At 72.0% G+C, this 57,671-nt stretch carries 41 protein-coding genes and 1 tRNA gene (2 of these 42 cut by a window edge); 22 read left to right on the top strand and 20 right to left on the bottom strand.

Features of this window, described 5'->3' with window-relative positions:
- The 3 genes from M8I34_RS13795 to M8I34_RS13785 form a co-directional block, all read left to right on the top strand.
- Positions 1-1,004 carry the 3' end of an alpha/beta fold hydrolase gene (locus M8I34_RS13795; RefSeq protein ID WP_250049743.1) on the top strand. It extends 1,696 nt beyond the left edge of the window, so the window shows 1,004 of its 2,700 coding nt (coding positions 1,697-2,700); the start codon falls outside the window, past its left edge; its stop codon occupies positions 1,002-1,004.
- Positions 1,001-1,861 (top strand): ABC transporter permease, encoded by an 861-nt coding sequence (locus M8I34_RS13790; RefSeq protein WP_250049742.1) that lies wholly within the window; start codon positions 1,001-1,003, stop codon positions 1,859-1,861. The genes M8I34_RS13795 and M8I34_RS13790 overlap by 4 nt, the downstream gene beginning before the upstream one ends.
- Before the next feature lie 144 nt (positions 1,862-2,005).
- On the top strand, positions 2,006-2,485 hold the full coding sequence (locus M8I34_RS13785) for a hypothetical protein (protein WP_250049741.1): 480 nt from the start codon (positions 2,006-2,008) through the stop codon (positions 2,483-2,485).
- Positions 2,486-2,519: 34 nt separating this feature from the next.
- Here the strand turns inward: M8I34_RS13785 and M8I34_RS13780 are convergent, their stop codons facing one another.
- A complete protein-coding gene (locus tag M8I34_RS13780; protein ID WP_250049740.1) occupies positions 2,520-3,539 on the bottom strand; it encodes an esterase family protein in 1,020 nt (339 codons plus the stop codon).
- Between the two features lie 268 nt (positions 3,540-3,807).
- On the opposite strand from M8I34_RS13780, the gene M8I34_RS13775 reads away from it, so the two are divergent.
- The 3 genes from M8I34_RS13775 to M8I34_RS13765 all read left to right on the top strand — a co-directional run bounded on the left by M8I34_RS13775 (position 3,808) and on the right by M8I34_RS13765 (position 8,644).
- Positions 3,808-5,910 (top strand): FUSC family protein, encoded by a 2,103-nt coding sequence (locus M8I34_RS13775; protein ID WP_250049739.1) that lies wholly within the window; start codon positions 3,808-3,810, stop codon positions 5,908-5,910.
- A gap of 183 nt (positions 5,911-6,093) precedes the next feature.
- Entirely contained in the window at positions 6,094-7,173 is a 1,080-nt protein-coding gene (locus M8I34_RS13770; RefSeq protein WP_244414725.1) for a rod shape-determining protein, read from the top strand.
- Positions 7,174-7,564: 391 nt separating this feature from the next.
- Positions 7,565-8,644, top strand: coding sequence for an alpha/beta fold hydrolase (locus M8I34_RS13765; RefSeq protein WP_250049738.1), 1,080 nt, complete (start codon positions 7,565-7,567; stop codon positions 8,642-8,644).
- On the opposite strand, the gene M8I34_RS13760 is transcribed toward M8I34_RS13765, so the two are convergent.
- Positions 8,641-9,435, bottom strand: coding sequence for a TetR/AcrR family transcriptional regulator (locus M8I34_RS13760; RefSeq protein WP_250049737.1), 795 nt, complete (start codon positions 9,433-9,435; stop codon positions 8,641-8,643). The two genes, M8I34_RS13765 and M8I34_RS13760, sit on opposite strands and share 4 nt — an antisense overlap.
- 95 nt (positions 9,436-9,530) lie before the next feature.
- Between M8I34_RS13760 and M8I34_RS13755 the strand changes: the two genes are divergently transcribed.
- Positions 9,531-10,886: an FAD-dependent monooxygenase gene (locus M8I34_RS13755; protein ID WP_250049736.1), complete on the top strand. Its 1,356-nt coding sequence runs from the start codon at positions 9,531-9,533 to the stop codon at positions 10,884-10,886.
- A 373-nt stretch (positions 10,887-11,259) separates the two neighbouring features.
- A complete protein-coding gene (locus M8I34_RS13750; protein WP_250049735.1) occupies positions 11,260-12,078 on the top strand; it encodes an IPT/TIG domain-containing protein in 819 nt (272 codons plus the stop codon).
- A gap of 101 nt (positions 12,079-12,179) precedes the next feature.
- On the opposite strand, the gene M8I34_RS13745 is transcribed toward M8I34_RS13750, so the two are convergent.
- Positions 12,180-13,229 carry a tyrosine-type recombinase/integrase gene (locus tag M8I34_RS13745; protein WP_250049734.1) on the bottom strand — a complete coding sequence of 350 codons (1,050 nt, stop codon included), beginning with the start codon at positions 13,227-13,229 and terminating at the stop codon, positions 12,180-12,182.
- 838 nt (positions 13,230-14,067) lie between these two features.
- On the opposite strand from M8I34_RS13745, the gene M8I34_RS13740 reads away from it, so the two are divergent.
- The 5 genes from M8I34_RS13740 (at position 14,068) to M8I34_RS13720 (ending at position 23,809) form a co-directional block, all read left to right on the top strand.
- Positions 14,068-14,541, top strand: coding sequence for a hypothetical protein (locus tag M8I34_RS13740; RefSeq protein WP_250049733.1), 474 nt, complete (start codon positions 14,068-14,070; stop codon positions 14,539-14,541).
- 172 nt (positions 14,542-14,713) lie between these two features.
- Positions 14,714-14,920 (top strand): DUF5988 family protein, encoded by a 207-nt coding sequence (locus tag M8I34_RS13735; RefSeq protein ID WP_250049732.1) that lies wholly within the window; start codon positions 14,714-14,716, stop codon positions 14,918-14,920.
- Between the two features lie 130 nt (positions 14,921-15,050).
- On the top strand, positions 15,051-16,334 hold the full coding sequence (locus M8I34_RS13730; RefSeq protein WP_250049731.1) for a beta-ketoacyl synthase N-terminal-like domain-containing protein: 1,284 nt from the start codon (positions 15,051-15,053) through the stop codon (positions 16,332-16,334).
- Positions 16,335-16,369: 35 nt separating this feature from the next.
- Complete coding sequence (locus tag M8I34_RS13725; protein WP_250049730.1) at positions 16,370-22,711, top strand: type I polyketide synthase; 6,342 nt, start codon at positions 16,370-16,372, stop codon at positions 22,709-22,711.
- 573 nt (positions 22,712-23,284) lie between these two features.
- Positions 23,285-23,809 (top strand): ATP-binding protein, encoded by a 525-nt coding sequence (locus M8I34_RS13720; protein ID WP_250049729.1) that lies wholly within the window; start codon positions 23,285-23,287, stop codon positions 23,807-23,809.
- 599 nt (positions 23,810-24,408) lie between these two features.
- On the opposite strand, the gene M8I34_RS13715 is transcribed toward M8I34_RS13720, so the two are convergent.
- Positions 24,409-25,803, bottom strand: a complete 1,395-nt coding sequence (locus M8I34_RS13715; protein WP_250049728.1) for a transcriptional regulator — start codon at positions 25,801-25,803, stop codon at positions 24,409-24,411.
- Positions 25,804-26,285: 482 nt separating this feature from the next.
- On the opposite strand from M8I34_RS13715, the gene M8I34_RS13710 reads away from it, so the two are divergent.
- Positions 26,286-26,891 (top strand): hypothetical protein, encoded by a 606-nt coding sequence (locus tag M8I34_RS13710; RefSeq protein ID WP_250049727.1) that lies wholly within the window; start codon positions 26,286-26,288, stop codon positions 26,889-26,891.
- A 228-nt stretch (positions 26,892-27,119) separates the two neighbouring features.
- Here the strand turns inward: M8I34_RS13710 and M8I34_RS13705 are convergent, their stop codons facing one another.
- The 6 genes from M8I34_RS13705 to M8I34_RS13680 all read right to left on the bottom strand — a co-directional run bounded on the left by M8I34_RS13705 (position 27,120) and on the right by M8I34_RS13680 (position 31,745).
- Positions 27,120-27,668, bottom strand: a complete 549-nt coding sequence (locus M8I34_RS13705; RefSeq protein ID WP_250049726.1) for a DUF5994 family protein — start codon at positions 27,666-27,668, stop codon at positions 27,120-27,122.
- A 232-nt stretch (positions 27,669-27,900) separates the two neighbouring features.
- Positions 27,901-28,323, bottom strand: coding sequence for a YjbQ family protein (locus tag M8I34_RS13700; protein ID WP_250049725.1), 423 nt, complete (start codon positions 28,321-28,323; stop codon positions 27,901-27,903).
- A gap of 99 nt (positions 28,324-28,422) precedes the next feature.
- Positions 28,423-28,581: a hypothetical protein gene (locus M8I34_RS13695; RefSeq protein WP_250049724.1), complete on the bottom strand. Its 159-nt coding sequence runs from the start codon at positions 28,579-28,581 to the stop codon at positions 28,423-28,425.
- A 572-nt stretch (positions 28,582-29,153) separates the two neighbouring features.
- Positions 29,154-29,825 carry a hypothetical protein gene (locus M8I34_RS13690; protein ID WP_250049723.1) on the bottom strand — a complete coding sequence of 224 codons (672 nt, stop codon included), beginning with the start codon at positions 29,823-29,825 and terminating at the stop codon, positions 29,154-29,156.
- Entirely contained in the window at positions 29,738-30,370 is a 633-nt protein-coding gene (locus tag M8I34_RS13685) for an ice-binding family protein (protein WP_250049722.1), read from the bottom strand. The genes M8I34_RS13690 and M8I34_RS13685 overlap by 88 nt, the downstream gene beginning before the upstream one ends.
- 1,299 nt (positions 30,371-31,669) lie before the next feature.
- Positions 31,670-31,745 (bottom strand) — tRNA-Arg (locus M8I34_RS13680).
- A gap of 301 nt (positions 31,746-32,046) precedes the next feature.
- On the opposite strand from M8I34_RS13680, the gene M8I34_RS13675 reads away from it, so the two are divergent.
- The 7 genes from M8I34_RS13675 (at position 32,047) to M8I34_RS13645 (ending at position 42,832) form a co-directional block, all read left to right on the top strand.
- Positions 32,047-34,197, top strand: coding sequence for a GTPase domain-containing protein (locus tag M8I34_RS13675; RefSeq protein ID WP_250049721.1), 2,151 nt, complete (start codon positions 32,047-32,049; stop codon positions 34,195-34,197).
- Positions 34,198-34,814: 617 nt separating this feature from the next.
- Positions 34,815-36,821: a YfjP family GTPase gene (locus M8I34_RS13670; RefSeq protein ID WP_250049720.1), complete on the top strand. Its 2,007-nt coding sequence runs from the start codon at positions 34,815-34,817 to the stop codon at positions 36,819-36,821.
- A gap of 251 nt (positions 36,822-37,072) precedes the next feature.
- The gene (locus M8I34_RS41610) at positions 37,073-37,813 is read left to right on the top strand and encodes a single-stranded DNA-binding protein (protein WP_308372251.1); all 741 of its coding nucleotides are present in this window, start codon (positions 37,073-37,075) and stop codon (positions 37,811-37,813) included.
- Between the two features lie 226 nt (positions 37,814-38,039).
- Positions 38,040-39,449, top strand: coding sequence for a Cys-Gln thioester bond-forming surface protein (locus M8I34_RS13660; RefSeq protein WP_250049719.1), 1,410 nt, complete (start codon positions 38,040-38,042; stop codon positions 39,447-39,449).
- A gap of 559 nt (positions 39,450-40,008) precedes the next feature.
- Positions 40,009-41,673: an energy-dependent translational throttle protein EttA gene (ettA, locus tag M8I34_RS13655; RefSeq protein WP_250049718.1), complete on the top strand. Its 1,665-nt coding sequence runs from the start codon at positions 40,009-40,011 to the stop codon at positions 41,671-41,673.
- Between the two features lie 5 nt (positions 41,674-41,678).
- Positions 41,679-42,113, top strand: a complete 435-nt coding sequence (locus tag M8I34_RS13650) for a thioesterase family protein (protein ID WP_030082229.1) — start codon at positions 41,679-41,681, stop codon at positions 42,111-42,113.
- Positions 42,110-42,832 (top strand): hypothetical protein, encoded by a 723-nt coding sequence (locus M8I34_RS13645; RefSeq protein ID WP_250049717.1) that lies wholly within the window; start codon positions 42,110-42,112, stop codon positions 42,830-42,832. The genes M8I34_RS13650 and M8I34_RS13645 overlap by 4 nt, the downstream gene beginning before the upstream one ends.
- A 177-nt stretch (positions 42,833-43,009) precedes the next feature.
- On the opposite strand, the gene M8I34_RS13640 is transcribed toward M8I34_RS13645, so the two are convergent.
- The 8 genes from M8I34_RS13640 to M8I34_RS13605 form a co-directional block, all read right to left on the bottom strand.
- Positions 43,010-43,414 (bottom strand): globin, encoded by a 405-nt coding sequence (locus M8I34_RS13640; protein ID WP_030082224.1) that lies wholly within the window; start codon positions 43,412-43,414, stop codon positions 43,010-43,012.
- A gap of 130 nt (positions 43,415-43,544) precedes the next feature.
- Positions 43,545-45,086, bottom strand: coding sequence for an FHA domain-containing protein (locus M8I34_RS13635; protein ID WP_250049716.1), 1,542 nt, complete (start codon positions 45,084-45,086; stop codon positions 43,545-43,547).
- A gap of 60 nt (positions 45,087-45,146) precedes the next feature.
- Entirely contained in the window at positions 45,147-46,496 is a 1,350-nt protein-coding gene (locus tag M8I34_RS13630) for a VWA domain-containing protein (RefSeq protein WP_250049715.1), read from the bottom strand.
- A gap of 254 nt (positions 46,497-46,750) precedes the next feature.
- A complete protein-coding gene (locus tag M8I34_RS13625) occupies positions 46,751-48,283 on the bottom strand; it encodes a PP2C family serine/threonine-protein phosphatase (protein ID WP_250049714.1) in 1,533 nt (510 codons plus the stop codon).
- A 1-nt stretch (position 48,284) separates the two neighbouring features.
- Positions 48,285-50,864 (bottom strand): serine/threonine-protein kinase, encoded by a 2,580-nt coding sequence (locus M8I34_RS13620; RefSeq protein ID WP_250049713.1) that lies wholly within the window; start codon positions 50,862-50,864, stop codon positions 48,285-48,287.
- Complete coding sequence (locus tag M8I34_RS13615) at positions 50,861-52,186, bottom strand: hypothetical protein (RefSeq protein WP_250049712.1); 1,326 nt, start codon at positions 52,184-52,186, stop codon at positions 50,861-50,863. The genes M8I34_RS13620 and M8I34_RS13615 overlap by 4 nt, the downstream gene beginning before the upstream one ends.
- 147 nt (positions 52,187-52,333) lie before the next feature.
- On the bottom strand, positions 52,334-53,380 hold the full coding sequence (locus M8I34_RS13610; RefSeq protein ID WP_250049711.1) for a glutamate ABC transporter substrate-binding protein: 1,047 nt from the start codon (positions 53,378-53,380) through the stop codon (positions 52,334-52,336).
- Positions 53,380-54,765: a hypothetical protein gene (locus M8I34_RS13605; protein ID WP_250049710.1), complete on the bottom strand. Its 1,386-nt coding sequence runs from the start codon at positions 54,763-54,765 to the stop codon at positions 53,380-53,382. Before M8I34_RS13605 ends, M8I34_RS13610 begins: the two co-directional genes overlap by 1 nt.
- Before the next feature lie 267 nt (positions 54,766-55,032).
- Between M8I34_RS13605 and M8I34_RS13600 the strand changes: the two genes are divergently transcribed.
- Positions 55,033-55,725: a FadR/GntR family transcriptional regulator gene (locus tag M8I34_RS13600; protein ID WP_250049709.1), complete on the top strand. Its 693-nt coding sequence runs from the start codon at positions 55,033-55,035 to the stop codon at positions 55,723-55,725.
- Positions 55,726-55,758: 33 nt separating this feature from the next.
- Here the strand turns inward: M8I34_RS13600 and M8I34_RS13595 are convergent, their stop codons facing one another.
- A complete protein-coding gene (locus M8I34_RS13595) occupies positions 55,759-56,739 on the bottom strand; it encodes a BadF/BadG/BcrA/BcrD ATPase family protein (protein WP_250049708.1) in 981 nt (326 codons plus the stop codon).
- A protein-coding gene (locus tag M8I34_RS13590) for a 6-phospho-beta-glucosidase (RefSeq protein WP_250049707.1) crosses the window boundary here: on the bottom strand, positions 56,730-57,671 show its 3' portion. 378 nt of this gene lie beyond the right edge of the window; 942 of the gene's 1,320 nt are visible here — the last part of the coding sequence; its start codon lies off the right edge, out of view; the stop codon is at positions 56,730-56,732. Before M8I34_RS13590 ends, M8I34_RS13595 begins: the two co-directional genes overlap by 10 nt.

Below are 57,671 nucleotides of genomic sequence, written 5' to 3'. Positions count from 1 at the left end.
TGCCCGCCGGGGCCGCGGCAGTCGCCGCGCTGCTGCTGCTCACCGCCCGCCGCAGGAGCGCGGCGCCCGCCCCCGACCCGGCGCTGGCCGAGGTCCCGCTCCAGATCAGCGACCTGAGCAAGCGCTACGCCAAGTCGTCGGACCGGTATGCCGTACGGGACCTCACCTTCCGCGTCGAGAAGGGGCAGGTGCTGGGCCTGCTGGGGCCCAACGGCGCCGGCAAGACCACCACGCTGCGGATGCTGATGGGCCTGATCCGGCCCGACGAGGGCGAGATCAGGATCTTCGGGCAGGCCGTCCGGCCGGGCGCCGAAGTGCTGTCGAGGGTCGGTGCGTTCGTCGAGGGCGCCGGCTTCCTGCCGCATCTGTCCGGCCGCGCCAACCTCGAGCTGTACTGGCAGGCCACCGGGCGGCCCGCCGCCGACGCGCATCTCGACGAGGCCCTGGAGATCGCCGGTCTCGGCGACGCCCTGCAACGCGCCGTGCGTACCTACTCCCAGGGCATGCGGCAGCGGCTCGCGATCGCCCAGGCCATGCTCGGCCTGCCGGATCTGCTGATCCTCGACGAGCCGACCAACGGGCTCGACCCGCCGCAGATCCGTGCCATGCGCGAGGTGATGATCCGCTACGCCGCCGACGGACGCACCGTCATCGTCTCCAGCCATCTGCTGTCCGAGGTGGAACAGAGCTGTACGCATCTGGTCGTCATGGACCACGGGCAGCTCATCCAGGCCGGTCCGGTCGCCGAGATCACCGGCTCCGGCGACACCCTGCTGGTCGGGGCCGCGGGAGCGGTGAGCGACGCCGCGGTGGAGAAGGTGGACGCGCTGCCGGGGGTCGTCTCGGCCGTACGCGCCGAGGGCGGTCTCCTGGTACGGCTGGGCGGCGCCACCACCACCGAGCTGCTCACCGAACTCCTCCGGCTGGAGATCGCGGTGGACCGCATCGGCCCGCACCGACGCCTGGAGGACGCTTTCCTCACCCTGATCGGAGGTGACCGATGACCGCGAACGCCACGGCGCGGGCGCCGGGTTACCGCCCGCGCCGCACCCTCCCGCTGCGCGTCGAGGCGCGGCGCCAGCTGCGGCGCCGCCGCACGCTGGTGATCACCGCCGTCCTGGCGCTGCTGCCGTTCGTGCTGGCGCTGGCGTTCGCGATCGGCGGCGACCCGAACGGGCGCGGCAACGGCCGGATCACCCTGATGGACAGCGCCACCGCCTCCGGCGCCAACTTCGCCGCCACCGCCCTGTTCGTCTCCGCGGGCTTCTTGCTGGTGGTGCCGGTGGCCCTGTTCTGCGGTGACACGGTCGCGTCCGAGGCGAGCTGGTCCTCTCTGCGCTATCTGCTCGCAGCCCCGGTCCCCCGGGCCCGGCTGCTGCTGAGCAAGCTCACCGTCGGGCTGCTGTTCAGTGCCGCCGCGATGGTGCTGCTGCCGCTGGTCGCGCTGGGGGTGGGCACCGCCGCGTACGGCTGGGGCCCGCTGCAACTGCCCACCGGCGGCGCGCTGCCCGCGGGCGAGGCGGTGGGGCGGCTCGCGGTCGTGGTCGGCTATGTCTTCGTCAGCCAGCTGGTCACCGCGGCCCTGGCGTTCTGGCTGTCGACGGTGACCGACGCGCCGCTGGGCGCGGTCGGCGGCGCCGTCGGGCTGACCATCGTCGGCAATGTCCTCGACCAGGTCACCGCCCTCGGCAGCTGGCGCAAGGTGCTGCCCGCCCACTGGCAGTACTCCTGGGCGGACGCGCTCCAGCCCACGATGGAGTGGGCCGGGATGATCCAGGGCGCTGCGGTGTCGGTGGCGTATGCGCTGGTGCTGGGCGCGCTGGCCTTCCGGGGGTTCGCGCGCAAGGACGTGGTGTCGTGACGGCGGGTCTGCCCGGTGTCGTGACGGCGGGCCGGGCGCGGTGACGACGGCAGGACCGGGGGCCACGGCGGGCCGCAACCATTCGGTGCGGCCGGGTGTCTAGGTGGGCACAGCGTTCCAAAGCCCGAAGTCCGAGGACATCGCATGCTCCGTACCGCTTCGCGTAAGACCGCCGTCGTTGCCGCCGCCGGTGCCGCCGCGCTCGGCCTGACCCTCACCCTCGCCGCCTCCGGCCCGGCCGCCGCGGCCGCGCCCCCTCGGACGGCGACGGCCGCCGACACGGTCCGCACCGATCCCAACGGCCGGCACACCGCCGCCGAGATCCACCGCTTCCTGGCCTCCTTCTACGGTCATCACGGCCCCGGCGCCTGGGCGCGCGAGCACCAGGTCTCGGACTACCTCAAGGACCGTGCCGCCCACACCGAGGGCTATGACCTGCTGTTGTGCGCCCAGAACACCCCGCGGGAGATCACCATCGGCAAGGTGACCACCGCCCAGTCCGCCGCCGTCGGCTGGGCGACGGTCACCACCCTCTGGGACGGCGGGCAGCGCAGCTCCTTCACCGCCTATGTGGGCCTGGAATCCCGTCCGATCGTGCTTCAGGACGTCGACTGCGGGCAGTGAGGCGCACGGTGACGCCGGGGCCGGGCGCCCGCTGTCAGGCGGTCGGCCCCTGCATCCGCGCACTGACCCAGCGCATCGTGCCCTCGCCCAGACCCCGGACGTACGTCGCCGCGCTGTGCGTGCCGCCCGGCACGATCTGAAGCCGGGTGTGCACCGGACCGTGCCCGTACCGGTCGATGAACTTCCGCACCTTCGGCAGCACGGTGTGTTCCTGGGAGCCGTCCTGGAAGGCGAGGTGGACCGGCGGTCCGCCGCGCGCTATCAGACGGCGGGCCAGCACCTCCGGGTTGTTCTCCCGCTCCTCTTTGGCGTGGCCGTTCCACAGCGGTGAGTCGGGCACGATGTCCGGCCCGTTGGGGATCGCCACCTTGAAGGTGTCCGGGTGCTGGAGCACGTTCTTCAGGGCCGCGAACCCGCCCGAGGAGGAGCCCATGACGGCCCAGGCGTCACGGGTCCTGAGGGTGCGGAAGTTCTGCCGTACGAGATCGGGCACGTCCTCGCTGAGCCAGGTGCCCATCTTCGGCTGTCCCGGTATGTCGCTGCCGTCGTAGTACTGCTTGTCATCCGGGTTCAGTACGGGCATGACGACGATGAAGGGCAGGCTGCTGCCGTTCCTGGACCACTGGGCGAGGCTCTCCTCCAGCTTGAGGTCGGGGCCGGTCCAGTAGTTGGAGGGGAAGCCGTACGAGCCGGGCAGCGCCTCCATCACCGGGAAGCCCTTGTTCGCGTTCCGCTTCTCGTAGTACTCCGGCGGCGCCCACACCCACACCTTCCCGGTGAAGCCCGACTTCGGGCCGTGCAGGGTGGTCACGCCTATCGGGGTGTTCCGGCCGGCCCCGCCGACCCGGCTCTCCTCCTCGAAGCTGATCGGACGCGTGGGCCACTGCACCAGCGACCGCTTCCCCGGGGGCGTGGCGTGCAGCGCGGCGTCCGTCCGGGGGCCGCCGAACCGCAGAGAGGAGGCCTGGGTGGCGCCGGTGCCGCAGCCGGCCGTGGCGACGAGAACGGTCAGGGTGATCAGCGCGATCACCGGAGGGAACAGGGCTTTGCGCACGGGGTCTTCTCCTTGGCGGGCACCCGGGAGTCGTCCCGGCTGACCAGCAAGAGGGGGCCGGCGCGGGCCCTGGTTTCCCTTCCGGAGTGTCGCCTTCCTCGCACCGCTGCCCGGAATCCGGTCATCCCCTTTGTGACCTGGGACGTTTTACGCGCGCCGGAAGGGTGGATTACCAGGATTTTCCCGGTGGCGGGGCGGTGGGGCGCGCGGAGGCCACACCCGTTCCGGCCAGGCCTGAATGCCCGTCTTCGGCCCGTATCCTCTCGCTATGACCTGGTCGCGTGCGCTCAAGGAGGCCGCTCGCTCGGGGCTGGCCATCGAGCGGACCAAGCTCACCCCGCTGATCGCCATCCGGGGCGCGGCGGGCGTCGCCCTCGTCATCGGACTGTGCCTGTGGCGCGGCGATCCGACCCTCGCGGTGTCCGCCGCCTTCGGCGCGTTCTCCTCCGGGATCGTCACCTTCCAGCGCAGCATGCGGCCCCGCCCGGTGCTCGCCCTCGTCGTCGCCGGTGCGCTGGCGGTCTCCACCTTCCTCGGCTATCTGGCCGCCGCCCATCTCCTGGCCTTCCTGCTGCTGCTGGCCGGCTGGACCCTCCTGGCCGGGATGGCCTGGGCGATCGGCCCGGTCGCCGGGCTGATCGGCACCCAGACCGTGGCCATCATGCTGGTCACCGTCACCCTGCCGACGTCCGTCCTCGGCGCCCTGGAACACGCCGCCCTGATCTTCTTCGGCGGCCTCGTCCAGGCCACCTTGATCGTGGTCTTCCCGGTCCGCCCCTGGGGCGTCCAGCGCGATGCGCTCGCCGACGCACTGGCCGACGAGGCGGACTACGCCCGGCGGCTGCGGCACGACCCGGTCGCCCCGTTCGACCCGTCCCCCCTGATGGACGCCCGGCTCGCCTCCGAGGTGACCGCGCGTCAGGCCAGGCGCCGCCCCGTACAGCTGCACGGCCCCCGGGGACTTGCCGAACGCGTCCGGCCGGTCCTCGCCTCCCTCGCCGACCCGGTCGTCGGCCCCCCGCTGGAAGGGCCCGAACGCGAACGGGCCCGCGATCTGCTGGGCGCCGCCGCCACCGTCCTGGACGCCGTCGCCCACGCGGTACGGCACGCCGAACCGGTCCGGCTGCCCCCCGAGGCGATGGCCACCCTCGAAGTCCCCGCCACCGGCCCGATGCTGCACGGCGCCGCCCGCCGCTCCGCGTACCGCCTGATCTCGCTGCTCGCCGACGCCGTGGAGCTCACCGACGAGCCGGTGCGCGCCACCCGCCCCACCACCGAGGCCGAACGCGGCCATCTGCTGCGCCCCAGCGTCCCCCGGCTGGTGCCGGGCGCGCTGCGCTCCCTGCACCGCGAGACGCGCTGGTCCTCGCACATCCTCCGGCACGCCCTGCGGGTCGCCGCGGTCGCCGACGCCGGCTATCTGCTGGGCACCGTGCTCCCGTTCGGCCACGGCTACTGGGCGCCACTCGCCTCGGTCATGGTGATGCGCCCCGACTTCGCCCAGACCTACTCCCGCGGCATCGCCCGCTTCGCCGGCACCCTCGTCGGCGTCGCCGTCGCGGGCGTGCTGATGGCGCTGGCGCATCCGGACACCTACGTCAGCGCCGGGCTCGCCGTGGTCTGCGTCTGGCTGATGTATCTGCTGATGCGCACCGGCCTCTCCGTGACCTCGGCGACGGTGGCCGCCTATGTCGTCTTTCTGCTCGGCATCGCCGGTGCGGGCTGGGAGCAGACCGTCCAGGAGCGCATCGTGCTCACCCTCCTCGGCGGGCTGCTCGCGATGCTGTCGTACGCGCTGTTCCCCGCCTGGGAGACCCCCAAGCTCCGCGACCGCCTGGCCGAGTGGCTGGAGGCCAACGGGCGCTATGCACTGGCCGTTTTCGACCTGTATGCGCAGCCCGCCGAGCGCCGCCCCCGGCAGGTCCGCGACGCCCTGCTGGACTCCCGTGCCGCCCGCGTCGCCTGGGAGGAGAGCGAGGCCCGCGCCGAGAAGGAACCCGTACGCCACCGTGGTCTCTCCCTCGCCTCGGCGCAGGCGGCCAGTGCCGCGCTCGCCACGATGGGCCGGGTCACGATGATCCTGGAGGTCCATCTCCCCGAGCGGGACGCCGCGTCCTCGCCCGGTGCCACCGCCTTCGCCTTCGAACTGCGCTCCTCCCTGGAGGAGGCCACCCGCGCCGTGCGGGAGCGGGGCCAGGTGAACTGGAGTGATCTGCGGGCCGTATGGGAGAGGTGGGACGCGGAGGACGAGAGCCGCGGTGTCGCCCTGCGCGTCGCCGACCTCCAGCTCGACGCCCTCGACGATCTGGCGGAGGCGCTGTCCCGGGAGCCGGACGAACCCGGGGAGACGGAGAGCAACGGCAGCGGGTAAGGGGGCCGGGGACGGGCAGGAGCAGTGGTGAAGTACCGACGGGCCGGTGTAAGGGGAACCATTCCGGCCCCTCAGTAGTCTTATCAATTGCCCGCAATGAACGCCATTGCTCGCCCATGGGGTTGTCTGCGGCGCAATGCCCCCAGGATCCCCGTCCGTCGCGAGAGAGCACACGAACCCCCCATGGCGTCCAGCACTTCGTCCGGAACGTACGACATAGGCATCGACCTCGGCACGGCCAACACCCTGGTCTACGCCCGCGGCAAGGGCGTGGTGCTGAACGAGCCGTCCGTCGTCGCGGTCAACGCCGCGGGCGAGGTGATCGCCGTGGGCGCGGAGGCCAAGCGAACCATCGGCCGTACGCCGTCCGGGATCACCGCGATGCGTCCCCTGCGGGAGGGCGTCATCGCCGACTTCGACGCCGCCGAGCAGATGCTCCGCGCCCTGATGAAGAAGGCCCTGCCCAGCCGCCGTTTCTCCCGGCCACGGGTGGTCATCTGCGTCCCCTCCGGCATCACGGGCGTCGAACGACGTGCGGTCATCGATTCCGCCCGGGGTGCCGGCGCCCGCGAAGTGCACCTCATCGAGGAGCCGATGGCCGCCGCGATCGGCGCGGGCCTGCCCGTGGACGAGCCGGTCGGCTGCATGGTGGTGGACATCGGCGGCGGCACCACCGAGGTCGCCGTCGTCTCCATGGGCGGCCTGGTCACCGCCCAGTCCGTACGGGTCGCCGGTGACGCCCTCGACGCCGCCGTCAGCGCCTACATCAAGAAGAAGCATGCCCTGGACATCGGGGAACGCACCGCCGAGGACATCAAGATCGCGATCGGCTCGGCGGTCTGGACCCCGGTCGACGTCGACGAGGACGGCATGCCGGAGCGCCCGTCCACCTACACGGTCCGCGGCCGCGACCACGTCAACGGCCTGCCCCGCATCCAGGAGATCACCGAGGAGGAGATCCGCGAGGCACTGGCCGAACCCGTCGAGGCGATCGTCCGCGCCGTCCACCGCACCCTCGACGACTGCCCCCCGGAGCTCTCCGGCGACATCGTCGAGCGCGGTATCGCCCTCACCGGCGGCGGCGCCCTGCTCCGCGGCCTGGACCGCCGGTTGCGCCAGGAGATGGGCGTCCCCGTGATGGTCGCCGACGATCCCCTGGACTGCGTGGTCAACGGCACCGCCAAGTGCGTCGACGAATTCGCCACCCTGCACGGCCTGCTGACGGGCGCGAAGGAGCAACCGCGGCGGACGGTGCGGTTGTAGGGCCTGTCGTGTGGATCAGGCCCTAGGGGGTGTCTTTCCGATCTCCGTGGATCAGCCTGCGGCGTCTGGTGCCGTGCATCGCAAGGCGGAGGATCGTCCCCGTACTGGGCGTACGGGGATGATCCGACAACGCGGCGAGGTGCGGTGCCTGGGGGCACCTCCCAGCGTTAGCTGGGGGAGCGTCGCAGGCCCACGGAGATCGGGGAGACACCCCCTAGGGGGCGGGGCCCGGGTGCCCCGGTGGCGTTTGCCGTCCCGGCAAGAATCCTCGCGCGTGCGGTGACGGCGCCGCCATGATCGTGGGGGAGCGGTCAAGGGGACCGTGGGTCGGCCGACTGCCGGCCCGCGCCCTTCCGCTGCCGCCCGCACGCCGGACTCCCCAGGAGGATGCATGCCGCCGCCCGCCAAGACGCCGTCCACGCCGCCCGCTTCCCCGCCCGGCCCGGCACCGCACCCGCCGTCCGGTCCGCTGCCGGAGGCGGTCGCTCGCTCGGTGGAGGTCCCCGGTGGCCGTATCCACCTCGTGGAGCAGGGCAGCGGCCCCCTCGTCCTGATGGTCCACGGCTTCCCCGAGTCCTGGTACTCCTGGCGCCACCAGCTCCCCGCGCTCGCAGCCGCGGGCTACCGGGCGGTCGCCATCGACGTACGGGGCTACGGGCGTTCCTCGAAACCCCGTGACGTGGCGGCCTACCGGATGCTGGCCCATGTCGCCGACAACGTGGCGGTGGTACGTGCCCTCGGCGAGGAGAGCGCGATCATCGCCGGCCACGACTGGGGATCGCCCATCGCCGCCCACTCGGCGCTGCTGCGGCCCGACCTCTTCACGGCCGTGGCGCTGCTGAGCGTGCCGTACGCGCCCCGCGGGGGACTCCGGCCCAGCGACGCCTTCGCGGGGCTCGGCGGCGCCGGGGAGTTCTACGTCAGCTACTTCCAGGAGCCGGGCCGCGCGGAGTCGGAGATCGAACCCGATGTCCGGGGCTGGCTCGCGGGCTTCTACGCCATGGCCTCGGGCGATGCCGAGGCCCGAGCCGACCGGGACCACATCAGCCAGTTCTCGGTCCCCCCGGGCGGAAAACTCTCCGACCGATTCCCGGCCGGCCTCCCCCGGCCCCTGCCCTGGCTCACCGACGCCGATCTCGGCTTCTACGCGGGCGAGTTCGAGCGCACCGGCCTGACCGGCGCACTGAACCGCTACCGCAACGTCGACCGGGACTGGGAAGACCTCGCCGCCTGGGACGGTGCCCGGCTCACCCAGCCGTCCCTCTTCATCGGCGGCGAACACGACGCCACCACCCACTGGATGGCCGACGCCATCAAGGCGTTCCCCCACACCCTCCCCGGCCTGTCCTCCTCCCACCTCCTCGAAGGCTGCGGCCACTGGGTCCAACAGGAACGCCCCGAGGAGGTCAACCAACTCCTCGTCGACTGGCTGCGGTCCCTGCCTGCGCGGTCGGTGGACTCGACGCGCTAGCCGATGCCCCGGCCCCTGGCCATATAGGCCGCCAGGCCGTCCAGGATCCGCTCCAGGCCGAACTCCCCTGCCTGGTTCCGGGAGGTGTGGTCGGCATCGGTGGCGGCGACGGCCGCGGCGACCGCCGGAAAGCGGTCGGCGCGGCCGGCCAGCAGTTCGTTCAGCGCCGCGCTCATGACCTGTTCGGGCTCCTTGGCCCGCCTGCTGCCCAGCCCCATCGAGGCCGACACCTGGGCGATGGACCGGATGTGACCGTGCACCACGACCACGGCGTCGAGCCGTTCTCCGCCGGTCAGCCCGGTGTCCGCGAGCGCGGCGAGGGCGCGCTCGGTCCAGCCGAGTTCGTTGGGGCCCAGCACGCGTGGCCCGACGGCCGCGCCCAGCATCCAGGGATGCCGGTGGTAGACCGCCGCAAGCGCCTCGGCCCAGGCCCGCAGCGCCGCCCGCCACCGCCCGCTGTCGCCCTGGGCGGGGGAGCCGGGGGATTCGGGGGAGGGCGCGCCCGGCGGTTCCCCCATCGCCATGTCGATCATCAGCGCGACCAGCTCGCTCTTCCCCGGCACATAGCGGTACAAGGACATCTTGGTGAAGTCCAGTTCGCCCGCGACCCGTTGCATGGAGACCGCCCCGAGCCCGCCGGTGTCGGCGAGGGCGATGGCCGTACGCGTGATCCGCTCCAGGCTCAGCGCCGGCTTGGGGCCGCGGCTGGGCCGCTCGCGCCCGCCCCACAGCAGCTCGACACTGCCGGCCTGATCCCCGAACACGCTGCGTTTTCCGTCATCTCCAGCCACCTCCGCATCCTAAAACTGTGTCCGGGGTACACAGAACAGTGTCCATCGGATACAGTTTCTTTTGTCAGTGCGACGGATCGACGGGGGAGCGTGCGATGACGTACGAAACGACAACGGGGCGCGAGGGTACGGACGGGCCCGGCCGGGCGCGGGGGCGGCGAACGACACCACCGCAACGGACCGTTCTGATCTCCGGCGCCAGCGTGGCCGGCCCGGCTCTGGCCTACTGGCTCGGCCGCTACGGCTTCCGGTCCACGGTGATCGAGGTGGCTCCCGCCCTGCGCGGCGGCGGCTTCGCGGTCGACTTCCGCGGGGCGGCGCAGCTGACGGTCCTCAAACGCATGGGCGTCCTGGCCGACATCACCAGCCACAGCACGGGCGGCGGCACCCCTTTGACCTTCATCGACGGCCAGGGCCGCCCCATCGCCGCGCTGCCCGCGGAATTCGCGGGCGGCGAGGTCGAAATCCTCCGCTCCGACCTGTCCCGCATCCTCCACCGGCACAGCCTGAGTCCGCTCGACCCCTCGCACACCCTGGGCAACCCACCCGAGTACCTCTTCGGCGACTCCGTCTCCTCCCTCACGCAGACCACCGACGGCGTTCAGGTCACCTTCGAACGGGGCGCGTCGCGCACCTTCGACCTCGTGATCGGCGCCGACGGCCTGCACTCCACCGTGCGCCGGCTCGCCTTCGGCTCCGAGACGGATTTCGTCCGCCACCTCGGCTACTACGTCGCCGCCTGGGACCTGCCCGAAGGCGCCGGGGACCTCGGTGCCCGCCCGGTCGGCTACGGCGAGCCCGGCCGCCTGGCCACCGTCGGCCGCACCCACCGCCGCACCGAAGAGCCGGGCTACACAGGCGAATCCTTCTGCGTCTTCGCCTCCGAGGAAGAGCTCCTCCACGACCGGCGCGACCTCCGGCCGCAGAAGCAGGCGATAGCCCGGGCCTACGCGGGCGCCGGCTGGCGGACACCGGAACTCATCGACACACTCGGGGCCGTCGGCGACCTCTACTTCGACTCCATCAGCCGCGTCGATGTGCCGCATTGGTCCACGGGCCGCATCGCGCTCCTCGGTGACGCCGCCTACGGCGCCACGGTCGGCGGTATGGGCACCGGCGCGGCCATCATCGGCGCCTATGTCCTCGCCGGCGAGCTGGCTCTCGCCGAAGGCGACCACCGGACGGCCTTCGCCCGCTATGAACACGCACTCCGCCCGTATGTGACCCGGTGCCAGGAAGGCGGCCGCGGGGCCGGGGAGTTCCTGGCCCCGGTCACCCAGGAGGCCATGGACGCCCGCAACGCCGCTCTGAACACCCCGGCCGCCGTCGCCGCCATGCTGCAACAGGGCCACGACATCTCCGCGGCCATCACGCCGGAGGACTACCCGTCACTGGTCGCCGCCGCGGCCACCGCCCCGGCCAACGGGGGGAGTCCGATACGGACAGGGTGACGGCAGGAGCGGGCCCGGCGCCGCAGGGGTGGTGAGATTGCCGGTCTTCGCGCTGCGCCGTATGGGTGTTCCGGCGTCAACGCGATTGTCCGGCGCCCCCTCTTCTGGGTTACTGGTGGTGCCTGGTCGGTGGGCCGTCCATCCCCCTCGGGTTTCAGCAGTCGGCCCACCCTCCAGCCCTCTTCGCTGTGGGGCCTGAAAGACGGCCGGCAGCGCGACGGCCCTTGCACCGCCACGGTGTGAGCCGGCCACTGTGCGCCGTCTGTGCCGTCCTCCCGTACGTCCGGCTGCTGCCAGTGCTCGGGTCCCGGTTCGTGAGCCACCTCTGTCACGAGCGGGCCGAGCAACGAGCTCACACAGCAGGAGGACCTCCATGTCCACACCCACACTTCAACCGGCTCTGCCTGCCCTCCCCTTGCCTTTCGGGCCCGTCCTGCTCGGCGCGCTGCCGGGCTCGGGGCCGACCGCGGGCGGCAACACCGTGCAGCTCTTCGGGCTCGGCCTGGCCGGCGCCACCAGTGTCCTCTTCGGAGGCACCTCGGCGACCATCGTCGGGCAGGACCCGCTGGGGCTGACCGTCACGGTGCTGGCTCCGGCGCATGCCGCCGGCGCCGTACAGGTCACCGTCACCACCAGTAGCGGTACCAGCAACCCGGCGACGTATGTCTACGTCGTCGCGGGCGCGCCGACCGCCGCGGTCATCACGCCCTCGTCGGGGCCGGTCGCGGGGGGCACCTCGTTCCTCATCGTCGGGGCGAGCCTTCAGAACGCCACCGTCACCTTCGGGGCCGGTGCGGCCACCGTTCTGGGCACGGACCCCACGGGCACCGTCCTGGTCGGTGTCACCCCCGCAGGCCCCCCCGCGGGAGGCAACGTCCCGGTCACCGTGACGACCCCGAGCGGCACCACGACCGTCCCCGGCGGATACACCTACCTCCCGCCGGCACCGACGGTCACGGGAACGGTGACGCCGGCCACGGCGGCAGCGGGAGCCACGTTCACCATCGTCGGGACCAACCTCTCCGGGGCGAGCGTGCTCTTCGGGGCCGCGCCCGCCACCGGCGTGGTGGTCAACGGCACCGGAACCTCCCTGACCGGGGTCGTTCCGCCGGGAACGAGCGGGTCGACGGTGCAGGTGACCGTCCAGACCGCGGGCGGCAGCGCCAACGCCGGGTCGTTCACCTACCTGTGACCGCCCGCCCCACCGGATGACGGCCCGGGTCCCGGCCGAGGGCCGGCGGTCGCGGACGACCCGTCCGGGCCGGTCCGGACCCGTCCGGGAACGCGGTGCCGTCACTCCGCAGGGGAACGCCGGAAAGCGGCTCGGCCCCCGCCCGTCATACGGGCGGGGGCCGAACTCGCCGGTGGCTCCCCAGGGCTCGCTGCGGACCGCAGAGGTCCGTCAGGGGGCAGGTACCGCCGGGCGTCCTGCGGAGGGCGCCCGGCGGCGCCGCACAGCAAGGGCAACGGAAGCCCCGCGTCCGCCATCCAGGTCAGTCCGGTGTGGCGCAGATCCTGCCGCCGGAGGTACTCGTGACCGAGTTCGGCCACCACGTCGTCCCAGCGGGTCGAGTCCCGCAGCACCGCCGCGGTGAACCGGCTCCGGCGCGGGCCGGTGAACAGCCGCGCCACGGGGGTGTGACGCGCCGCCTCCAGCCGCCCGGCCGCCAGTTCCCGTACGGCGGGGCGCAGCGGCACGACCCGCTGGTGTCGGCCTCTACAGGCGCGGTCGTCCAGGCCCTCCGGCTCGGACACGGTGAAGCGCTGGACCTGCCAGGTCCAGGTGCTCATATCGATGTCCTGGGCCTGGAGGGCGGACACTTCGCTGAAACGGGTACCGGTCCAGGCGGCGAACCGGACGATGTCGCCCCACCCCTCATAGCCGTCCGACGACCGCTGGACGAGCGTGGCCGCCAGCCGCTCCAGCGCCTCCGCGTCCGGCAGGGCCAGCTCCCTCGGAGTGGTGCGCTCGCTCTGCGCCCGCTGGTACTCCTGCTGCCAGCCGGCCACCCGGGCCGGATTGGCGTCCAGCACGCCGTCGCGCACGGCCTGTTCCAGGACCCGGACGAGGACGGCAAGGCTGTTCTTCACCGTCGACAGCCCGCATTCGTCGGCGATCCAGCAGTGCAGGGCACGGTTGACGACGCGGCGGGTGACCTGTTGGACGGGGACCTGCCCGATGCTGGGAACGACGCGCAGACGCCACCCGGCCAGGTAGGGGGACATGGTCAGGGGTTCCAGGCCGTGCATCGCTGCCGGCCACCTCCGTTCCCCGTAGTCGGCGAGTGTCATCGTGGGGGTGTCGGTCTCCTGCGGAAACCGCCCCCCGGCGTTATGGTTCATTATCGAATCACCCTTGTCTGCTGAGGAGTTATTCGGTCGGCCGCTACTGATGGCGTGATTCGCTCTTGAGCGTGAAAGTGGCGTCGAGGAATCGTGATGACTTCATGTCCGTGGACGGTGTGGTGAACTGCGGGCCGCGGCGAAGAGCGCTTTGGCGTGCTGTCCGTCGCGGAGGGGAACAACAGCCGGCCAAGGTCAACAAAAGGGCCGGTCTCTGAGGCGAGGTCGGGCCGTTCCGGAGCCTCCCGCGACTCCGGCGCCGGTACGGGAGAATGGTGTACGTATCGCCAACTGAGTTATGGCGGCAGGCAGTTGTGCATGCGGCGTGAAGGTTGCCGATGCCGCAGCGACTTCCGGTGTCCGGGCGCGACCGGCCCGAGACCGCCGCCTATTGACAGCACGTCGGTTGTCGCCGTGTTCCACACACAAGAATGACAAGCGGCGAGCTTGCTCCTGCACACGGTTCTCCTGCGTGACCGAGCGGCAGCAGTGAGCAATCAAACGCTTCATCAGTCATGTGTCGAATAAAGGCATCTCCTCAGGCCATTGCGCAAGTTGGTACGAGTTTGTTCTTTTCGCGCTGCTCCGAACGGGTGGCCTTATCGGTTGACTGTTGTAGCCCGGCGAGCCGCATGGATAACTAGTCGCATCCAACCGGTGGGCCGCCCATCCTCTCCGGGGAGCGGCACCTGGCCTACCCGTTGGCCCGGCTCAGCGCCTGGTTGCGGTCAGACCGAGATGCCGTATGGGCGTCCCCGGTAGAGGGTTTTGGATCCGTCAGCCGGTGCCGATACGTCGGCACCGGCTGATCGGCCCCCACATTCGGTCAGGGGGCTTCATGCGAACCATTTCCATCATTCGCTGGGTCAACGGTCTACGCGCCTTGACCTCGGGCCTCACCGTGACAGCACCGGCACCTGCCCGGTCCGGCGGTGACACGACCCTCACGACCCCGGTTTCCGGCGAGGAAGCGACGCTCGCCACCACGGTCGCCATGGCACACGCAGCCGGCAACGGCACGTGGACGCCGGTACCGTTCCGCAACTCCCTCCGCCTGGCGCCGTACGACGACGGAAGCACGGCCTCCGCAGGGCTCCCGGACCGCACCACGACGGTCTCCCCGGCCGAGCTGCCTGCCGCCGCCTCCCACGGCCCTGCGATGACCCCCCACTCCACTGCCGCGGCCGGGCTGTGCCGGACCCGCGGCAACGGCCTTGCCGCCGGCGACGGCAGCGTTCCGGCGGCCGCCGCCGACGGCTCCGGTCCGTTCGCCGGCCAGGCCGCCGGTCATGGTGGCCGGCCGGTCGTCTGAGACCGGCCGGGCCACCGTTCCGTCAACCCCCCGGGCCGAGCGGGCCCGCTCCCCGCAGTCGGCCGGGCCCGGCCCCGGTAATCGCCTCCGCCATGACGTGCCCCGGGTTCCCCCGACCGCACATCTGAAGCCTGCCCCCCACAACCACTGCGACAGAACACCGGAGGACGGCATGCCGAAAAGAAGAATGGTGATCCTCGTCGACGGGCCGGAAGGTACTGCCCTGCCGCAGCATGCGCGCGACAACGCGGGAGATCCGATAAGGATCCTGCGGGGCAACGGGTACGAGCGTTTCGAATTCTACGGCGAATACGCGGAGTTGGGCGGAGAGCCGGTGCCCGTGTACCGCTGGTACTACCGCACAAGGATCGCCGAATAGGTGCTGTGCGTCCCGGAGAAGAAAGCGATGCGCAGAGGAGAACGATCATGTTGAACCTGCTGAGGAACGGAGTCCTGTCGTGAACCGAGAAGCTGGTAAAGATGAGAACGGAAGTGACGGCCGGAATGTTGTGGTGACCGGTGTCGGATTCTGTCTGCCCGGTCGCACCGAGCCGGTCTTCACGGCCGACGACATGTGGGACGTCGTCTCCAACGGCCAATCCTGCCTCAAGCGTGACGAGGTCTACTACGGCTCGGTCGAGCTCACCCAGGAGATGTTCGACGAACGCCTCCCGGACGTCCCGCCGTTCTTCTCCCGGCATTACACCGCGGCACACCGTTTCGGCCTGGTGTCGATGGCGGAGGCCACCACCGATGCCGGGCTGACTTTCTGCGGCGGTGCGCTGAGCGAAGCCGCGATTCTGGTCGGACGCGGAGGTGTGGACTCCAATGTCGAAAGTTATCTTTCGGTGCTGGGTGCCGACCCCGGAAAGACCTCCGCACCGGAAGCCATGGAGTTGTTCGTCGCGGCCCAACAAGCCGTGACACCCTCCGATGTCGCACTCGTGCAGGGGGCGCTGACCCAGTCCAACGGCCCCTGCTACACCGTCTCGTGCGGCTGCGCCTCGTCCGCCGTGCAGATCGGCAACGCCCGGCGGATGATCGCCCACGGCGAGGTCGATATCGCGGTCGTGACCGGGGTCGACGTCTTCAACGTCCATCTCATCCAGAACATCCAACGGCTGCTGGGCGGCGCACAGCAGACCTACGACGCCCTCCGCACGACCGACATGCCGGAACTGCTGCCGTCCTTCACCTCCCTCATGCGGCCCTACGACCGCCGGGCGGACTGCATCAACCACGGCGAGGGCGCGGCGACGGTGATCATGGAGAGCCGGGAGCACGCCGCCCGGCGCGGTGCCCACGTCTACGGCCAGGTGCTGTCCACCGCCATGACCCGTGACGGGCTGGCCAACCCCCTCGCCTGCGACGACACCGGCGCGGAACTCGTCACCGCCGTCCGCCGCTGCCTCGGCGACCGGTGGCGGATCAGCGATGTGCCGTACGTCCACGGCGGCAGCGACGGCAATGTCGTCGTCACCGCCTTCGAGGCGAACGCCATCAAGGAGCTGTACGGGGCCGACAACGACCTGCTGATGACGTCCCAGGAAGGCTGCTTCGGCCACAACGGCGCCCCGGCCGGCTGCCTGGGCGTCGCCATGACGCTGATGATGATGGAGCGAGGGCAGGTCTGCCCCACCGCCAACTGCGAGCAGCCGGCCGACGGGCTGCCCTTCGACCCGGTCCCCGGCGTGCGGCCCCGGCCGCTCGACTTCGACTACGCGCTGAGCTTCAACTACCAGGTCGGCGGCGTGAAGAACGCCATTCTCCTCGGCAGTCCGGAAGCCGTGTGACCACGGGCAGATCACCTCCCACGTACGGAGTCCCGATGAGCAACGACATGCACGGCTCGACAGCCGAGACATCACCCACCCACGAGACGGAGCAGATCGCCGTGATCGGCATGGGGTGCCGCCTCCCCGGCGACACCGATTCGCCCGCGGCCCTGTGGCACCTGCTGGTCGAGGAGCGGGACGCGGTGGGCGAACTGCCCGCGGAGCGCCGGAGCCTCGTCCCCGAGGATTCCCCGGGGCCGGGGAGCAGAGCCCCGACCCCGCGTCAGGGCGGCTTCCTGCGCGAGGTGACGGGCTTTGACGCCGCCTTCTTCGGCGTCGCGGGCCGCGAGGCCGACGTCCTGGACCCGCAGCACCGTCTGCTGCTGGAAGTCACCTGGGAGGCCCTGGAACACGCCGGCCTGCCACCGGACCGGATGAACGGCACCTCGACGGCCGTCTTCGCCGGGATCAGCTACAGCGACTACATGGACCGCCTGGCCGGGCAGCCACAGGAACTGGAAGGGTCGATCCTGACCAACGGCCACTGCGTGGCCGCCGGCCGGATCTCCTATCTGCTCGGCCTCCAGGGACCGTGTGTGGCGCTGGACACCGCCTGCTCCTCCTCGCTGGTGGCCGTGCACATGGCGCGTCAGGCGCTGAGCGCCGGCGAGTGCGACCTCGCGCTCGCCGGCGGCGTCACCCTGAGCTTCCAGCCGCGCGTCACCCGGTCCTTCGCCAGGATGGGCATGCTGTCGGCCGCCGGCCGCTGCCGGACCTTCGACGCCGACGCCGACGGGTTCGTCCGGGGCGAAGGCTGTGGCGTCGTGGTGCTCAAACGTCTCCGCGACGCCGTACGGGACGGTGACCGGGTCCTGGCGGTGCTGCGCGGCTCGGCCACCAACCAGGACGGTTCGTCCGAAGGGCTGGCGGCACCGTCGGTGACCGCCCAGACCGCCCTGTATCTGGAGGCCCTCGCCCGGTCCGGCGTCGATCCGCGGGACGTGGGCATGGTGGAGACCCACGGCACGGGCACCCCGGTGGGGGACCCGATCGAGTTCGCCAGCCTCGCCGAGGTCTACGGCCACGGTCCCGGCCGCTGCGCCCTGACGTCGGTGAAGACCAACGTGGGGCATCTGGAACCGGCCGCCGGAGTCACCGGACTGATCAAGAGCGTGCTGTGCCTGCAACGCGGCACCATCCCGGCGAACCTGCACTTCCGCCGCTGGAATCCGGCCATCTCCGCGGCGGGCACCCGCTTCTTCGTCCCCACCGAGCTGTCCGCCTGGCCCCTGCGGACGCCCACCCGGCTGGCCGCCGTGTCCTCCTTCGGCTTCTCGGGGACCAACGCCCACGTCGTACTGGAACAGGCCCCGGAACGCCCGGCCGTCCGGCACCAGGGCTCGGGGCGGCCGGCCCAGGGGGCGTCCGAGGTGTTCCTCGTGTCGGCCGGCTCGCCCGACGTCCTGCCGGACGCGGCCACCCGGCTCGCGGACTGGATGGAGGGCGACGGCGCGAACGTGCCGCTGCGCGACCTCGCGCACACCCTGGCGCTCCGGCGCTGCGCGGGGCACGGACGGCTGGGCGTGGTCACCTCCACCCGCCGCGAACTCATCGGCTCCCTGCGGTCCTTCGCGTCCGGACAGCGGCACCCGGCGGTCGTGACCGGCGCGGTGGGCGCCGCCGTGGAGCGGCAGCCGGTGTGGGTGTTCTCCGGCCAGGGCTCCCAGTGGCCCGGCATGGGGCGCGGGCTGCTGAAGACCGAACCGGCGTTTCTCGACGCGCTGACCGAGGTCGACGAACTCATCAGGGCGCAGAGCGAGGTCGCTGTGCTCGACGTGGTGCGGCACGGCCGTCCCGTCCACGGGTGCGGCACGGTGCAGCCGGTCCTGTTCGCCCTCCAGATCGCCCTCGCCGCCACCTGGCGCTCCTACGGCGTCGAACCCGCCGCGGTGATCGGCCACTCCATGGGCGAGGTCGCGGCGGCGGTGGTGGCCGGCGCGCTGACCCTGGCGGACGGGGTCCGGGTGATCTGCCGGCGCTCCGGACTGCTGAGCGATATCGCCGGCTCCGGCAGCATGCTGAGCGTCGGTCTGGACGCCGCCACGGTGCGGGCGGAACTCGCGGACAGCGCGGCCGACACCGTGTCGGTCGCCGTCCTCTCCGCGCCCGACTCCACCGTCGTGGCCGGCCGGACCACGGAGGTGAGCCGGCTGGCCGCCGCCTGGGAGGCCCGGAAGATCCCGGTGTTCCCGATCGCCGTGGACGTCGCCTCGCACTGCCCGCTGGTGGACCCGGTGCTGCCGGCCCTGCGGTCGGCCCTGGCCGGTCTCGACCCCCGGTCGCCCAAGGTGCCGTTCTACTCGACGGTCGTCGAAGCCGGTGAGACGCCGGCCTTCGACGCCGACTACTGGTGCGACAACCTGCGCCGCCCGGTCCGTTTCGCCGAGGCGGTCGCGGCCGCCGCGGCCGACCGGCATGTCGTCTATACCGAGGTCTCGCCGCACCCCGTGGTCACCCACTCCGTCGAACGGAGCCTGGCCGGTCTCGTCGCGGAACCCGTCGTACTGCCGACCCTGCGCCGCGAGGAGGACGAGCAGGCCACCTTCCGCACCCAGCTCGCCGCGCTGCACTGCGCCGCCGTACCGGTGGACTGGCGTCAGCTCTACGGCGAGGGCAGCCTCGTGGACGCCCCCACCGTCACCTTCGACCGCCGCCACCACTGGGCCGACGCCGCCCCGCCCACGGACGCCCCCCACGCGCCCCGGGCCCCGCTGCCCGGCCATCACACCGAATTCCCCGGCGAACCCGTACGGCACTGCTGGCGCGCCGAAACCGGCACCGAGGCGCTGCCCTGGCTCGGGGACCACCGGGTGCACGGCAACGCGGTCTTCCCCGGCGCGGCACACTGCGGCCTGGCGCTCTCCGCCGCCTGCGAGACCTTCGGCGCGGCACCGGACGAGGTGGAGATCACCGACGTCCATTTCCGCCAACTGCTGCGGCTGGACCCGGAGACCGAGGTGTCCACCACTGTCACGATGACGGCACCGGACCGGGCACGGTGCGAGATCCTCGCCCGCAACGAGGACGGCGCGTGGGAGGTGCAGGCCGACGCGGTGCTGCACCGGCTGAGCGTGCGGCCCGAACTACGGCCGAGATCCGTCGACGCCATGAGCCTGCGCCACCCGGTGTCCCTGGAGCCGGACGCGCTCTACGACAGCCTGCGCCGGCGCGGCCTGGAGCACGGCCCGGCGTTCACCGGTGTCCTCGAACTGCACACCGGCCGCCACAACGACAGCTTCTGGGCCAGGGTCGGGGTGCCGCCCCAGGCCTGCACCCCGCCGCCCGGCCTGCCGGTCCACCCCGTCCTCCTCGACGTCTGCGCCCAGCTCGCCGTGGCGCCCCTGATCGACGAGGACGACCCGGCACTGGTGCTGCCGGTGAGCATGCAGGCGGTGCGCATCGCCGGCGATCCCGCGAGCGGCGTGTACTGCCACGCGCATGTCAGCGAGATCACCCCGCAGGCCATCGTGGCCAATGTGCGCCTCCTGGACGACAGCGGCGCCGTGGTCCTCGTCGTCAACGGTCTGCGCTTCGCACGGCGGGCCGTGCGCGAGACCCCGAAGGTCGACGACTGGCTCCTCGACATCGGCTGGCAGTCCGCACCCCGTGCGGCCCCGGACGGGGGCCACGCACCGGGCAGCTGGGTCATCGTGGGCGAAGCGGACGGCTCGGCCCAGGCGTTGGCCGCCGCACTGCGGGCCCGCTGCGCCCGCACGGTGGTCTGGGACCGCCCGCTCGACGACACCTCGCTCGGCGCGTTCCGCGACGCTCTCACCGGACGGCTGGCCGCCACCCTCGAAACCCCGCGCGGGGTGGTGCTGGTCTGCGGCCGCGCCGAGGGCGGGGAGCCGACCGTGCAGTCCTTGTGGCGCACCCGCCGGCTGCTCGGCGCCCTCCAGTCGATCACCGAGGCCACCGCGTCGCCCCGCCTGTACGTCGTCACCCGCGGCGCCCGCAGCGTGCTGCCGGACGACGAGGTCGACCTCGGCCAGAGCGCGGTGCGCGGACTGCTGCGGGTCGGCGCGCTCGAACACCCCGAAATGCGGCCGGTGCTGGTGGACGCCGACCCGCACGACGCCGATCCCGAGGAAGTGGCCCTGGAACTGCTCGCGGACACGGACGACGACGAGGTGGCCCTGCGTGCGGGCAGCCGGCACGTCGCCCGCCTGGAACATGCCGTGCCGGACGGCGGGGAGGACCTGGCCGCCACCCCGTGCACGGTGCGCTACGGGGTCGACGGCTTCCGGCTGCGCGCGGGCCGGCTGGGCGATCTGTCGAGCCTGGAGTACGCCGCCACCGGCCGCCGCACTCCGGCGCCCGGCGAGGTCGAGGTGCGGGTCACCGCGACCGGCCTGAACTTCCGCGATGTGCTCACGGCCATGGGCCTGCTCCCCGGCGACACGGACGTCCGCTACCGCATCGGATTCGAATGCTCCGGTGTGGTGAGCGCGGTCGGCGCCGGGGTGGAGCGGCTCCAGGTCGGGGACGAGGTGATCGCCGTCGATCTGCGGGGCGGCGCCTTCGGCTCCTTCCTCACGCTCCCGGCCGGCGCGGTCGCCCCCATCCCGTTCGGCATCGAACCGGTGGCCGCGGCCGGCCTGCCGATCGCCTTCCTGACGGCCTGGTACGCGCTGCGCTCGGTCGCCCGGCTCGCCGCCGGGGAACGCGTACTGATCCACTCGGCCACCGGCGGCACCGGTCTGGCGGCGATCGCGGTGGCCCGGCTGCTGGGCGCCGAGGTGCTGGCCACGGCCGGCAGCGAGGACAAACGCCGCTTCCTGCGGGGCATGGGCATCCGCCATGTGATGGATTCCCGCACCCTGGAATTCGGCGAAGGCACCCGCGAGGCGACGAACGGCGAGGGCGTCGATGTCGTCCTCAACTCCCTGTCCGGAGCGGCCATCCGCACGGGCCTGGAGACGCTGCGCCCCTTCGGCCGCTTCGTGGAGCTGGGGGTGCGCGACATCATGGCGGACGCTCCGCTGGGCATGCTGCCGCTGCGGCACAACGTCACCCTGAGCACCGTCGACCTCATCGAGCTGCACCAGAACCGTCCCGACACCTTCGACTCGGTGTGGAAGGACGTGCTCGGCGCCTTCGAGGAGGGCCGGCTCAAGCCCCTGCACTGCACGGAGTATCCGCTGCCGCAGGCCACCACGGCCTTCCGCACCATGGCGGCCGCCGACCACATCGGCAAGCTGGTGCTGACCGTGCCCGACGCGGGCGACGCCCCCGCGGTGCTGCCCGAAAGGGACATGCCCGTGGAGGAGGGCGGCGCCTATATCGTCACCGGCGGCCTGCGCGGCCTGGGCCTGGCCACCGCGACCTGGCTCGCGGCACACGGCGCCGGCCACGTGGTGCTCAACGGCCGTAGTGCCCCGACCCCCGAGGTCGCCCGGACGCTCGCCACGGTGATCGGCCGGACCGCCAAGGTGTCGGTGGTCCTGGGCGACATCGCCGATCCGGATGTCGCCCAGCGGCTGGTGTCCACGGCGGTGACCGAGGGATTCCCGCTGCGCGGGGTGGTGCACTGCGCGATGGTGCTGGACGACGCCGTGATCACCAACGTCAACGACGACCAGCTGGAACGGGTCTGGATGCCCAAGGTCGTCGGCGCCTGGCATCTCCACCACGCCACGGAGGGGCACACACTGGACTGGTTCGCGGCGTTCTCCTCGATGGCCTCGCTGCTGGGCAACCCCGGCCAGGGCGCCTATGCGGCGGCGAACTCCTGGCTCGACGGGTTCGCGGCCTGGCGCTCCGGACAGGGGCTGCCCACCGTGGCGGTCAACTGGGGGCCCTGGGGCGAGATCGGGGTCGCCACCGACTTCAGCCGCCGCGGATACCGCACCATTCCCACGGACCACGGCCTGGCGGCGCTGCGGACGCTGCTGGCCCACCGGCGGGTGCAGACCGGGGTGCTTCCCGGCCCGCCGGACACCTGGGTTCCGCCGGCGGGCCGTCACCTCCCGTTCTTCAGCCAGGTCACCGGGGACGCCCCGCCGGAGGCTGCGGCGCCGCCGCCCGAGGACACCGACGACATCCGTGCCCGGCTCACCGCGCTGCCTCCCGGCCTGGCCAGAAGGGCGGCACTGGAAGAGCATCTGGCGGGGCACGTCCGTGACGTCCTGCGGCTGGGGGAGAGTTCCCTCGACCCGCAGACGCCGCTGAAGTCGCTGGGCTTCGACTCCCTGCTGGCCATGGAGCTGCGCGTCCGCATCGACCGCTCGTTCGCCATCTCCCTGCCGAGAAACTTCGTCTGGGAACACCCGACCCTCGCCGCTCTCGCCGCCGGTATCGCCCAGCATCTGGGCCTGGAGCTGACGGCGAGCTGACCTGATCTGTCAGATCCTCGGGGATCGCACACGCCCGGCGGGCTCCCCGGCCCGCCGGGCGTCGCCCTGTCCGCCCTCGCCTCTCCCGCAACGGACCCCCGCAAGAAAACCGCAGAAAACCCGCAAAAACGCATCGCTCGCCACCCCCACCCGCACCCTCCGCCTCTCCCTGCATAACATCCCGCTACCGCGACGCCACAGAAACGGATTCCGCAATTCCGAACCACTGCCTTTTCTGATAGATTCTTGCCGCGACGTCCTCTCCGGCGCTTCCTTGCGCATTACCGTCAATTGTCTCGACGGTAATGCGCAACCGTTTTTTTATGGTGATATTATTTCGCGCCGCGATATCCACCCGCCTGCTCCCGTCGCTGCACTGTGCGCCTTCCCGGGCGGACTCCCGGACTGGTTGAATGATGACGGGAAAGCGAGTCGGAAAGCGGCCCGGTACGCACCGGAGGCGCGGCGCACTGCGAAGGCCGCCGCCAGGACAGATCGAGCGATGGCGCTGGCCGTGCTTCATGAGGCAGAAGCGACATCGAAGTCCATGAGGCACGTACGAAAGGGGTAGTCATGTTACCCACCACAACGCATTCGGCCGAAGTCATGGTGACCGCCCGGCATATCGCGAGCTGGCCTCGGGAAAGAAATTCCTTGATTCCCGCCGACTGCTGGCGCTCCACACCCTGCGTGGTATTTCGTCTGCCGGCCCTGAAGCGGGCGGTGCCGGTCTGCCGGAACCTGGTCCGCGCCTGGCTCGACGGACAAGGCATTCATGACGACGACACCCGCTATCCGGTGCTGCTCGTCCTGTCGGAACTCTTCAGCAATGCCATCAAGTATTCCGCCGGCAGACATGTCACCTGCCGGATATGGAAGTCGGCGAGCCTGCTGCATATCGAGGTGCACGACCGCGGGGGGACCGCGTCGGTTCCTTTGAGGCGCCGGCCGACCCAGGCGCAGGAGCACGGCCGCGGACTGGAGTTGGTCGCCGAGTCCTCGTCACGATGGGGCCGCAGGATCGAGGCCGACGACAGCTGCACCGTATGGGCAGCCATACCGCTGACAGCCGGCGTGCCGACCAGCATGGCGCCGTAAACGCCTAGGGCGTGTCGTTCGGATCATGGTGGGCTCGCGGGGTCTGGTGCGCGCATCTGCGGCGTTGTCGTCACTCCCCGACGCTCCGCGTCGACTCCCTCCTCCGCCTTGCAGCTGCACGCACCAGACCCCGCTCCCTGATCCACCCTGATCCAAACGAAACGCCCTAGCTGGGGACCGGCCTCCGGCGGAGGGCGCGGGCCCTATGGGGGAACTGGCCGCCCGTCGGACGGTACGGGCCCCACGCGGGAACTGGCCGCCACCGGACGGCGGACAAGCGGCCGGACGGATCGCCACCGGCGACCGGTACACCTCCGCCGCTGCATCGCACCCCATCGGGGTGACTCCCTACCGCCGACGGTCGGACAGGCACCGGCCCCGCACCTCCCCGCGGGACGAAGCGAGCCGTCCGGCCGTCGGCACCCGTACGACAGGCATCCCGTCCACCCCGAGGCCCCACCCGACGATCCGTCCGAGGCTTCGCCCGACGCCCCGTCCGACGCCCCGTCCCACCGGACACGACACGTCACCGGGTACGGCACACGCCACCGGGGCAGCACACGCCACCGGGGCGGAAAACGCCACCGGAGCACCACACCTCACCGGGGCACCCGCACCCCGCTCTCCAGGATCAGAGCGTCGAATTCGCGCACCGGCTGCGCGTCACTGAAAGGCCGCAGCTCATCCCGGAAGTTCTGGAGGTACCGCTCGCCGAGCGCCGACTTCATCCGGCCGAGCAGCGCCACCGCCTGCACCGCCGCCCGGCATGCCTCCTCGACGTCACCGGCCTGCGCTAACACGGTGGCCAGCAGCAGCAGGTCGATGGCGCGGCGGCGCACCCGGGTCCGCGGGTGCCGGGCAAGTGCTTCCTCGGCCCGGCGGGCGGCCGGGCGCGGTTGCTTGAGATCCCGGAAACAGTGGGCCAACGCGTCGGCCAGATAGGCCCGGTCGAAATGTGCGATCCATTCGGGACTGTCCCCCGGAACAACATGCGCCATGGCGTCCATGGCCTTGTCCGCGAGTATTTTGCACATCCGCGCGTCCCCGAGCATGGCGTACCCGCGGGCCTCGCTCGCGTAGAACATGGCCTGAGCCGCCAGCGGGGCCCGCCCCCGGGTGCCTTCCTGGGCGGCCCGTGCGAGCTGCACCGCCTCCCTGGAGCAGCCGGCGCCGACGGCGAGATGACTCAGACCGGCCGCCAGTACGTAGCCGCCGTAACAACGGTCGTCCGCGGCCTGCGCGAGCCGCAGCGCCTGGATGTAGTACCGCTGCGCCAGGCCCGGCTGCCCGGTGTCCAGGGCCGTGTACCCGGCGAACTCCGTCAACCGGGCCGCGGCGGCGAACAGTTGCCGCCCCGTGGTCTCGCCGTAACTCCCGTCCATCAGCCCGGACAGCACACTGCTGAGGCACGAGACCACCACCGGCCGTACGTACCCGCTGCCGACCCGGTGGTCGAGTTCGGCCAGCGCCTGGGTGGTCGCCCGGACCAGCTCCACATCGGTCATCCCCACCCGCGGCCCCAGCCGCCAGCTACGCGCCACCTGCGGGTCGGGGGAGCTGATCAGCCAGTCCCTGCTGGGTTCGACCAACGCCGAGGCGGTCATGGCGGAACGGGACAAAAGCCCCCGGGACTCGGCGTCCATGTGCCATAGTTCCCGGACCTGCTCCAGCGCGTCCTCCACCGTTGCCGCGAAATGAAGCCCGACCCCGCAGGTCACGCTGTTGCCGTTGGCCATTCCGATCTCTTCGGTCGAGACCGTGCGGCCCAGCCTGCCGCTCAGCGCCTCGGCGATGATGGCGGGAACCCGGCCGCGAGGCCGCTGACCACTCAGCCACCGGCTCACGGACGTCTTGTCGTACCGCAGATCGAGGCCCTGCGCCTCCCCCAAGACGTTCACCTGGCGAGCCAGAGCGGAGTTGGACAGCGAGGCTTCCTGGATGAGGGACCGCAGTCGCTGGTTGGTCTGACGCGCGACGAGTGGTCGGGCGGCCATGGGTTCGCCTCCAAGCACATGCCGCCAACGATTCACGTTGGCATATCCAGAGAGAACGGGATGGAACAGTCAATACCCAACAAGCGGGACTGAATCGCGATGACCAAAGTCAAGTAGCCGCCTGGGCGTTGCGCGCAGTAGCGAAGGCGCACCAGGGGGCTCCAGCCGTCCCCCACTTGCGCCCGGCTGCCGACCGCGCCCCCGCCACCCTCTCCAGCGCCCACCACACCACACGGCGCACAACCACCCCGCCCGAGCGCCGGGCGCACGGCCCCACCCCACCCACGGCTACCTCCCCCAACCGCCAACCCACCACCGAACTGCCACGGCCCTCCGCCCTCCTCTGCCGGTCACGGAATCAGGGGCCGGAGCATGTGCGCGGTCTGTGCGCCCGTGCCCTCTTGTGCAACTCGTGCGATCGACGCACCGTTTGAGTGGATACTGCTCGGCGCTTCGGTGCCTCAAGGGGAGGGCGGTGCGGTGTGGGACCGGTAACTCCGTGGGCGCGTGAGACCTTCGGCGGTCTGGCGGGCCGGCTGGCCGAAGCCATTCCGGCCTGCCTGCTCCAGGCCCACGACAGAGCGCGCCACGGCCATGAAGGCGTCAACACCCAGACGCTGGAGGCCTACGGTCACGGGCTGCACGCGGTGCAGTACGAGGCGCTGGCGTCCGGCCTGGCCCCCTTCGAGGGCGCCAGGGCCATCCGGCTCCAGGGCCGCACGGTGATGGTCATCGACAACAAGGTCATCTACCCGATCCGGTACGCGAAGAAGGACCTCCCGGTGACCTCGGCACGCTTGCGCCGGGCGGTCGGCTTCCGCGCGGACCTGATCAGACGTCACGGCCCCGAACCCATGCAGCAGGCGTTCGACCTGGGCCTCGAAGAACTCGACGAACCGGAAGTGCACCCCGACCTCGCGCTCCTCCCGCCGGAGTTCCGGTTGATCACGGTCGCGTACGCCTGCTCCATGGAACGAGGCGTCATGCGCGTGGAATGGGGCGCCGCGGAACTACGCCGCGAGGACCGCTACCTCATCTGGCACCACCACGAACCCCTCCTCCCCCCTGCCGACCCGCGCGCCGCATAGCCCCGGCCAGGCAGCACCCGGACCAACTTCCGCGCCCGCACCCCGGCTCACACACCGATCCCGCACCGGCCCAGCTGTAAGGGAAACGGCTCCCCGACCCGCGCCCGGACTACACGCCATGCGGCACGCACACGGACCACACCGCAAGGCCCTGCCCGGTCGGCGATCCATCCGCGGTCTCGCCGTCCGAACACCTGCCCACCCATCCCGGAGGCTGGGCAACGATTGCTAGGCGGGCGAACGTGAGGTCGGCAGGCTTGCGGCATGGCCGCCTTCTGAGTCCCAGACCGAAACCAGGGACAGTTCCGTCTCCTCCGCGATCCGGCGTTGCTCCGCTTCGTCCATCAGGGCGCTCGCGCTGAGGGTGCCCAGCGGATCGGCGGCCTCGGCCATGAGCCGGGCGGCCGCGGCGGGGGTGGTCTCCGGAGGGATCACCAGCAGGTCCCAACGGCCGACGCCGTAGGAGAGCAGCAGCAGCTTGTGGGGGTCTTGCTCGGCGGTGAACCAGCCGACACCCACCACATGCCCGTTGACGTGCACCTTCCGTGGGATGACCGGCCAGAAGGTGGGGTTCACCGTGACGTGCGTGATCCGCCCCCACAGCGGGTCGAGGGCGGCCGTCAGTGCCGGAAGTTCCGCCGTGAGGTCACGGGAGCGGGGCCACCACGCACCGTCGAGCAGAGGCGGAGCGGTACCGGCCGGCGCCAGCATGAGTCGGAGGGGCAGCGAAGCGGTCCGGTCTTCGACCGCAGGCGGATACCGAATGGTCGTGGTCATGACGCGGACCCTGCCCCGGGCCGACCGCAACCGGCCCGGTGTCGTGAATCGCCGAAAACGACACGAGCATGGGAGCTGGTGTACGAATTGCCCTCGGTAGTCCCAGCTTACTCCCGTTAAGGCCCGTCGGACCGGTCCGGAGCGAGCGAGTGGAGGGCACAGGAGACCTTGGGGCGGCCCGTCTGAGAATGGCCTCGCCAGGGAGACGAAGACCAGGCGCAGGGCCGTGTGGTCAGCTGAGGAATGACAGCCGGACCTGGCGTTCCGGGTTGTCCCGGTCGGTGTTCACCAGCACGACGGCCTGCGAGGCCCCCAGCTCGAGCTCACCGTCGACCACGGGCAACGTGGCGTGTGGCGGAACCAGAGCCGGGAGCATGCGAGCGATGCTGTGACCAGGACTGCGGGGGCGGTCCTGCGAGCGGCCGTCCGTGGGAAGAACGTCGTGAAGGGCCGCCAACAGGTCATCGTCGCTGCCTGCGCCGGTCTCGATGATGGCCAGGCCGGACGTTGCGTGGCGGGTGAAGATGTTCAGCAGTCCGTTGTGCCCGTGAGCGGCCTCCCGGAGGAACGCGGAGCATGCGTTCGTGAGGTCGTGCAGCGTCTCGGTGGAGCTGGTGGTGATGGTGATCGTGCGGGTGGTGAAGGTTCCAGCCATGGTTCACCGGTACCCGTCGCACCGCCCGAGCACTGACGGCCGGATGGGTTGTTCCCCAGAACTCCGCCGCAAGGCCGAGGGCGGACCACCCGCCGGGCGTCACTGCATGACGATGGTGATCGATCCGGTGCCGCCTGCTCGTTGGTTCGCGGCCTCGGCTTCCCGGTAGGTGACGTACTGACGAATGGTGCCGTCGGGCAGGTTCAATCGGTAGCCGACGATGGTCTGAGGGGTTTCCCCGCCGCAATTGCATGGCATGGCTGCGGTCCTTTCACGTGGTGGTTCTTCAGCGCCGGATGGGGCCGGAGGTCCCCGGGCTCCGCGGCCCGCGTGCGTCTCCCCGGGAGGTACCGCGCCACGAACAGGCAGGGAGGCGCTGGTCGGTCCAGCCACCGTGAGGCGACTCCCGCCAGGGAATTACGTGTCAGGGCAGTCGCCGCAGTGGGGACCATGGAGGGCCCTGGCAGCCCCACGCGGGACCTTGGGGCTGTGAGAGCCGCACGGCTGTCCGGGGCCGATGCCGGAGGGAAACACCGGCCCCGGTTCTCACCTGTGAGCCGTCCACGCACCGCCGCCGGCGCCAGGGGCCGTTCCGCCCCCCGTCTCTGTCATGCCGACGGGCGTGGTGCCGAATGGCTCACCGGTACGTTTGAGTCGGGCTGTCCCCCATCCTTCCACGACGGGGGACAGCCCTTGAGGGTCAGCCCATGAGGGGCAGGCCGTTTACCGGAAGGCCCTCAGGTCAGGGGCGGCACCGCGTGGACCGGACCTGTGCGCGAGTACTGCCACAGGACCCGTCACGCCGCCCCGGTCGATCGGGCGCAGGCCGGTCACACCGGCGGGAAGCAGGGCCGCAGGGCGCCGGTGGCCTGGACCGGGACGCCGCCGACGGTGGCGGTCGCCGTGTAGCTGCTGGCGCTGATCTGCAGGATGGACAGGCCGGCGTTGAGGGTGGCGATGCCGTTGGCGTTGGTCACCGCCGTGCCCACCGGCAGGCCCGAGACGAAGAAGGTGACCGTGACTCCCGCTTGCGCCGGCGTGACGGTGGCCGTCAACGTCGCCACGAACAGGCTCGGAATCGGGATGGGCAGGTTGACCCGCCAGCAGGCGGGCGCCACGCTCAGCGGGCCCGACTGCGGAGTGACGGTGATGGTCAGGGGCGCGGACGCGACGCCGGTGCATGCACAGGCTGTGCCGGCGGCGGTGACGGTGGCAGTGATGACGGCGGGCCCGGCGCTGTTGAAGGTCAGCGTTCCGGTGGCGACACCCGCCAGGTTGGTGGTGACGGTCACCGGGACCGCACCACCGGTGAAGGTCACCGACCCACCCACGACCGGCAGACCGTTACAGGTCACCACAGCGGAGACGGAGGTCGGCTGCCCGGCCACCACCGGTCCGGCCACCGGCTGGACCACTACGGAGCAGGTGGACAGGGCCGGCACGGTGATCGTGTTCGTGTCCAGCGTGACGGCGGCACCGAGAGCCAGCAGTCGGCCGTCCACGATGGCCCCGTGGTGGCGGTGATCGAGGTGAAGGCCAGGGTGCTGCCCCTGATGGTGGAGCCGGCGCCGAGCGTCGCGGAGCTGCCGACCTGCCAGAAGACGTTGGCGGACTGCGCCTGGTTGATGAGGTTGACGTTGCCGGTGGCACCCGTGATGAGCGTGGTGGTCGCCTTGAAGATGAAGACGGCGTTGGGGTTGCCCTGCGCGTCCAGAGTCAGTGTCCCGTTGAGGCTGAACGTGCCGGAGAGGGCGTTGTACACGCCGGGGGTCAGGGTGGTCCCGCCGAGTTCCGTCGCGACAGTGGTGGTGACCGGCTGGAGCAGCGCGTTGAGGTACCCGGTCAGCAGGTCGGTCTGGGCCTGCGCCGCGACAGCGTCGTTCACGTGGATGGTTCCGGTGACCGTTCCGGGAGGGAACCCGGTCACCGCACCGGCGGGGCTCACTCCGAGGTCGCCGTTGACCACGGTGAGGCCGGTGTTGGTGACCGCCGTGTTGGCGAGCACCCCGTAGGAGGAGGCGGCGCCCAGAGGTACAAGTGTTGCCATCGTGGATTTCCTTTTCTGAGGCTTCCGGGGCAGCCCTGATGCCGCCCTGGAACGGTGGGAGACCGGCGCGCTTGCACCGCTTGCGACCGGCGCCTTGGGCACGGGGTGAGCTGTGCCATGTGCTGCGCGCCGGGAGGAACTTGAAGGCTTCGATCGAGCGTGGTGTGCGCACTCGCCACAGCTGCCTGAGCGCACTCAGCCGTCGGCGCTCGTACGGTGTGCTCCTGGTGACGCCGCACCGGAGGTCGCCTGATGTCGGATCGTCGCCTGTGCCGGCGCCGAGGGTGTCCGGCAGCCAGGACTGAGAGAGAACTGGGGGAGCCTGGAAACGGCGGAGTTGTCGCCCGAGTCGGTCACTTGGGCGTGCCGGCGGACGGTGGAGCCCAGTTGAAGAGGGGGTCCGCCAATTCCCGTGCGGTCGCATTCAGCGGAGTCGGCAGCGTGAGTTGATGTCCACTCACCACGACTTACGGCATTTGATGCCTTTTCGGCTGAAAACCCTTGCCCATGTCGAGCCCTCGCGATCTAGGTCTGTATGGATCTAGTTCGGGGCTCCTCAACAAGGACTGACTGGTAGTCAGCCAGCAGTTGGGAGGGGCAACTGACCAGCCGTCCAAGGAGCGCCCATCAGGAAATGCCGCTGACCGCTACCGGCCAACCGGCACACATGAGTCGTCGAGAGGGATGGGCGACCTTCGGACTCACTATTGCGATTTAAGGCATCACCGGCGGGCCCCGGACAGGGGGAGGACCCAGATGTCGCCCGAATGGCGCAACGCTTCCCGAGGGCCGCTGCTGCCACGGACCATGCGTGGGCATCACCCCTTGACGCCGGAGCAGACTCATGGCCGGCACAAACAAGCGGCCTGGCACCGTTCGTGCGGACGCCCCCTGGGGCCGTCAGTGGCCTTCCGGTCACCGGGTCGTTGCTCCGGCCGTGAGGGATGATCCATCCCGCCGGCCCAGGTCGCCGCCTGGGCGGGCAACAGCGTCCCCGTCCTCCTGGCCACCTACAGAAGCTGCATCACCGGACAGCTGACCGGACTCCAGGGGCGGATCGACGCTCCCTTCACAGCTGCCCGCCGTGCCCGCAGCCGTGAGGGGACCGTCGGAAAACTTCGGGAAATTCTCGGGAAAACCAGCCGCCGAGAGGCGATCAAAACCGGCGGCAGCCGGGCTGGCGCCTTCGCCGCCGGGAGTCGTTCCGGCCCTGCCGAAGCTGCCACGCCGCGTCCGTTAAACCGCCTCTGACCTGCAAAAAAGCCCTCCACGAGGGAGGGCTGGACACCGTACGGGCGGTGGCGCCCCCGGCAGGACTCGAACCTGCGGCCAAGTGCTTAGAAGGCACCTGCTCTATCCACTGAGCTACGGGGGCCGGTGTGGGCGTGGATCACGGACCGCGGACAAGGATAGAGGTCCGGGTGCCTCGTCCCGGTTGCTTCACCTCCGTGGCACGTTGTGGAGGTTCGGTGAAGCGGTCCCGATAATCGCAGGCAGGTACGAATCCTGCATCGCTTTTGGCGTCCCGTGCGGCGGGTGTTGTGCACTCGTTATGCCTGCGCCTCGCTTGTCGCGGACGTCTCATGCGTCACTCATCCCGTTCTGTGCGGGTTCTTGCGGCGCGCACAAGGGGTTATACGCTTCAAAAACCCAACGAAATTGGGCATTCTGCACATGTGGCGACCTTGGACGTACGACCCCGGCTGATCGACGCACTGTCCGTTCTGCGCGACCGCGTCGACGCCGCACGCTTTCCACTGCCACTCCGGGGCGCGGCCCGGGCCCGGCGCAACCGGGCCGAGCTGCTCGCCCAACTCGACGACTATGTGATTCCCCGCCTGCGCTCCCCTCAGGCCCCGCTGCTCGCGGTGATCGGCGGATCGACCGGAGCGGGCAAGTCCACCTTGGTGAATTCGCTGGTGGGGCGGCGGATCTCGGAGGCGGGGGTGTTGCGTCCGACGACGCGTACGCCGGTGCTCGTCTGCCATCCCGACGATCTCCATTGGTTCGCCGGACCGCGTGTCCTGCCGCAGCTCGCCCGGGTGTGGGTCCCTGAGCAGGACGACGGTGGGGAGAGCGAGTACGCGGCGGGTGACGGCCTGGGCCGGAGTGAGTACGGGGTGCATGGCGTGGGTGGGGTTGGCGGGATGGGTGGGGTGACGCCCGGCGGCGGGGGTGGAGCCGGTGGGCATGGCGTCCGGATGGGGCATGGGCCCCGTACGGCACATGGGTTCGATGGAGGGCATGGGCCGGGGCAGGAGGCGCGTGGGGGTGGGGAGCTGGGCGCCGCGTATGGCTACGGCTATGACCATGGCTATGAGGTCGGGGGGCGGGCTGGTGGTGGCGGTGCGGTCGGTGGGGGGTGTGGGGCTTATGGGGCGGGTGACGGTGAGGCGTATGACGGTGCGGGGGGTGGCGCCAGTGGCGTCGGCCTGAAGGGGCGCGCGGGCGTGGGTGCGGCGGGGGGCGGGGGCGATCCCGGGATGCTCACGGTGCGGATCGAGACGGACCGGGCGCTGCCCAGCGGGCTGGCGTTGCTGGACGCCCCGGACATCGATTCGCTGGTCGCCCGGAACCGGGAGCTGGCCGCGGAACTGATCTGCGCCGCGGATGTATGGGTGCTGGTCACGACGGCCGCCCGGTACGCGGATGCGGTGCCCTGGCATCTGCTGCGTACGGCCAAGGAGTACGACGTCACGCTGGTGACCGTGCTGGACCGGGTGCCGCATCAGATCGCCACGGACATCTCCGGGCGGTACGCGGAACTTCTCCAGCGGGCCGGCCTCGGCCACGTCCCGCGGTTCACCATTCCCGAGCTGCCCGAGTCGGCCGGTGGCGGGAGCGGTCTGCTGCCCGCCACGGCCGTGGCGGCGCTGCGGAACTGGCTGGAGCGGCACGCCCAGGACCCCGTCGCCCGCACCGCCGCAGCGGACCGTACGGCCGCCGGGGTGATCGCGTCGCTGCGCAGCCGGCTGCCCGCGCTGGCCGGGGCCGCCGCCGCCCAGCATGCCGCGGCGCTGCGACTGGCCGGTCGGGTGGAGGAGGCGTACGAGCGGGCCGCTGAGCGGGTACGGCAGGAGGTCGCGGCCGGGGAGGTGCTCTCCGGGGACGCCCGCGCCCACTGGCGTGACCATGGGCTCGACGGCCGGTCGGACGAGCTGCTCGACGCGCTGACCCATGGGCTCACCTCGCTGCTGACCTGCGCCGTGCAGGAGGCCGACGAGCGGGCCGCGGAGGCCTGGCGGCGCGATCCCGCGGCGGCCGAGGTCTCGTTGTCGGCCGCCGCGGGCGCCGCGGGTGCGGGCGGGCGGCTCGGAGTGATCGTCCGGCGCTGGCGGCGCTGTCTGGAGGAGCTGGCCGAGGAGGAGACCCGTGAGGCGCGTGCGGGGCAGGCCGGTGAACGGGTGGGGTCGGTGGAGCCGGAGGAGTCGGCGGCGCTGTTGGCCACGGCCCTGCTCGGCGGACGGCGCGCCCGTACGGCGGGTGAGAACCTCGCCGACCTCCTGGGGGCCCAGACCGCGCTGCGGCTCTGCGACCGGGGCGCCCGGCTGCTCGCCACGTACCTGGAGCGTGCCCTCCACGGTGAGCGCGAGCGGCGGCTGGCGCCCCTGGACCAGCTGACCGTGCCCCTGGACCAGCAGGCGGAGCTGATTGCCGCGCTGTCCGTATTGCAGAGGGAGAGGCAGACGGGGACGGGGACGGGGAAGCAGACGGGGGCGGAGAGGCAGGCCGGGACGGAGAGGGAGACGGGGACGGAGAAGCGGAAGCAGATGCGGAGCGACGAGGAGCGGGAGATGGCGATGGAGAAGGAGGAGGTGTCGGGGTGAGTGTTTCTGAGGCGGCGGCTGGTTCCGGAGAGAGCTTGGGGCAGGGGACGGGGGTTGGGGAGGGGGAGATCGGTGAGAGGCCGGTGGAGTGTGTGACCTCGGGGGAGTGTGCGGCGCCCGGGCAGGGCGTTGTGTTGGAGGAGTGTGCGGTGCCGGTGCCGGTGCCGGTGCCGGTGCAGGGTGTGGTGTCGGGTGAGTGTGCGGCGCCAGGGCAGGGTGTGGCGTCGGTGGGGTGTGAGGTGCCCGGGCAGGGCGTGGCACCGACGGGGTGTGAGGTGCCGGTGGGGTCCGTAGGGGCTGTGCGGGTCGAAGGGAGTGGCGAGCCCGTGGAGGGGCGGGAGACGGGCGCGGGGGCGGAGTCCGTTGGACGGGCGGCGGTGTCGGGTGGGGCGTGGGATGACGGGTTGATTGCGCGGCGGGCGCGGGATGCGGGCGTTCCCAGGCCGACGGTGCGGCAGGCGGGGAACGGGGAGCGGGTGGAGACGCCTGGTGGGGCTGGCGGGTCTGCCAGGCCTGGTGGGTCTGGTGGGGCTGGTGTGGTGTTGCGGGGTGGGGCCTACGCCGCGACAGGCATGCGGGCGTATGGCGCGGCACGTGCCGAGTCGCGTGGTGAGGGAATGGTTCAGCCGCGTTCGCCGGGTGTGGAGGACGGGAGCGGCGGCGGGTACCGCTGGGTCGCGGACGGGGGGCGGCGGGCCGCGACAGGTGGGCTGCGCGGGCGGCTGGATGCGTTGCGGGAGTTGATCGCGCTGTCCCGTACCCGGCTGGACGGGCGGACGCTGGAGGGGGCGGGGCGGGTACTGGAGACGGCGGACGAGCGTTACCGGCTGTCCGGTGAGCACACCGTCGTCGCCATTGCGGGGGCGACCGGCAGTGGTAAGTCGTCGCTGTTCAACGCGCTGGCCGGGGCGAATCGTTCGCAGGTCGGGCCGCGGCGGCCGACGACAGCGGAGCCGGTGGCCTGTGTCTGGCCGGGCAGCCGGCCGGGCGCGGAGGGGCTGCTGCACCGGCTGGGCGTGCCCGCGCACCGGCGGCACACTCCGGCGGACGGCAGCTCCGAGCTGCACGGACTCATCCTGATCGACCTGCCCGACCACGACTCCTCGGCCACCGAGCACCGCGCTCAGGTGGACCGGATGCTGGAGCTGGTGGACGCGGTGATCTGGGTGGTGGATCCGGAGAAGTACGCGGACGCGGTGCTGCACGAGCGGTATCTGCGGCCGCTGGCGGGCTACGCCGAGGTCATGTTCGTCGTCCTCAACCAGGTGGACCGGCTGCCCGGGGACGCCGCCGACCAGGTGGTGGACGATCTGCGTCGGCTGCTGGACGAGGACGGGCTCGCGCTCGGCGAGCACGGGGAGCCCGGGGCGGCGGTGCTCGCGCTGTCCGCCGCGACCGGCCGGGGCGTGGGGGAACTGCGGGAGGCGCTCGGCCAGTTCGTCGCGGAGCGGGGTGCCGCGGACCGGCGGCTGGCGGCGGATGTGGATGCGGCGGCCGAGCGGTTGCGGTCCGTGTATGTGGCACAGAGCCAGGTGGGGCTGACCGAACGGGCCCGGGCGGAGTTCGACGACCGGCTGGCGGAGGCGGTCGGGGCGGTGGCCACCGGGCGCGCGGCGGAACGGGATTGGCTGCGGTATGCCGAGCGTGCGTGCGGGTCACCGTGGGCGCGGATGCGGGGAAGGCGGGGGAACCGGTGGGGGACCGGCGGCTCCGGGGCGGGGGCGACGGGCGTGGGTGCTTTCACCGGTGCCGGTGGGCCGACGGGCACAGGGCGGACCGATGAGGGGCGAGCCGGTGGGCCGCGGGCCCGTATGGGGCGGATGGGGGCGGGGCGGGGCGACAGACGGGCGGCGGCCGTGGGCCAGACCTGCGGGGGGCGCAACGAAGCGACGCGCGACGAAGTGGGGAGGACGGGCGCCGGGATGACCGGGGCCGGGCGGGCCGGTCCAGGGCGGAGCGGTGGCGGTCGGATCGCCCCTTGGCGGAACGGGATGCGGCGGAGTGTGGTGGGGCGTCAGGGGCTGCCCGGGCATCTGCCGTCGGCCGGGGCGGTGGCCGGTGGTGGGGGCGAGCCGACGGTGGACGGGCGGGCCGCGGCGCGGCCGGTGGTGGAGCAGGCCGTACGCACGGTGGCCGGTGAGGCGTCGCATGGCCTGCCGGCGCCGTGGGCCCAGGCGGTGCGGGAGGCGGCGGACCGGGGTGCCTACGGGCTGCCGGAGGCGTTGGACAGGGTGGCCGCGGATGCGGAGGAGTCGCTGCGCGGTGGGCCGGCCGTGAAACCGCGGTGGTGGACGGTCGCCGCCTCGCTTCAGGGGCTGCTGTCCGTACTCCAAGTCGTCGGCCTGCTGTGGCTGCTGGGGGCGGTCACGGGTGTGGGCGAGGGGACGGCCTGGGTCTCCGGGCTGCTGCCCGCGCTCGTCGGATCGGTGGGCGGGCCGACGCTGGCGTGGCTGTGCCGGGTGGTGGCACGCGGTCCCGCCAGGCGATACGGGCAGGACGCCGAACGACGGCTGCGGAGTGCGGCGGCCGGGTGCGGGCGGGCACGGGTGCTGGAGCCGGTCGCCGCCGAGCTGTTGCGCTATCGCGAGGTACGGGAGCAGTACGCGGTGGCGTCAGGGGCCTGACGGCGGGTGCCTGGCCTCGGTGCCTGGCGTCGGGTGCTTGACGGTGGGTGCCCGGTGGCGGGTGCCCGGCGGTGGCGTGAGCCGGCGGGCGTGTGAGGGCGGATTCCCTCTCCCGGGTGGCCGAGTTGTCCACAGCCGGTCACCCGTCCACAGGCCGCCGCGGCGCCCGCCGGATCCGTGCAGCATGAGATCCACGCAGCGCGAGCGGCAGATGACGAGAGCGAGCGCATGACGCGGGGGAGGCGTGTTCCGTGAACGACACGATGGTGACGCTGGTGGGCAATGCCGCGACAGCGGTGGAGCACCGGCAGACGACGGCGGGCGTGACGGTGGCGAGGTTCCGGCTGGCGGCGACGTCCCGTCGGTGGGACAAGGCACAGGAACGCTGGACCGACGGGGGGACGAGTTTCTATACGGTCCGGTCGTGGCGCGCGCTCGCCGACAATGTCGCGGCGTCGGTGGCGGTGGGTGAACCACTCGTCGTCCAGGGGCGCTTGCGGTTACGGGAAGGGGAGCAGCCTCCCGAGCGGGGCGGGCAGCGCTGGTTCTCGGCGGAGGTCGACGCCGTGGCGATCGGTCACGATCTCGCGCGCGGCACCTCCGCGTTCCGGAGAGCCACCCGGGCGCCGCGTACGGAGGCGGACCCCGCGCCGTCGCCGTCACCGCAGCCCTCACCACGAACGCCACACGAGACCTTGGAGCAACAGACCTCGGAACAACACGAGACCTCGCCACGACGCGAGACCTCGGAACAACACGCGACCTCGCCACGACATGAGACCTCGCAGCAACAGGAGGGCTCGGGACAACACGAGGCCGGGGAAGAGATGTTGCTGGTCGACGCGGCGCCGGCCGTCGGTGTGGCCGTTGGCAAAGCGCCGGCCAAAAGACACGCCCGCGCCAGGACTTCGACGCCCCGGGAGCGTCGGGAAGGGTCCGTCACAGCAGCCTCATCCGCAGCCCATTCGTCCCAGAAGGCCGTAGTGCCCTGAATAGTCCTGGGGATTTGTCGATAATGGCAGGTCAGGGTGCCCGTTGTCGGTAACGATTGCGATTCGGATCGCTTATGGGATGCCATTACTGGGGACCCTGATGCACCTGCTCCATAAGATCCGACAAGTACTCACGGGGGCTGACGTGTTCGGCTGTTGAGTTCTTTGGGATCTTTCCGGCGAGGCATCCTCTCCCACTCGACCGCCTCGCCCAGAGGGGAAATTCATGCTTTCGATGAAGAGGCGGGGCGCAGCCCGCCTTGCCGCCGCGGTCGTGGCCTCGGGCCTCGTCGCGGCGGGTGCGATAGCCACCGCGGGTACTGCCGCGGCGGACGAGACGACCCCCACCCACGGGGGTGCCACCGCCACGCTCGGCGGTCTGAAGACGTTCGACCAGGCGGTCGTGCACAACGGCGGAGGGGACCAGCGCGTAGGCGCCGGCCTCTTCGAGATGGCGGTCGACAACGGCGGCACGCTCCAGACGTACTGCATCGACATCCACAACCCGACGCAGCAGCAGGCGAAGTACCAGGAAGTGCCCTGGAGCGCCTCGTCGCTGCACAACAACGGGGACGCGGGCAAGATCCGCTGGATTTTGCAGAACTCGTACCCGCAGGTGAACGACCTGGCCGCGCTCGCCTCCAAGGCCGGTGCCGGGAACCTCACCGAGAAGACCGCCGCGGCCGGCACCCAGGTCGCGATCTGGCGCTTCTCCGACCACGCCAAGGTGGACGCGGTCGACCCGGCGGCCGAGAAGCTCGCCGACTACCTCGAGAAGAGCGCGCAGAACGTCGGCGAGCCCACGGCGTCCCTGACGCTGGACCCGCCGGCCGTCTCCGGCAAGTCCGGCGGCAAGCTCGGCCCGGTCACCGTGCACACCAACGCCGACAGCGTGACGATCTCCCCCGGCGCCGGTGCGGCGGCCGGTGTGAAGGTCGTCGGCAAGGACGGCAAGGCGGTCACCAGCGCCGCCGACGGCACCCAGCTGTTCTTCGACGTGCCGAAGGGCGCCGCCGACGGCAGCACCTCGCTGACCGCGCAGGCCGCCACCAAGGTCCCGGTCGGCCGTGCCTTCACCGGCATTGGCGTGCACGCCAAGAGCCAGACCCAGATCCTGGCCGGCTCCAGCGAGTCCACGGTCTCCGCGGCTGCCACGGCCTCCTGGAAGAAGCAGGGCGCGATTCCGGCGATCACCGCCGAGAAGAACTGCGCCAAGGGCGGCGTGGATGTCACGGCGACCAACAAGGGCGATGAGCCCTTCCGCTTCCAGCTCTCCGGCAAGAACATCGAGATCGCGCCGGGCAAGTCGCAGACCGTGACCGTCCCGGTGGCCGAGGACCAGCCGTACAACATCACCATCAAGGGTGAGGGCGGCTTCAAGAAGTCCTTCTCCGGTGTCCTGGACTGCAAGACCGCCGGCAGCGGCGGCGGCAAGCCCTCCACCCAGCCCAGCCCGGCCTCGGTCGGTGGCAGCACGGGCGGCAGTGCGGGCGGCGACAAGGGCGGCGACCTGGCCGAGACCGGTTCCAGCAACGCCACCCCGATGATCGCGGGCATCGCGGTCGTCCTCGTCGTGGTCGGCGGCGCCTCGGTGTTCTTCCTCCGTAAGAAGAAGACCGGCACCCCCGCCCAGTGACACGCGGCGACCGGTGACACTCGGCGCCCGGTGAGACCCGGCGCCCGGTGACACGGCCGGTGCCGGTGAGACTCGGCGCGCAGTGACAATCGGCGGCCGCCCGGTGACCTCACGGTGACCGGGCGGCAGCCGATCGAACAACCCAAGGCCCCGGAGCGCAGTGGCGCTCCGGGGCCGCTGGCGTCCGCCGTCCCGGTGCCTGTTCCGTCCCGCGGGGAAGTACGGCCCCCTCGTTTTTTGCCGTGGGGAAGCGCGGCCCCCCGTTCCTTCCCGCGGGGAAGTGCGGCCAACGGGCGGACGTGCGGGAAAGAGAGAGCAAGAAAAGAACAAGAAGAGAAAGGCCCGCTGGACAGCGACCAACGCTGACAGAGGGCAACCAAGCGGACACCGCGTCATGCCAGGTCGCGCTGAGCAGGGGCGCTCTGACCTACTCGTTTCCGCCAGAGCGCAGGCGTACGGCAAGATGGGGTGTATCTGCCCTCCCTCGGACACGTCGCACGATGGCCCTGGGGCGGTGCCGCACAGACCCTGATCGATCCAATCTGCCGGACGGTTTCTCTTGGCTGAGTACATCTACACGATGCGCAAGGCGCGCAAGGCGCACGGCGACAAGGTCATCCTCGATGACGTGACGCTGAGCTTCCTGCCCGGCGCAAAGATCGGTGTCGTGGGTCCCAACGGCGCCGGTAAGTCCACGGTGCTGAAGATCATGGCTGGTCTCGAGCACCCGTCGAACGGTGACGCGTTCCTCTCCCCGGGCTACACCGTCGGCATGCTCCTCCAGGAGCCGCCGCTGGACGAGTCCAAGACCGTGCTGCAGAACGTGCAGGACGGCGCCGCCGAGATCATGGGCAAGCTCCACCGCTTCAACGAGGTCGCCGAGCTCATGGCGACCGACTACTCCGACGCGCTGATGGAGGAGATGGGCAAGCTCCAGGAGGACCTCGACCACGCCAACGCGTGGGACCTGGACACCCAGCTGGAGCAGGCCATGGACGCGCTGGGCTGCCCGCCCGGCGACTGGCCGGTCAACAACCTCTCCGGTGGTGAGCGCCGCCGCGTCGCGCTGTGCAAGCTGCTGCTGGAGGCCCCCGACCTGCTGCTCCTCGACGAGCCCACCAACCACCTGGACGCCGAGTCCGTGCAGTGGCTGGAGCAGCACCTCGCGAAGTACCCCGGCACCGTCGTCGCCGTCACCCACGACCGGTACTTCCTCGACCACGTCGCCCAGTGGATCTGCGAGGTCGACCGCGGCCGTCTGCACGGCTACGAGGGCAACTACTCCAAGTACCTGGAGACCAAGGAGACCCGTCTCAAGGTCGAGGGCCAGAAGGACGCCAAGCGCGCCAAGCGCCTCAAGGAAGAACTGGAGTGGGTCCGCTCCAACGCCAAGGGGCGGCAGGCCAAGTCCAAGTCGCGACTGGCCCGTTACGAGGAAATGGCCGCCGAGGCCGACAAGATGCGGAAGCTGGACTTCGAGGAGATCCAGATCCCGCCGGGCCCGCGTCTGGGCAGTGTCGTCGTCGAGGTCGACAAGCTCAACAAGGCCTTCGGCGAGAAGGTCCTGATCGAGGACCTGAGCTTCACGCTGCCGCGTAACGGCATCGTCGGCATCATCGGCCCGAACGGCGCCGGCAAGACCACGCTGTTCAAGATGCTCCAGGGTCTGGAGACCCCGGACTCCGGCGACATCAAGGTCGGCGAGACCGTCAAGATCTCCTACGTCGACCAGAGCCGCGAGAACATCGATCCCAAGAAGACCCTGTGGGCCGTGGTCTCCGACGAGCTGGACTACATCAACGTCGGCCAGGTCGAGATGCCCTCGCGCGCCTACGTCTCCGCGTTCGGCTTCAAGGGCCCGGACCAGCAGAAGCCGGCCGGTGTGCTCTCCGGTGGTGAGCGCAACCGCCTCAACCTGGCGCTCACCCTCAAGCAGGGCGGCAACCTGCTGCTCCTCGACGAGCCGACCAACGACCTCGACGTCGAGACCCTGTCGTCGCTGGAGAACGCGCTCCTGGAGTTCCCGGGCTGCGCCGTGGTCGTCTCCCACGACCGCTGGTTCCTCGACCGCGTCGCCACGCACATCCTGGCGTACGAGGGCGAATCCCGGTGGTTCTGGTTCGAGGGCAACTTCGAGTCGTACGAGAAGAACAAGATCGAGCGCCTCGGTGCGGACGCGGCCCGCCCGCACCGCGCCACGTACAAGAAGCTGACCCGGGGCTGACCGGCGTGCGTCACCTCTACTCCTGCCCCCTGCGCTGGTCGGACATGGACGCGTTCGGCCATGTCAACAACGCGGTGTTCGTCCGCTACCTCGAAGAGGCGCGGATCGACTTCATGCGCCGGCTGGCGCCGGGGGACGGCAGCCCGTCGTTCACGGGCGGCTCGGTCGTCGCCCGGCACGAGATCGACTATGTGCGGCCGCTGGTGCACCGGCCCGAACCGGTGACCGTCGAGTTGTGGGTGACGAAGATCAGCGCGGCGTCGATGACGGTCGGCTACGAGGTCAAGGACGAGGACACCCTCTACCTGCGGGCCTCGACCGTCGTCGTCCCGTTCAACTTCGCCGAGGAGCGCCCCCGCCGCATCACCGCGGAGGAGAAGGCGATCCTCAAGGAGTATCTGGACGACGCGTCGCACCAGGAGGGGGCCGTCGCGGTATGACGGCGCTGCACCTGGCCGACGCGGGGGAGGCGGCGGATCTCGCCGCCTTCCTCGCCCGGCTGATCCACTACGACAAGGCGGCCGCGGTACGCCTCCAGGCCGGTGGCGGGGTGCTTGCCGTCTTCGGCCGCCCGCCGTCCTTCGAGGTGCTGGCGATCCGTACCGCCCGGCTCGCCGATGACACCACCCTGGACCAGACGGTCTCCGCCGGTGAACTCCTGGAGGGCGTGGGGGAGTCGGCGGATGTGCTGACCGTGCCCGACGCGGTCACCGGCCCGCCGTGGACCGGGCTGCTGCCGCCGCGCGGCGGCTGGCAGCGGGTGCCGGGACTGCCCGCGCCCGAGGCGCTGGTGCGTGCGGTGGCCGCCGCGGTCGCCGAATTCCGGGCCCGCGACGAGGAGTTGCCGCCGCAGCACCGCACCCGCAGCGAACGGGACCGTATCGGCCGGGAGATCTGGTCGCGCACCCTCGGCGACACCCACCTTCCGCTGCGCGCCGCCCATGCCGCGCAGTCGCTGGGCTTTCTGCGGCCGGCGCGGGCCGGTGCGCTCGTGGGGGGCGTCGCCTCGTCCGGAGCCGCTGCCGCTGCGCCGCGGTCCCAGCCGCTGAGTCTGCTGTCCGCGGGCGGCTGGCTGCGGCTGAGCACCCCGTACGGGTCGATCGCCGTACGGACCGGTGGCCCGGCCGGGCTGTCGGGGCTCACGGTGACACCTGCCTGACGAGTCGGGTGCCGTAGGGCGGAGCGGGCCGGATCGGACCGGGCCGGACCGGTCCCTTACGGAGGCCGGTCCGGTGTGAGGTATTCCTCTGTGCGGCGGTGACGCGTTCCTTGCGGCCGCGACGCTCTCAGGTCTCGACGTTCTCAGGCCGCGACGTTCTTCATGCCGCGATGTTCCTCAGTCCGCGGCGTTGATCATCGAGGCGGCCGCATACGTGAGGTAGTTCCACAGCTGCGTCGCGTGTGCCTCGGACAGGTCCAGGGAGTCCACCGCGTCCCGCATGTGCCGCAGCCAGGCGTCATGGGCGGCGCGGTCGACGGTGAACGGGGCATGCCGCATCCGCAGCCGGGGGTGGCCGCGCCCGTCGCTGTACGTACGGGGGCCGCCCCAGTACTGCATGAGGAAGAGCGCGAGCCGCTCCTCGGCCGGGCCCAGATCCTCCTCCGGGTACATCGGCCGCAGCAGCGGGTCCTCGGCGACTCCCTGGTAGAAGCGGTGCACCAGGCGCCGGAAGGTCTCCTCGCCACCGACCTGTTCGTAGAAGGTCTGCTCCTCGAGCGTGCCGCGTGGAATCTTGTTCACCCGTCCATGGTGGCAGACGTCCCGGCCCAGGACTTCGGTCGTAGGACGAAGAGACCGGCGACGGACGGAAATGGCTCCGGGGCGTGATCGGTTGATCACGCCCCGGGGTCGTTCTGCCGTCGTCGGCGGGTCAGCCGCGGCGGACGGTCAGCGTCGTCCAGGCACCGACGTGCACCCGGTCGCCCTCATGGAGCGGCACCGGCACGTACGGCTGGATGGGGTCCTCGGCGAGGTTGACCGTCGTGCCGTTGGTGGAGTTCTGGTCCACGACCGCCCAGCTGCCGTCCTGCTGCTGCACCAGCAGTGCGTGCTGGTGCGAGACGCCCGGGTCCTCCGGCGCGCTGCCCAGATCGATGTCCGGGGCCTCGCCGGTGCTGTTCCGGCGGCGGCCGACGGCGATCTGGCCGTTGGCGAGCGGGAGCACCTGCTCGGGGGAGTACGAGGGCAGGTTGAGCCCCGCCGCCTCCGGGCCGCTGCGGCCCATCATCGCCATGAAGTACTCGCGGTCCGGAGCGATCGCCACCACCCAGCCGGTGCCGACGACCGGCGGCGGACCCTGCGGCGGCGCCGCGGGACCCTGGCCGGGGCCGCCGTTCCACTGCTGGTCCGGTCCGGGCTGCTGCTGCTGCTGCATCTGCTGCTGCTGCGGCGGCGGCATCTGCTGCTGCTCGTACGGGCCCGGCTGCGGCTCGTACGGAGCGTGCTGCTGCTCGTACGGAGGCTGCTGCTGCTCGAACGGGGCCTGCGGCTGCTGCTGCTGTTCGTACGGTCCCGGCGGCTGCGGCGGGAACGGCATGGGCTGCTGCTGCTCGTACGGGGCCTGCGGGCCCGGTCCGGGCGGCGCGGGTGCCATCGGCGGGGGGCCGGCCTGGGCGCTCGGCGGGTTCAGCGTCCAGTCGTCGCCGCCCTGCTGCTGCTGCGGCGGCGGGCCGGGCATGCCGGGGGGCGGGCCGGGCTGGCCGGGGAAGCCGCCGGGGCCGGGACCGCCGGGGGGCATGCCCTGCTGCTGCGGGGGCTGGGGCTGCTGCGGGGGCGGGAAGCCGTAACCGTCCTGGCCGCCCTGCGGGCCGGGGGCGGGCGGCGGGAAGCCGTAACCGTCCTGGCCACCCTGCGGGCCGGGCTGCTGGCCGGGCGGCGGGGCGTAGGACGTCGGGGAGTTGGTGAGGAAGTTGTAGCGGCACCCCTCACAGAACGGGGCCATCGCCTCACGCGGCGTACCGCACTGCGGGCATGCCTCGGGGCGCCCGGACGGGTCGGGGCCGGGCGCGGGCGGCGGGAAGCCGTAGCCGCCCTGGCCGCCCTGGGGGCCGGGGCCACCTTGCGGGCCGGGGCCGCCGGGGCCGGGTGTGGGAGGAGGGAAGCCATAGCCGTCCTGGCCACCCTGGGGGCCGGGACCACCCTGCGTGCCGGGGCCGGGTGCGGGCGGCGGGAAGCCGTACCCGCCCTGGTTGTCAGGAGCGCCGGGGCCGCCGAAGCCGGGGCCGGGTCCACCGGGCGGCGGACCGGGCTGTCCCGGCGGCGGGCCGGGCTGGCCGGTCGGCTGGCTGGGCGGTGCGTTCAGGAATCCCGCAGGCAGGGAGGGCGGCGGGGGGACAGCGCCCGCCATCCGCTGGCCGCACACCTCGCACCAGTCTTCGGCCACCGACTGGTGGCCGCTCGGGCAGGTCGGCATGTCGGTTCTTCCCCCTCCGTACCGATTCGCTTCGGTAGTACTGCTCGGTACTGATCGTGGCTATTTCTTCACGCGAATGGTTTTCGTCGAGCGCGTCTCGAGGGTCATCTCGTCCGCTTCGGCGACCTTCGCCTTCAGTCGCACAGTACCGGTCGCCGCATCGACGACGTCCACCACCTTCGCAAGGAGTTTCGCAGTCGCCTCGTTCCCCGAGGAACCGGCCAGTTGTACCGCACGGCCCAGTTTTGCCGTGGCACCGTCGGTATCACCCGACTTGCGGGCATCGAGCCCCTGTTGGATGACATGGGCCAGTTCGGCCTGTCCTGTGTAGTGCGCCACCTGCGGATTGATCGAGGTGGAGGCGGCCGCGTCGTCCGTCCACACGGCCCGTACGAGCCCCTGCGACAGGGGCCGCGGCGGGGTGGTGGACGCGGGGCCGTCCGGTGCGGAGATGATCAACGAGACGCGTCCGGCGAGCATTTCCTGGCCGACGCCGGCGGCCGGGACCCGTAAGCAGAGGTGGTAGTCGCGGGACTCGTCGCCCCAGGAGCCGGTCGGGTAGTCCCCCGACCGCGGACCGGACTCCTTGCGCCGGCCGGTCAAGTCCTCCACCGTGGGCGCCACTTGCTTGACGAAGACGGTCTCGGCGCCCAGTGGTGTCCACAGCCGCAGCACGACATCGGCGACCTCCTTGCCCATCGCCTTCTCCGTCATCCGCGTGAAGTCGGCGGTCAGACCGGCCGGGTCGGCGACGATATCGGCGGTGCCCAGGAGCGCCGAGGCGATGCCGGTGACCTCCTTGACCTCCCAGTCCGTGCCCACGCCGCGGGCGTCGCAGGTGAAGGAGCCGAAACAGGCGTCCAGGGCGGCGCGCAGCTCCTGCGGCGACTCGTGTTCATTGCGGCCGTCGGTGAGCAGAATGGCGTGCCGGACGGCGGCCCCGGCGGACGACAGCAGCCGTTCGGTCAGCCGCAGCCAGGTCCCGATGGCCGTACCGCCGCCCGCGCTCAGCTTCCGCAGTGCCGCCCTGGCCTGCGCGCGGGTGGTGGCACCGGCCACGGCCAGCCGGCCGCCGCCGGGGTAGATCTCGGTGGCCCGGTGGGTTCCGGCCACCACCGCGAAGCCGACGCCGTCGCGCACGGTGTCGATGGCGGCGACCGTCGCCTCACGGGCGCCGCGCATCTTGGCCGGCGGATAGTCCATCGACCCGGAGCAGTCCACCATGATCACCACACCCGCGTCCGGCCCGCCGGCACCTCCTGCGGACACCGGCCGGCCCCCGGTCGTGCCGCCCCCGGTCGCGGTGACCGTGACGATGGCGTGCACCTCGCGCCCGCCCTCCGGGAGGTAGGGGTTCTGGTACACCTCGGCGGAGAAACGCGGCACATGGGACTTGGTGAAGTTGGCCATCCGTTCCGCTCCTTGAGACGCCGTGACCGGTCGGTCGGTGCCCGTGATGCGTCGTACGTGGTGCGTCGTGCGTGATGCGTCGTACGTGGTGCGTGGCGCGCGCGGTGCGGGACGGGCGGTGCGGCGCGCTGTACGTGGCGTACGGCGTGCCGCACCCCGGACGGATGCGTGGTGCTGCGCCCCAGGCCCCCAGGCCCCCAGGTGCCCCGGTCCTCTGCCCCCCCCGGCGTCCGACTCGGTCGGTTTTGAGCTGGTCAGGCCGATTCTGCCCGGCCCGCGGGTGCGGGGAACGGCACCAGCGCCACCGTTACGTTGTCGTGCCCGCCGCCGTCGAGCGCGTGGGTGACCAGCGTGCGGGCGCTGTCCAGGGGCCTGCTGGGGGCGTCGTGCGGCAGTACGGCGGCCATCTGCTCCGCGCTCTCGGCGTAGTTCCACAGCCCGTCGGTGCACACCACCACCACACCCGGCCCATCCGGCTTGAAAGTGGCGGTATGTGGCTCGACTTCGTAGGCGTCCGCGCCGAGCCAGCCCGTGATGGCGTGCGCCCGTTCGTCGGCGTTGGCCTCGGCCTCGGACATCAGGTTGTTGGCGACCATCTGGGCGGCCCAGGAGTCGTCCTCGGTGAGCCGGGCGGGCGGCGCCGCACGGTCGTTGGGGATCCAGTAGGCGCGGCTGTCGCCGACCCAGCCGATGGTCAGCAGCCCGCCGCCGACCACCGCGCCGACGAAGGTGCAGGCCGGGGCGTTCTGCTGACGGTGCTCGTCATGCGCCGAGGAGGGATCGGCGGCCAGCGCGTCGACCGCGGAGGAGGCCGCCAGGATGGCCTCGTGCATGGCCTGTTGGGGATGCGTACCGCGCGGCAGCGACGCCCCGAGCGCCTCGCCGGCGGCCTCGGACGCCGCCGTGGACGCCTCGTCCGGACGGGTCGCCGAGGAGACACCGTCGCAGACCACCGCGACCACGGCGGGGGTGCCGTCGGGGAGGGCGGCGGCGCGGAGTGCGAAGAAGTCCTCGTTGCGGTGGTGCCGGTGGCCCCGGTCGCTGACCGCGGCGACGCCCGCCAACTCGCGCTCCATGTGGTCGCGTTCGCGGGGCTGGGCGTGGCCGCAGTGCGCGCAGTAGCCGTCCGGCCCCACGGCACCGGACCGGCAGGCGGCGCAGAGGGGGGTGCCCTGAGCGGGGGTGCTCTGGGCGGGGGTGCCGGACGGGGTCCCGGCCGCGGCGGGCCCGCCGGCGGGCGCACCGGGGTCCGTGCCGTGCGTACCGGATGCCGTACCAGGGGCGGTGGGCGCCGCGCCGGGCACGGGCGCACCGGACTCGGCGCCCGCTCCCGCTCCGGCCCCCGCCCCGGCAGCCGCCTCCGCGGCCGCGTCGGCGACCGCCTCGTATGCGGCGACGCGCGGATCGGCCACGGGGGCATGGCCGGGCGCCGTGGGCGCATGGCCGGGCACCGGCGGCGCATGGCTCGGCATCGGGGGCGTGCCCGGGTCCCCGTACGGGAGACGGGCCTGCGGGTCCGGCGGAGGCGGCGGGCCGGCCGGAGCGGTCCGGGCGGCCGCGGCGGACGGTGCGGGTGCCGGCGGCGGTCCGGGCGGCCCCGGCGGACCGGGGGGCGCCGGTGGCGCGGCCGGCAGGGGCGGTACGGCGGGGGCGCCGTGCGCGGGCGCGCCGTACGCCGGCGGCACGGCGGGCGTCAGAAGATCGGCGCCGCACCGCCCGCAGAAGTTGTCCCCCGCATCGAGCGGTTCGTCACAGCCCGGACACCGGGACGGCCCAGTCACACCCATGTCACACCCACGTCCTGGGGCGGAAGCGGTTGGCCCGTTCCACCAGTTCGATCCTTTTCTCACCACGCTGTGCCAGCCGCGCGAGCATGCGGTACGACCCCTCCAGGCCGAACCGCAGACCGCGCTCGTCCAGCGGGCTGCCGAGCAGCACCGGCCGCTCGCCCACGGCCGCCGAGCCGTCCGGCCCGGCACCGTGGCTACCGGAGAGTACCCAGTCCAGGGCACTGCCCAGTACCTCGGTGGTGAGTTGTTCCCGTCGCTCGGCGTCCAGACCGAAGTCCGCGAGCGCCTCGACCTGTTCGGCGGCCGCCCGCAGATCCGCCGACAGCGGATCACGGGGCGGGCGCTCCCGCAGCCGGGCGCGGACCGCCGCGATCCGCGCCGCGATGTAGTGGATGGACGACTCCGGTACGGACTCCAGCGCCTCCACCGCGCCCGTCCGGTCGCCCGCCGCCAGCCGCACCCGGGCCAGCCCGAACGCGGCGCTGACATAGCTGCGGTCGGTCGCCCACACCAGGCGGTAGTACTCCACGGCGTTGTCCAGCTGGCCCAGCAGCTCCGCACAGATCCCCAGCGCCAGCTTCGGGGCCGGCTCACCGGGGAAGGCGTCGTAGACCGCGTCGAAGGCCAGCGCGGCGCTCTCGCGGTCACCGGTCGTCAGCGCGACCAGGCCGCGGTGCCACACCACCCGCCAGTCCGCGCTCCAGGTGCCGGGCTCCGTACCGCCCCGCTGCGCGGCGGCCCACTGCTCCGCGGGCTCCGCCGCGATCGCCCCCAGCACCTGCTGCGCCGCCGCGCCCTCACCCGTCTCCAGGCGGGCGCGCAGTTCCCGCAGCCGGATCTCCAGGGAGTCGGCGGGCGCGGAGCGCAGCGCGTCCAGCAGCTCGGCGGGCGGGGCGGCGAGCAGCCCGGCAAGCAGCCCGGCATTCGGGTCGCCCGGATGCACCCGTGGCACCGGCAGGGCCAGGGCGGCGCCCGCGACGTCCAGGGGGCGCAGCACGGGGCCGCCGGGCGCCCGTTGCGCAGCGCGCGCGGGCGCCGCCCCGCGCGCGCCCAGCAGCGAACTGTCCCCCTCCGCCGCGGCCATCAGCTCCGTGTCGACCACCCGGAGTTCGGGCCCGAACAGCGCGGACAGCGCGGGCCGCGGCTCGCCCGACTGGAGCGCCACCACCTCCCGCAGCACGCCCGTCAGCTGCTCGGCCATCTCCTCCGCGGAGGCGAACCGGCGGGCCCGGTCCGGGTCCGTGGCGCGCACCAGCAGCCGGTAGAAGGACTCGTAGGTGCGGAACACCTCGATGTTGTCCGGATCGGGCAGCGAGTCCGCGAAGACGTTGGTATAGCCCTGGAAGTCGAAGGTGAGGACGGCGAGGGTGCGCGCGACGGTGTAGAGGTCGGAGGAGACCGACGGGCCCAGCGCGGCGATCTCCGGTGCCTGATAGCCGATCGTGCCGTAGATGGGGCTCTCGTGGTCGTCCATCCTGCGCACCGCGCCCATGTCGATCAGCTTGAGCTGGTCGTGCTGCTGGATGGCGTTGTCGACCTTGAAGTCGCAGTAGAGATAGCCGCGGCTGTGCAGATGGCCGAGCGCCTCCAGCGCCTCGATGCCGTACGCACAGGCCACTTCGACCGGCAGCGGATCGCGCCTGCCCTGGGGGGTGCGCCGGTCGTTGGCGAGGTCCTTGAGCGACATGCCGCCGACGTACTCCATGACGATGTAGCCGTCGAGGCTGCCCGTCGCACGGTCGAGATGCTCCACGAAGTTGTAGATCCGCACGATGTTGGCGTGCTCGATCTCGGCGAGGAAGCGCCGCTCGGACATCGCCACCGCCAGCGCTTCCTCATCGCCGGTGTCCAGCAGTCCCTTGAGCACCACCCACCGGTCGGAGACCGCATGGTCCGTCGCGAGATAGATCCAGCCGAGCCCGCCGTGTGCCAGACAGCCCACGACCTCGTACTGGCCGTGCACCATGTCGCCGGGCCGCAGCTTGGGCATGAAGCTGTACGGATGGCCGCACTTGGTGCAGAACCCTTCCGTACGGCCCGGCCGCTCACCGCGCCCCCGGCCCACCGGCGCCCCGCAGTCCGCCCGGCTACAGAACCGCTTGCGCTCCGGGACCTCGGCATGCTCCAGCACCGCCGCACGCGGGTCGGGCCGCGGCACCTCCGGCACCGCCACCAGGCCGACGCCCAGCCGCCCGCGCGCCGCCCCGGAGGACGAACCGCTGCCCGAACTGTGCACCGACACCGCCGAGACACTGCGCGTCGGACCACCGCCCGACACCGCGCGCGACAGCCGCCCGGACACCGAGCGCCGGGACGCCGACGGGCGGGACGGCGCGCTGCGGCCGGAACCGGGCCCGGGGGAGGGGACCGTCAGCAGTGCCCCCGCCGCCTCACGGCCGGCCGTGCCGCCCGCGAGCGCCCGGCCCGTCAGGCCCGTGGCCGGCGAGGACAGCAGACCGCCCGACGAGACCACCGGCGCCAGACCGCACAGGTCGCAGTACAGCTCACCACCGCCGACATCCTCGTAACCGCCCGCGCAGTCCCGCCGCTGGCAGCGCTCGTCGGCCCGCTCCGTCACGACTCCCCTCTCCCCTCCAGCTGCTGCGGAACCATCGCCTCCGCCGCCGCCTGCTGATAGCGCCACACCGCCTGCCCGGCCGCCCGCAGATCACACGGCGCGCTCCACAGCATCCGGCGCGCCACGTCATAGCGCTCCGTCAGCAGCGGATCCTCCGCCATGCCGTGGCGCCCCACCTTCGCCTTGTACGCGTCCAGCCGGCCGCGCAGCTCGGCCCGCACCGCCAGTGGCGCGGTCACCGCCGTCAACGACTCACGGGCGCGGTGGAGTTCGTCCTCCGCCCGCTCCTCCAGGCTGTCCAGCAGCGGCGACAGCCGGTGCCACTGCGACCGCCTGCGGTACTCGGCGGCCGCCGCCAGCTGCTCGTGCAGCGCCGTCGACGGGCCGCTGACCGCAGGCACCTCCGACGCGGCGATCTTCGCCAGCACCTCACCGCGGGCCTGCCGCGCCTCGGTCAGCGTGCGGTCCGCCCGCGACAGCACGTCCCGCAGCTGCATCAGCCGCCGCTCCGCGTCCTGCCGCACGTCCAGCACCGCCGCCACCTCACGCCGGATGTCCTCCAGCGCACGGGCCGCACGGTCATAGCGCGCGGTGTCCGCACGGCCCCCGCCCGGCGCCGAACTCCCCGTCGACGACGACAGCCAGAACGCCAGCGGATCCGCTATCACCTGGGCACGCAGCCGCACCAGCTCGTCCGTGATCCGCTCCAGGTCATCGCCCGCCGGATGCTCACCGGGCCGCACCCCCACCGAATGCGCCAGCGAACGGGTGCGCCGCAACTCGGCCGAGAGCAGGTCTATACGGGCCGGCAGCGCCAGCCAGACCGCGTCGGCGGCCACGATGACATCCAGCGACCGCGCGTACAGCCCGTTCATCCGCTCGACGAGCCCCTCCAGACTGAAGCGTTCGCTCAGCCGCGCCGGACCGCTCTCCGCGCCGCCGCCGGCCGCGGCCGCGCCCGGCACCGTCACCCCGTCGCCGTGCAGCAGCTCCGTCAGCTCCGCCAGGTCCTCCGGGGACGGCCAGCGGCGCCGCGCCCGCAGCTCACGCGCCTCCTCCAACGCCGCCGTATACGCATCGAACAGCGACCACAGGACCGTGATGGACCGCTCCGCGGCGGCCCAGCGCTCCTTGGTGGTGCCGGCCAGATCGGCGCCCTCCAGCAGCCGGCGACCCGCGTGGTCCTGCAACGCGAGCAGCGACGTCTCGATCGCCTCGTACTCGGCGCCGAGCCGCGCCAGGGCACGGTCCACCTCCTCCCGGTCCAGCACCGGGGCATCGGGCCTCCCCGGAGAACCGGGAAAGGGTCCAGGGACCCCCATCGATCACCTCTCCAATACGCGTACGGTGCACGGCGTTTGCTGCGGCCGGGCGGCCGCTGCGGTCTGCTCCTCCCACGTCCTGTTCCATAGTGACGGCATGCGGCCCTCCTGTGGCGGTCAGTGGCGGTACTCCGCTCCAAGGAGCGATCAGTCGCTGTACTCCGGCGACGGCGGCCCCGATATGCCCGGCAGATCGTCTTTCAGCCAGGTGCGGTACGCCTTCATCCAGCGGCTGTCGGCACCGCCGCCCCGGTAGTCGTCCAGGACCTTGTTCACCCGCCGCACCAGATCCGTGTCGTCCTTGTTCATCGCCACGCCGTACGACTCGTCCGTGAACGGCTCGCCCTTGAGCTCCACCGCCGGATCCTGCGCCGCCTGCGCCGCCGCCAGCGCGCTGTCCGTGACCACCGCGTCCGCCTGGCCCAGCTGGAGCCGCACCAGACAGTCGAGTTGGCTGGGCACCGTCAGCACCTTCGCGCCGTGCCGCTGCGCCGTCAGCGCGGTCTCGCCCGTCGAACCCGCCGCCGTGCACACCCGCTTGCCCCGCAGCGAATCGTCGAACGCCTTGATCTTGGAGGTGACCGGGGCCAGCACCTGCTGCCCCGCCTGGAAGTACGAGGTCGAGAACGCCACCTGCTGCTTGCGCGCACAGTTGATCGTCATCGTCCGCACCACCATGTCGACCGACCGCTTCCGCAGCGCCGGAATCCGCTGGTTGGTCGGCACCGCCTTGAAGACCACCTTGGGGTGCGGCCCCAGGATGTCCTCGGCGATCGCCCGCGCCAGATCGATGTCGAAGCCCTGGAGCGTGCCGGTCGCCGGATTGCGGTACCCCCACTGGTAGGTGTTCTGGTCGACCCCGACGACCAGCTGGCCCTTCTCCTTGATCCGCGTCACGGCCGTGCCGTCGTCGGGCGACGGCCGCAGACTCTCCGCGGCGTTGTGCGCCGTGCACGGCGCGACGGCCGGAGCGGCCGGCGCCGCCCCCGGGCCGTACGCCCGGTGCGTCGCCGTGGGCGAGGAGACCTCGCCACGACCGCGGCCGGCCCGCTCCGCGTCGCCGCCCAGCGCCGGCACCAGCACGGCGGCGGTCGCCGCCATCACACACACCCCGGCCGCGACCGGCGCCAGGACGGCACGCAGATTCACCAGGTCTCGCGCGCGCACCCGTATGCCCCTCTCGCCAGGCCTCATCACCGGTACTCCGCCAGCCTGCGGCCGATCCCCAGCACCGCGCCGACCGCCGCCAGCCCCGCCAGCACCCCGGCCCCCACCGGCAGCCCGCCCAGCGCCCCGCGCCCGGAGTCCGCCGCCGACCGGAACTCCTCCTGCTCATGCACCAGCGCCTGCTGGAGCCCGGCAGCCACCCGGTCGAAGGACTCCCCGGTCGACCCGCCCGTGCCGATCACCTTGGCCAGCGCCTGCTCGTAATCGCCCTGGTCGTCCGCGGCCCGCGCCTCGCCGTGCCGCACCTGCCACTGCCGCACCTGCGTCAGCGCCGTACGCACCGGACGCCGCCCCGCCTCGTCGTCGGCCAGGGCCAGCGCCGCTCCCAGCCTGCTCTTCGCCGCCGCACCGTGCCCGCCCCCGCCCGCCAGATCCGCCATCCCGGAACGGAAACCGGCCTCGTAGAAATCCTCCTGGCCGCCGGTCAGTACCGCACCGCGCGCCACCAGCGTCAGATTCTCGTCCCCGCGCGCCTGGAGCGCATCGATCCGTGCCTCGTTGAGCACCCGCAGCGACCGGGCGCCGTGCTCATACGAACCGGTCAGCGCCGCACGCGCCACCGTATGCCCCGCCACCAGCCACACCAACACCACGACGGACGCGGCCGTCGCCGCCAGCAGGCCCCGGTTGAACACCCGGTTCGTGCGCCGGTAGTGCCGCCGCTGCGCCCATCCCAGCGCACCGATCGCCACCACTCCCGCCGCCAGTGCGCACCACGGCCGGGCCTTCGCCGCGCCGTAGTCCGCCGCCAGCCGGTCCGTCTCCGCGTCGTACAACGCCCGTGCGGCCGGGAGGAGTTCCTTGCGCATCTGCTCATTGGCGTACCGCAGATACGCGCCGCCCAGCGGCAGCCCCTGCCGGTTGTTCGCCCGCGCCGTCTCCACCAGCCCCGTATAGCGCGGCAGCCGGCTGTTGAGCTTCGCTATCTGCGCGCCCGCGCCGTCCGAACCACCGCTGTTGGCCGCGGCCTTGACCAGCAGCGCGGAGGCCGTGGAGATATCGGTGGCGTACCGCTCACGTGTCGCCACGCTCTCCTTGTCACCGGCCAGAAAGCCCGCCGCGGCCGTCGTGTCGGCGTCCGCCAGCGACCGGTAGATGCTCGCCGCGTCCGAGGTCAGCGGCTGGCTGTGCGTCACCACGTCGTCCGCGGCCGCCGCCCGGTCCGCGACCTGCCAGGCCGTGACCGCGCCGAACACCACGACCAGCAGGGCCAGTAAGGCACCGATCACCCGCAGCCTGCCCGGCTCGGTCGTCGCCGCGGCGCGCAGCTCGTCCAGCCCTTCGGCCCAGGCCGTTTTGCGTCCCGTGACGGGCGGTGACGCATGGGTGGCCGGCACGCTGGTGGTCGACACGGAACCTCCCCCTGGGCGCTGACTTCGGGACCGGCCCCCGCGCCGAGCGCCCGGGAGCGCTCACGAGAAGGACTGGTGCATGGGCAGCAGTATGTCCGTAGCCGCTGACACACACACCGCGATTGCCCCGATCTTGTTCGGATCGCGATCCAGGGCGGGGCCCGCCACCACCCTCTAGAGTGGACGGGAGAGACGTCAGACATCAGGCGATGCCGGAGCCCGGACACCGCGCCTCCGGGCACCGCGCCGAAGAGGGGGAGTGATCTCGTGCAGTCGGTCCGCAAGGGCAGGGTGTCGCTCGTGGAGACCGCGACCGACGAGATCCGCACGCAGATCGTGAACGGCATCTGGCCGGTGGGCAGCCGTATCCCGCCCGAGAGCGCGCTCTCCGAAACCCTCGGGGTCAGCCGCGCCTCGGTCCGCGAAGCCGTACGGTCCCTGGTGCACTCCGGCCTCCTGGAGCCCCGGCAGGGCGACGGCACGTTCGTGATCTCCGACGACGACAGCGCGGTCGCCCTCCGCCGCCGCCTCGAACGCGCCGAGCTCAGCCATGTCACCCAGGTCCGCCAGGGCCTCGACGTGGTCGCCGCCCGCCAGGCCGCCAAGCACCGTACGACCGCCCAACTCGCCGGTATCGAAGCCGCGCTGGCCCGCCGCAGGGCCGCCCTCGCCACGCACGAGAGCGAGGCGTTCACCGCCGCCGACGCCGAGTTCCACGTCCTGGTCGCCGAGGCGAGCGACAACCCCGTCCTCGCCGACATCTACCGCTCCCTGAGCGCCGCCCTGCGCGAGGAACTCCGCCGCGCCGCCTGCCTGGACACCGCCACCGCGGCCCCCGACGACCCGCACTCCCGCCTCGCCGACGCCATCCGGGCCCAGGACCCCCAGGCCGCCGTGGACGCCGCGGTCCTCCTCCTCGCCGGACACGTACGGGACCTCGCGCTTCCGCTGGACGACTGACTGCCAGGGAAGCCCCCCCACGCCCACCCCGCCCTACCCCCAAGCTCCCCTCAACCGCCCGTAAGCGCCCGCCTCCGCCCCCATGCGGTCCAGGGTGTCGAGGGCCGCGCCCAGTACCGGCGGGGTGGTGACCACCTGGGGGACCGCCTTGGGGGCGCGTTCCGAGAGGAGCCGGGTGGTCTGTTCGTGGAGCAGGGGGTGGCGGGCCGCCAGGACGCCGCCGCCCAGGACCACCGGGGCCGGTTCGCCGAGGAGGCCGAGGCGTTCCAGGGCGACGGCGGCCAGCAGGGCGATCTCCTCCGCCTGGCGGACCACGATGCCGCGGGCGACCGGGTCGCCGGAAGCCGCGACGGCGAAGAGAACCGGGGTCAGTTCATGGCGGCGGTGGCCGGGGAGGGTCCGCAGATGAAGGGCCTCGATCAGCTCCGGCATGCTGGTCAGGCCGAAATGGGCGGGCAGGGCGCGGGCCAGCCCGGTCGGTGCGCCGCGGCCGTCCTCCGCGCGGGCCGCGCACCACAGCGCCTCGTCGGCGAGGTGCGAACCGCCGCCCCAGTCGCCGGAGATACGGCCGAGGGCCGGAAAGCGCGCGACGGCACCCTGGCGGCCGAGCCCTGCGCAGTTGATGCCCGCCCCGCACACCACGGCGACGCCCACCGGCTCCCCGTCGTCCGGCAGTCCGGCCCGCAGCAGCGCGAAGGTGTCATTGCGGACGCTCACCGTGCGCGCCCACCCCCGGCCCGCGACCTCCGCGGTCAGGTCCGCCTCCTCGACGGGGAGGTCGGCGTTGGCGAGGAAGGCGGAGAGGTGCCCGACGGGGCCCGTCAGCCCGGCCTGGTCCAGGACCGACCGCACCAGCGGTGCCAGGACGTCGACCGCCGGGCCGACGCCCACCACCGATGGCTGGAAACCGCCGCCGCGGGCCGTCCCGAGCAGCTCGCCGTCCGCGGCCACCAGCGCCACGTCGGTCTTGCTGTTGCCCGCGTCGATGGCGAGCGCCGTGCCGGTCAGGCCCACGTGAGGTGCTCCCGGTTGTGCGCGATCAGTGCGTCGGTGAGCCGGTCCGCGTAGTCGGTCTGGCCGATGAGGGGGTGGGCGAGGAGGGCGGAGAAGACGGCGTTGCGCGCACCGCCCCGGTCGGCCTTCCGGCCGTCCCTGCCCCACAGCGCGGCCTCCAGGGCGAGGTGCTCGTAGGCGGTGACGTTCGCGACCAGTCCGGCGTACAGCGGTTCCAGGGGGCGTACGGGAAGGGGCGTGGCGCCCGTGGAGTCCACGGTCGCGGGCACCTCGATCACCGCGTCGTCGGGCAGGAAGGGCAGGGTGCCGCGGTTGAGGGCGTTGACGACCTGGGTGTCTCCGGTGTGGCGCAGGAGGGAGGAGGTGAGCGCCACCGCGGCCTCCGAGTAGAAGGCGCCACCGCGCCGGGACAGCAGCTCCGGCTTCTCGTCGAGCGCCGGGTCGCCGTACATCCCCAGGAGCTGCTGCTCGATGGCGGCGACCTCCGCGGCGCGGGAGGGCTTGCTGCGCAGCTCCCGTACGACCGCGTCGTGCTGGTAGTAGTAGCGCAGGTAGTAGGAGGGGACGACGCCGAGCCGGTCGAGGAGCGGGCGCGGCATGCGCAGGTCGTCGGCCAGGGCGTCGCCGTGTTCCGCCAGCAGCCGGGGGAGGACGTCCTCGCCCGCGACGCGTACCGCCCGCTCCCAGGTGAGGTGGTTGAGGCCGACGTGGTCCAGCTCGACCTGGCCGGGGGAGACGCCCAGCAGTGCGGCGAATTTGCGCTGGAAGCCGATGGCGACATTGCACAGCCCGACGGCCTTGTGGCCGTGGGTGAGCAGTGCCCGGGTGACGATGCCGACGGGGTTGGTGAAGTCGACGATCCAGGCGCCGGGGTTGCGGCGGCGTACGCGTTCGGCGATGTCGAGGACGACGGGGACGGTGCGCAGCGCCTT

The organism is Streptomyces sp. MCA2, from assembly GCF_023544705.1.
Taxonomy (GTDB): Bacteria; Actinomycetota; Actinomycetes; order Streptomycetales; family Streptomycetaceae; genus Streptomyces; species Streptomyces decoyicus.
Note: the sequence above shows the minus strand (reverse complement) of the source record. Positions and strands in the feature narration are given on the sequence as shown.

Coding starts and splice junctions, on each gene's coding strand:
- M8I34_RS13790 (WP_250049742.1), top strand. CDS start 1,001: ATGACCGCGAACGCCACGGCGCGGGCGCCGGGTTACCGCCCGCGCCGC.
- M8I34_RS13785 (WP_250049741.1), top strand. CDS start 2,006: ATGCTCCGTACCGCTTCGCGTAAGACCGCCGTCGTTGCCGCCGCCGGT.
- M8I34_RS13775 (WP_250049739.1), top strand. CDS start 3,808: ATGACCTGGTCGCGTGCGCTCAAGGAGGCCGCTCGCTCGGGGCTGGCC.
- M8I34_RS13770 (WP_244414725.1), top strand. CDS start 6,094: ATGGCGTCCAGCACTTCGTCCGGAACGTACGACATAGGCATCGACCTC.
- M8I34_RS13765 (WP_250049738.1), top strand. CDS start 7,565: ATGCCGCCGCCCGCCAAGACGCCGTCCACGCCGCCCGCTTCCCCGCCC.
- M8I34_RS13755 (WP_250049736.1), top strand. CDS start 9,531: ATGACGTACGAAACGACAACGGGGCGCGAGGGTACGGACGGGCCCGGC.
- M8I34_RS13750 (WP_250049735.1), top strand. CDS start 11,260: ATGTCCACACCCACACTTCAACCGGCTCTGCCTGCCCTCCCCTTGCCT.
- M8I34_RS13745 (WP_250049734.1), bottom strand. CDS start 13,229: ATGAACCATAACGCCGGGGGGCGGTTTCCGCAGGAGACCGACACCCCC.
- M8I34_RS13740 (WP_250049733.1), top strand. CDS start 14,068: ATGCGAACCATTTCCATCATTCGCTGGGTCAACGGTCTACGCGCCTTG.
- M8I34_RS13735 (WP_250049732.1), top strand. CDS start 14,714: ATGCCGAAAAGAAGAATGGTGATCCTCGTCGACGGGCCGGAAGGTACT.
- M8I34_RS13725 (WP_250049730.1), top strand. CDS start 16,370: ATGAGCAACGACATGCACGGCTCGACAGCCGAGACATCACCCACCCAC.
- M8I34_RS13720 (WP_250049729.1), top strand. CDS start 23,285: ATGTTACCCACCACAACGCATTCGGCCGAAGTCATGGTGACCGCCCGG.
- M8I34_RS13715 (WP_250049728.1), bottom strand. CDS start 25,803: ATGGCCGCCCGACCACTCGTCGCGCGTCAGACCAACCAGCGACTGCGG.
- M8I34_RS13705 (WP_250049726.1), bottom strand. CDS start 27,668: ATGACCACGACCATTCGGTATCCGCCTGCGGTCGAAGACCGGACCGCT.
- M8I34_RS13700 (WP_250049725.1), bottom strand. CDS start 28,323: ATGGCTGGAACCTTCACCACCCGCACGATCACCATCACCACCAGCTCC.
- M8I34_RS13695 (WP_250049724.1), bottom strand. CDS start 28,581: ATGCCATGCAATTGCGGCGGGGAAACCCCTCAGACCATCGTCGGCTAC.
- M8I34_RS13685 (WP_250049722.1), bottom strand. CDS start 30,370: ATGGCAACACTTGTACCTCTGGGCGCCGCCTCCTCCTACGGGGTGCTC.
- M8I34_RS13670 (WP_250049720.1), top strand. CDS start 34,815: ATGGTTCAGCCGCGTTCGCCGGGTGTGGAGGACGGGAGCGGCGGCGGG.
- M8I34_RS13660 (WP_250049719.1), top strand. CDS start 38,040: ATGCTTTCGATGAAGAGGCGGGGCGCAGCCCGCCTTGCCGCCGCGGTC.
- M8I34_RS13645 (WP_250049717.1), top strand. CDS start 42,110: ATGACGGCGCTGCACCTGGCCGACGCGGGGGAGGCGGCGGATCTCGCC.
- M8I34_RS13635 (WP_250049716.1), bottom strand. CDS start 45,086: ATGCCGACCTGCCCGAGCGGCCACCAGTCGGTGGCCGAAGACTGGTGC.
- M8I34_RS13630 (WP_250049715.1), bottom strand. CDS start 46,496: ATGGCCAACTTCACCAAGTCCCATGTGCCGCGTTTCTCCGCCGAGGTG.
- M8I34_RS13625 (WP_250049714.1), bottom strand. CDS start 48,283: ATGGGTGTGACTGGGCCGTCCCGGTGTCCGGGCTGTGACGAACCGCTC.
- M8I34_RS13615 (WP_250049712.1), bottom strand. CDS start 52,186: ATGGGGGTCCCTGGACCCTTTCCCGGTTCTCCGGGGAGGCCCGATGCC.
- M8I34_RS13610 (WP_250049711.1), bottom strand. CDS start 53,380: ATGAGGCCTGGCGAGAGGGGCATACGGGTGCGCGCGCGAGACCTGGTG.